This window comes from Variovorax sp. YR266 (assembly GCF_900107295.1).
In the GTDB taxonomy this organism is placed as follows: Bacteria; Pseudomonadota; Gammaproteobacteria; order Burkholderiales; family Burkholderiaceae_C; genus Variovorax.
This window is the reverse complement of the sequence record NZ_FNPM01000011.1, coordinates 57672-114203: the sequence shown is the minus strand read 5'-3', so window position 1 is coordinate 114203 and position 56532 is coordinate 57672. Positions and strand designations below refer to the sequence as shown.

Sequence of the window (56532 nt, the reverse complement as noted above, 5' to 3'; positions counted from 1 at the left end):
GCGCCAACCAAGACCCGAAGTTGGGGGAGCATCTTGTTGCTGGCGTACTGTCTCGCCGCGACTTGGGCCAAGTCGATTTCAGGGGGCGCCTCGGTGGTCAGGGCCCGAGGCAAGCGAACGGACGACCGCGCGTCGCCTGTCAATCCGCCGCAGTGAACACCGTCAGCACCCCGGTATAGCCATACAGGTGATGCCGGGCAATCTCGCCCGCAGCGAAGAACCCGACCAGCGGCACGTCGCCCAGCGCGTGCCGCACGATCTGCAACTCAGCGCCCGGTGCGCCGAAATGCGGCCCGCCGCGCCCCGAGCAGCTCACGTACACCGCCCCTGCGATGCGCCGTGCGGGATGCGGCGCCGCCTCGGCCTCGCCCGCCGCCACGGCGCGCGCGGTGGCGAGCGTCTGCTCCTCGGGCTCCAGCTCCTCGCGGATTTCCGCGCAGATGCGCATCAGGTCGGCCCGCGCGGCCTGCGCGTTGCGGCGGCAGAAGGTCAGCCGCATGCCGGCCTCGGCCACATCGGCAATGGCGATGCCGCGCCGCGTCGGGTCCAGCCCGATGATGTGGCGCACCAGCACGTCGGCGCCCAGGTCGCCGGTGCGGCGGATGCCGTCGCTACCGGCATCGGCCAGGCCGACCAGCGTGTTGCGCACGGCGTCGATGGCCTCCTGCGGCCGTTCGAGCGACACCTGCAGATCGGCCAGCAGCACGTCGAGCGCCGGCTCGCCGTCGAGCTTCAGCAGCAGATTGCCGTCGGCCTCGGTGATCTCGCGCTCGCGCACCGCCCCCGAGCGCAGCGGCTGGCAGCCCTGCGTGACGCGCGACACCAGCCGCACGCCTTCGCCGAACACCACGCCCGACAGGCCGCCCGAAAACACCCCACCCGCCGCTCCGTGCCCGCGGATGTTGCCGTTGCCGCCGACTGCGAACTGCAGCGCGCTGCCGCGCCCCGAAGACAGCCCGCCGAACAGATAACCCGTGTCAGTGCGCCCCGCCATCTCGGCGATCAGCTCGGCCAGGTCGGGCGTTGCCGGGTCGGCATGCACCAGCGCCGTGTGCGCCTCGAAGCCGCTCATTTCGGAATTGCCCAGCGGCGCCACGCCCGAGAACACGCGGTACTGGTCGCTCGGCAAAGCGCAAAGCATCAGGCTCATGCCGGGTTCGTCGAAGTACTCGGCGTTGTTGGCCGACACGCCGATGCCGACGGTGCCCGACCAGTCGGTCACTTCGGGCAGCTCGGCGCTCAGGTGGTCGAGGATGTCCTGCGCCTCGCTCGCATAGTGGTCGGTGATGTAGAGCAGCCCCAACGTCGGCGACGAGGCGTAGTCGGGCAGGGCCATCTGTGCGCGCAACTGGGCCAGCACGAGGCCGGCCGCCATGCGCCATTGCGGATGGGTGGCGTGACCGGAGGGAAACAACTTCATGATGCGTGCCAACCCGTTCTCTTCAACAAATGGATGTGTATGACGTCAGCGCCGGGCGGAGGTTCGCTTGCGCGCGGCGGTCGACGTCTTCTTTTTGGCAGCCGGCGCTGCAGCCTTCTTGGCCGCAGCAGGCTTGCGGGCGGCCGTTGTTGCCGGCTTGCCCATGACCTTGCCGACCGCATCGGCCAGCGGCTGGGCCATGGCCGGCACCTTCAGCTGGGCCGCGTCCTGCAGCGCCGAGCTGGCGATCTGCTGGAACTGTTCGGTGAGCGAGCCCCACCACTGCATGGGATCGACCACGCCGGCGCCATCGGCCGCCGCGGCCTTCGCCTTGGCCGAAGCCGGCCTGCTGCGCGGCTTCGTCGGTGCTGGAGCCTCTTCTTCGGGCATCTCGTCCTCTTCCTCGACCTCTTCGGGTTCGGGCTCCGGAGCTGCCGCGGCAGGCGCCGGCGCCATCGCGGCTGCCTGCTTGGTGAACGCGCTGGCGATGTCTTCCATCCGCACGTTCATGCCGCGCAGCGTCGACAGCGTCATCTTCTGCACTTCGAGCGCCTGGATCGTGGCCTTCAGGGCATGGCCGTTCTGCTCGAGCCAGTACTGCACCGTCTTGAGCTCCTGGATGCGCTTGTCGACCTCTTCCACGCTCAGCGTGGGAGCCACCCAGCTCGCAAGGCTCGGAATCCCTGGCACCGAACCGGCGCCGGTGCCTGCTGCGGCGCCACCGGCGAGGTTCTTCAGGAAGTCGAATCCGGGGACGAACTGGCTGAAGTCGAAGGGCTTGCTGGCGGTGCTCATGCGGGTAGTCTCCTGGGTGGGTTTTCTTGTATTGCCAGCTTACTCCAAGCCTCCGGCCTTTTGGCCCGGACCTCCTCGCCTTTTACCTGCCATCAGAGCTCGCTTCGGACCTTGCTGAACACCTTCCAGAAGGTCGCATCCTGCGACGTGGCGAAGTTGATCCGCATCATCGTGCTTGGCGGCCGGCGCGCATGGAACAGCGAGCCCGGCGCCAGCAGGTAGCCTTGGTCGAGCATGCGCTGCGTCAGCGCGTCGGTGTCCACACCCGTATCGACCCAGCCGAACAGCCCCGCGGGCTCCGAGGCGAAGGTGCAGCCGTGGGACATCGCCAGCTTCACCGCCCGCCCCCGTGCCCCGTCGAGGCGGATGCGCACGCGCTCCGAATGCCGGCGCAGCTGCCCCTGGTCGATGCACCACGACAACGCCCGCTCGAACAGCGTGGGTGAGGTGAGCGTGGCCAGCAGCTTGGTTTCGAGCAGCCGCTCCTTCAGCGCCGGGGGCGCGGCCAGGAAGCCGATGCGCCAGTTGGGCGCCAGGATCTTGGCAAAGCCGCTCACGTAGATGGTGCGCTGCAGCCCGTCGAGCGCGCTGAGCCGGGTGGCGTGCTCGGGCGCGAGGTGGCTGTAGGTGTCGTCCTCGACGATGTGGAAGTCGTATTCGTTGGCCAGCTTCAGCACTCGATGCGCGCTGCCCGGCGTGAGGCTGTAGCCGGTCGGGTTGTGCAGCACGCTCACGCTGACGAAGAGCTTGGGTTGGTGCAGCGCGCAGTACTGCGCCATCACCTCCAGGTCGGGCCCATCGGCGCGCCGCGGCACCGGCAGGATGCGCATGCCCAGCGCCTCCAGCCGCGCGAACTCCAGCGCCCAGCCCGGCTCCTCGACCATCACCGGGTCGCCCGCGCGCAGCAGCGTGCGGCTCACGATATCCAGCGCATGCGTGGCGCCGATGGTGGTCACTATCTGGTCGGGCGATGCCGGCACGTTGATGCCCACCAGCTTCTGCGAGAGGCTGCGCCGCAGGCTCATGTCGCCGGCCGGCTCGCCGTACTGGAGCGACAGCTCCTGCAGGGCGGCTGTACTGGTCATGCGCCGCACGGCCGTAGGCATGAAGGTGGACGACATCCAGTCCGGCGGAAACACGCCCATGCCCGGCTGCGGCTTGTCGCTCGGGCGGTGGAACATGCTGCGTATCAGCGAGCTCGCGTCGGCCGGTATGCGCGAGGCCATCATCTGCACCGCCATCGCCGCCGGCATGCCGCTCGCGCCACCGGCGTCCGCGCCGTGGTTCGGACGGCCGTCCTGTACCGGTGCCGAATCCCGCACATAGAAGCCGCGCTGCCGGCGGGCCTCGACCAGCCCCTGCGCCAGCAGCTGGTCGTACGCGGCGACGACGGTGTACGGGCTCACGCCCTGCTGCCGCGCGCATTCGCGCACCGAGGGCAGGCGAGCGCCGGGCGGCAGCAGGCGGGTGCGGATGCGCTCGGCCAGGCGGTCGGCCAGTTGCCCCGTCAGCGACTGGGTGGAGGTGCGTGTCAGCATGCGTTGTTTTGGGCTGTGCCGGCTTCTGTGTCGAAGGAGTGACCAATACAGATTGCCCGATTGTTCGACCAACTGTACTGGAACTGTAATGGTCTCAAGTTTAGAGTGTGTGTCATGAACTGGCAAGAATTCACCGCGCTGCTGGTGCTGGCCACGGCGATGAGTTTCTCGCCCGGCCCCAACACCACGCTCTCCACCGCCCTGGCGGCCAACGGCGGCCTGCCGCGCGCCATGCGCTTCGTGGTTGCGGTGCCCGTGGGCTGGACGCTGCTGCTGGCGCTGTGCGCCGCCGGCATCGGCGCGCTGGTGGTGGCAATGCCTTCGCTGCGCCTGGCCATCAAGGCGCTGGGCATCGGCTACCTGCTGTGGCTCGCGTACAAGCTCAGCGGCAGCGCCACGCTCGGCAAGGCCGACGGCGCCAAGCTGTCTGTAGGCTTCGGCCAGGGCGTGATGCTGCAGTTCGTGAACATCAAGGCCTGGCTGCTGGCGCTCACGCTGGTGGCCGGCTGGATCGCCGGGCAGCCCGATGCGCTGCGCCGCTTCGCCATCGTGGCGCCGGTGATGCTGACCTATGCCTTCATCAGCAACTTCGCCTACGCACTGGTCGGCGCGCTGCTGCGCGAATGGCTGGCCAAGGGTTCGCGGTTGCTGTGGTTCAACCGCGCGATGGGCCTGGTACTGGTGCTCACGGCCTGGTGGATGGTGAGCGTATGAAGCTCGCCATGAAAGACGAGACGCTGGGCATGTGGCTCGGCGTCGTAGGCGTGGCCATGTTCGCCGTCACGCTGCCGATGACGCGCCTGGCCACCGGCACGCAAGACGCACCGCAGCTGTCGCCGTGGTTCGTCACGCTCGGGCGCGCGGCGCTGGCGGGCGTGCTGTCGGCCATCTTCCTGCTGGTGACGCGCTCGCCGCGGCCTGCAGTGCACCAGTGGACGCCGCTGGCCTTCGCGGTGCTGGGCAATGCCATCGGCTTTCCGCTGCTGCTGGCCTATGCGCTGCGCGTGGTCACGGCCAGCCATGCGGCGGTGGTGACTGCCCTGCTGCCGCTGGTCACGGCCGCCGTCGCGGCCCTGGTGCTGCACCAGCGCGCGCGGCTCGGCTTCTGGCTCTGCGCCATTGCGGGCAGCCTGCTGGTGGTGGCGTTCTCGGTGCTGCGCGCGAGCCAGAGCGGCCATGGCTTCGGCTTCGAATGGGCCGATCTGCTGCTGGTCGGCGCGGTCATTGCCGCCTCCATCGGCTACATCTACGGCGCGCAGGTCACACCGTCGCTGGGAGCCGAGCGTGTGATCTGCTGGGTCTGCGTGATGGCGCTGCCCTTCACGCTGCCGGCCGCGCTGGCGCTGTGGCCGCAACAACCCATTGCCACAACCTCGTGGCTGGGCTTCGTCTACGTCGGCACGTTCTCGATGTGGATCGGCTTCTTCGCCTGGTATCGCGGCCTGGCCCTGGGCGGCGCGCTGCGCGTGAGCCAGACCCAGCTGCTGCAGCCCTTTCTCTCGATCCTCGCGTCGATCCCCCTGCTGGGCGAGCCGCTCGACATGGTCACGCTGGGCTTCGCCGTCGCGGTGGTGGCCACGGTGGTCATCGGCAAGCGCCTCTCGCAGCCGCAAGACAACAAGGCCCGCGTCGTATACCGTGGCGACATCCAGCCGGATTGAGCGCCGCCACGCCTGCCCGCATCATTCGAATCTCACCTCACCGCCTGAAAGAAGAAAGCCATGAACTGGAAACTCGCCGCCCGCGCCGCCAAGATGAATCCCTCGGTGCTGCGCGAAATCCTCAAGGTCACCGAGCGCCCCGGCATCATCAGCCTGGCCGGCGGCCTGCCCTCGCCCAAGACCTTCCCGATCCAGGCTTTTGCCGACGCCTGCGCCGAAGTGCTGCACAACGACGGCCAGGCCGCCCTGCAGTACGCCGCCAGCGAGGGCTACGCGCCGCTGCGCCAGGCCGTGGCCGACATGCTGCCGTGGGACGTCGATGCCTCGCAGGTGCTCATCACCACCGGCTCGCAGCAGGGCCTCGACCTGGTCGCCAAGGTGCTGATCGATCCGGGCAGCAAGGTGCTGGTCGAAACGCCCACCTACCTCGGCGCGCTGCAGGCCTTCGGCCCGATGGAGCCGCACCCCGTGGGCGTGGCCAGCGACGATGACGGCGTGATCGTCGAAGACCTGGTGGCCAAGGCCAAGGACGCACGCTTCGTCTACCTGCTGCCCAACTTCCAGAACCCCACCGGCCGCACCATGACCGAAGAGCGCCGCGCCGCCGTGTCGGCCGCCGCTGCGGCAGCCAACCTGCCGATCGTCGAGGACAACCCCTACGGCGAACTCTGGTTCGACGAAGCCCCGCCGCTGCCGCTGGCCGCGCGCAACCCCGAAGGCGTGATCTACCTGGGCTCGTTCTCGAAGGTGCTGGCCCCCGGCCTGCGCCTGGGCTTCCTGGTGGCGCCCAAGTCGATCTACCCCAAGCTGCTGCAGGCCAAGCAGGCGGTCGACCTGCACACGCCGATCTTCACGCAGCGCATGGTCTCGGCCGTGATGAAAGACAAGTTCCTCGACCGCCACGTGCCCACCATCCGCGCCCTCTACAAGCGCCAGCGCGACGCGATGATCGCCGCGCTCAAGCGCGAGATGGCCGGCCTGGACGTGAAGTTCAACGCGCCCAAGGGCGGCATGTTCCTCTGGGCGCGCCTGCCCGAGGGCATCGACACCGTGACGCTGCTGCCCAAGGCGGTGGAGCGCAACGTGGCCTTCGTGCCCGGCGCGCCGTTCTACGCGGGCGAAGGCGATCCGCGCACGCTGCGCCTGTCGTTCGTGACGGCCAGCGTCGAAGAAATCGACACCGCCATCGCCGCGCTGGCGCAGACGCTGCGCGAAGAGCTGGTGCTGCTCGGCGACAAGAAGCTGGCCGCCGCACAGGCCTGAAAGCACAAACCAGGAGCCTCCCTTGATCGGCCTTGCAACGCTGTCGCTCTTCCTGCTCGCGGTTCTGGCGCTGTTCCTGTCGCCCGGCCCGAACATGGCTTTCGTGCTCTCGCACGGTGTGGCCCATGGCCCGCGCGGCGGTTTTGCGGCGGCCATCGGCATCTCTGCGGCCGACCTGGTGCACACGCTGTTCGCGGCCACCGGCGTCACCGCGCTAGTGGCCGCGTGGCCGCCTTCGTTCGACGTGCTGCGCTATGCGGGGGCGCTGTACCTGGTGTGGCTGGCGGTGCAGGCGCTGCGTGGTGGTGGCGGACTTCGCATCGGCGCGCAGGCGCAGCCTGCCGGCTTCGGCCGCATCGTGCGCATGGCACTGCTGAACAACCTCGTCAATCCGAAGGCGCTGCTGTTCTTCATGGTGTTCCTGCCGCAGTTCGTCGATCCCTCGCGCGGCAGCGTGCCGCTGCAGCTGGTGCAGCTCGGCGTGGTGCTGTCGATGGCCGCGCTGGCCTTCAACACGCTGCTGGGCGCGTGCAGCGGCCAGGTCGGCCGCTGGCTGCACAACCGGCCCGGCGCGGCGCTGTTCCAGAGCGGCCTGCTGGCCGCCGTGATGCTGGGGCTGGCCGTGCGCCTGCTCTTCCTCGATCGTCCCTCGCCCCGCTGAAGCGGGCAGCAAAGAAAAGATAGAAAGAAACCGACCATGCTCAACATCTGGGGCCGCATCAGTTCGATCAACGTCCGCAAGGTGGTGTGGTGCGCGCAGGAGCTCGGGCTCGACTTCCAGCGCACCGAGGCCGGCGGCAAGTTCGGCGTGGTGCAGACGCCTGAGTACCTTGCGCTCAACCCGAATGCGATGGTGCCCACCATCGACGACGGCGAAGGCGCCGAGCGCGTGACGCTCTGGGAGTCGAACGTGATCGTGCGCTACCTCTGCGCGAAGCATTCGCACGGCAACTTCTACCCGAGCGAGCTGCCCGCGCGCTTCGACGCCGAGCGCTGGATGGACTGGCAGCAGACCACGCTCAACCGCACGAGCCGCGACGCCTTCATCCAGTGGGTGCGCACGCCGCCGTCGGAACGCCAGAGCGCGCTCATCGAGGCGTCCGTCCGCGACAGCGAAGCGCTGTTCTCGATGCTCGACGCGCATCTTGCGAGCCAGCCGTACATGGCCGGCCAGCGCTTCACCATGGCCGACATCCCGGTTGGCTGCGAGGCGCACCGCTGGTTCAACCTGCCGGCTGCCGAATACCGCAGGCCGAACTGGCCGAACGTCGAACGCTGGTATTCAGAGTTGCTTTCCCGCCCGGGCACGCGCGGCGTGCTCGACCTTCCCCTCGAATGAATCCGATGAAATCCCGCCCCTTCAAGCAAGTCGACGTCTTCACCGCCACCGCCTACTACGGCAATCCGCTCGCGGTGGTGATCGATGGCCAGGACCTCGACGACGCCGCCATGCAGCGCTTTGCGCAATGGACCAACCTGTCCGAAACCACCTTCCTGCTGCCGCCCACCGATCCGGCCGCCGACTACCGCGTGCGCATCTTCACGCCCGGCGGCGAGCTGCCCTTTGCCGGCCACCCGACCATCGGCAGCTGCCATGCGTGGCTGCAGGCCGGCGGCAAGCCCAAGGCTGCAGGCCTGGTGGTGCAGCAATGCGGCGCCGGCCTCGTGCCCCTGCGGCGCGACGGCGAGCGCCTGGCATTCGCCGCGCCGCCCCTGAAGCGCAGCGCCCCGAGCCCCGCGCTGCTGGCCAAGGTGGCCGGTGCGCTGGGCCTGAAGGCGCAGCAGGTCATCGCGGCGCAAGTGCTCGACAACGGTCCGGTCTGGTTCGGCCTGCTGGTCAACGACGCCGACGCCGTGCTGGCGCTGCAGCCCGACCACCGCGCCCTGAAGGAGCTGGGCGTGAAGGCCGGCGTGGCGGGCGTGCCCGCGGCGCACGACACCGCGCTGCTCATCGGCCGCTCGAACCGCGAGGCGCGCGCCTTCGGCAACCGGCCCGCTACCCCGAACGAAGACGGCGCGAAGATCGACCTCGAGGTGCGCGCCTTCGCCGAGCCTATCGGCGTGCAGGAAGACCCGGTCACCGGCAGCCTCAACGCCAGCCTGGCCGAATGGCTGATCGCCGACGGCCACATGCCCGAGCGCTACCTTGCCGCGCAGGGCCAGTGCCTGGGACGCGCGGGCCGCGTCTACATCGAGCGCGATGCCGAAGGAAAGATCTGGGTCGGCGGCGACGCCGTGACCTGCGTCGACGGCCACGTCACGCTATAAGCGCAACGCCCGAGGCCTGCCATGCACGCGCAACTCGACCACCTCGTGATTGCCGCCGCCTCGCTCGCCGAGGGCGTGGCCTGGTGCGAGGCAACGCTCGGCGTCACGCCGGCACCGGGCGGCTCGCATCCGCTGATGGGCACGCACAACCGCCTGCTGAACATCGCAAGCGACGCCTTCCCCGCGGCCTACGCGGAAATCATCGCGATCGAGCCGGGCAAGCAGCCCTCGCGCCCCAAGACGCACCGCTGGTTCGACCTCGACGACGCCGCGCTGCAGGCCGGGCTCGCACAGCATGGCCCGAAGCTGATCCATTTCGTCGCCCGCGTGCCCGACGCGCATGCGGCAACGCGGGCGCTCGCGCATGAAGAGCATGCGCACATCGATCGCGGCCAGTTGCTCGAAGCCTCGCGCGACACGCCCGCCGGCCGGCTCGAATGGCAGATCACCGTGCGCGACGACGGCCAGCGGCTGTTCTATGGCGCACTGCCCACGCTCATCCAATGGGGCCCGGTGCACCCCACCGATGCCATGCCGAAGTCTGACCTCGCCATGCGCTCGCTGCGCGCCGTGCACCCGCGCGCGCCCACGCTGGTCGCCGCGCTGTCGGCCATCGGCATGACCGGCATGGACATCAGTGCCGGCCCGCCCAATCTCATCGCCGTGCTCGACACGCCGCGCGGCCCCGTCACGCTCGAATCGCAAGGACTCTGACCCGATCATGCTGAGCCTCACCGAAATCGCCTGGTTCGCCCTCGCCTCGCTGCTGCTGGCGCTCACGCCGGGGCCGAACATGATCTATTGCGTCTCGCGCACGCTGGTGCAGGGTCGACGCGCGGGGCTCATCTCGCTGGGCGGCGTGCTGCTGGCGTTCCTGGCGCACCTGTTTGCCGCGGCGCTCGGGCTCACCGCGCTGCTGCTGGCCGTGCCACTGGCGTTCGACGCGATCCGCATCGCCGGTGCGGCCTACCTGCTGTGGCTCGCGTGGCAGGCGGTCAGGCCCGGCGGCAATGCACCCTTCGAGGCGCGCGCACTGCCGGCCGATCCGCCGGGCAAGCTGTTCCGCATGGGCTTTCTCACGAACCTGCTGAACCCGAAGGTGGCGATGTTCTATCTCTCGTTCTTTCCGCAGTTCATCCACCCCGAGCGCGGCTCGGTGCTGCTGCAGAGCATGCAACTGGGCATCGCGCAGATGGCGACCAGCGCCGTGGTCAACACGGTGATGATCGTCGGCGCCGCCAGCATCACGGCCGTGCTGTCGCAAAGCGCGGGCTGGCTGCGTGCGCAGCGCTACATCATGGGCAGCGTGCTGGCCGCGCTGGCCGTTCGCGTGGCACTCACCGAACGCAAGTAAGGACATCCCGTGAAGTTCACCCGCGAAGAGATCGAAGCCGCGCAGCGCACCGTGCATGCGGCCATGCCGCCCACGCCGCAATACGCCTGGCCGCTGCTCTCGCAGCGCCTGGGCGCCACCGTGTGGGCCAAGCACGAGAACCACACGCCGGCCGGCGCCTTCAAGATCCGCGGCGGCCTGACCTACTTCGAAACCCTGGCGCGCGAGCAGCCCGGGGTGCGCCACGCCATCAGCGCCACGCGCGGCAACCACGGCCAGTCGGTCGGCTTCGCCACGCGGCGCCACGGGCTGGCCGCGACCATCGTGGTGCCGCACGGCAATTCGACCGAGAAGAACGCCGCGATGCGCGCGCTCGGCGTCACGCTGGTCGAGCATGGCGACGACTTCCAGGCGGCCTCCGAGCATGCGGCCGTGCTGGCAGAGCGTGACGGCCTGCACCGCGTGCCTTCGTTCCACCGCGAACTGGTGCGCGGCGTGTCGACTGCGTATGTGGAGTTCTTCGACGCGTTGAAAGACACGCCGCCGGACGTGCTGTTCGTGCCCATCGGCCTGGGCTCCGGCTTTGCCGGCGCTGCAGCGGCGCGCGCGCATTGCGGCGTGTCGACCAAGCTCATCGGCGTGGTGTCGGCGCATGCCACGGCGTATCGCGATTCCTTTCGCGCCGGCAAGCCCGTCGAGTCGCCCGTCACCACGCGGCTGGCCGACGGCATGGCCTGCCGCGTCCCGGTGCCCGAATCGGTCGAAGTGATCCTGCGCGAAGCCGACGACGTTGTCACCGTCACCGATGACGAGATCGCCGAGGCCATGCGCATCCTCTTCAGCGACACGCACAACGTGGCCGAGGGGGCCGGCGCAGCCGCACTGGCGGCCGCGCTCCAGCAGCAGGAACGCTGGCGCGGCAAGACGGTGGGTGTGTGCGTGAGCGGGGGCAATGTCGATACAGGCATGTACGCGGGCGTGCTTGCGCGCAGCGCTGCCTGAGCCGGCTTCAGGGCAGCGGGCCGGTATTTGCCGTGCCCAGCGGCAGCCGCGACACCTCTGCCAGCAGCAGCGCCAGTTGCCTCGCCGCCGCATCGATCACCGCCTGGCCATGCTCCGCCGTGGCGGCAGCCGCGTTGCCGGCGGCACCGTGGGCGTTGTAGTCCTCCATGGCCCAGCCGAGCTTGGCACTCTTGCCGTTGCCCAGGATGGCGTAGTCGGCCGCGCGCTGCTCGGAAGTGGAGCGAAAGTCTTGTGCCTCGCCCATGCGCACGAGTTGCGGCGTCAGCGCCAGCATCATCGAAGTCTCGATCTCGCCCGCGTGCACGCCGAAGCGGTGCTCCTGCGCACTGAACTGCGCGCCCGCGTCGCCCAGCGGCAGGTTGAACCAGCTCACGCTGTAGACGATGAGCCCGTGCGCCGCGCGCAGCTCGCGCGCCACGATGTCCATCGCGCCCACATGACCGCCGTGCGCATTGAACAGCACCAGCTTCTTCACGCCCGCGCGTGCCACGCCCGCGCCGATCTCGTTCCACAGGCGGATCAAAGTCTCGGCCGATAGCGTGAGCGTGCCCGCGAAGCGCGCGTGCTCGGGGCTCAGGCCGATCTGCTGGGTCGGCAGGAAGAGCACCGGCAGTTCGGCCGGCAGCAGGGGCAGCGAAGCGGCGACGATGCCGTCGGCCAGCACCGTGTCCACGCCCAGCGGCAGGTGCGGGCCGTGCTGCTCGGTCGCGCCCAGCGGCAGTACCGCGACGGTGGTTGCCGCATCGAGCGACGCGAAGTCGCGCGTGGTGAGGCGGGACCAGAAGCGGGGAAGTAGCGAAGGCGAAGGGGCCTGGGTAGCAGCGTTCATCGCGCGATCTTAGGCCGGTCGCGAGCCGGCATCGATGGCTTCCGGACCACAAAAGTAAACGACAGGGACGCCAAAAACGCGAATCTGTTCACACATACAACCAGTTCGTGACACTTTGGTTTGCCATTGTTAATGATCCTCTCTAGAGTGATTCCCAAGTGAGTTTTCAAGGTTGCCGGCCTGTCACATACGCCGGCGGCCCGGTTTTCGCTGCGGCTTCGGTCGCCGGAAACCGCCGTCCGAATTCAAGGGAGCAGAGTGTTCATCCAGAAAAAAGCTGGAGGCACGGTCATGGCCGGGCGCAAAGCTGCGCTCGCCTGCTCGTTGTCTCATCGCCTTGCACATACATCACAAGGATTTCCACCTCTAGCAGCCTGCGCACTGGCCCTCGTCACGCCCGCAGTGCTCGCGCAGCCGTCTGCCGCTATCGCCGCCACGACCTACGACGTCCGGCAGCACGATGCGCTGATCGTCGCGCGGCGCGAAGGCCGCGTTACCGCGACCCAGGCGCTCCAGCAATTGAAGGCCTGGCTTGCGGCGCCCATCGGCGACGAGGCCCGCCAGCGTGTGGCTTCCGATGCCATCGTGATCGCCGCGGGCGACGGCCAGTTCGCCGAAGCCGTGGCGCTGGGCCGCCAGCTCGCACCGTCGAAGCTGAACGACTATGCCCTGGGCCCGCTCGCGCTGGCCGCGCGGCGCACTCATGAGCTCGCCCTGCAGGGCGAGGCCGTGGCCGTCTGGCGCGCCCGGCAACCCGGAGCGCGCGAGCCGCGCCTGCACGAAGCCTGGTGGCGCATCGACAGCGGCGACGTCGCGGGCGCGCAGGCGCTGTACCGCGCGCTGTCGCAGCCGGCGCCCACGCAGATCGAAGACCGCGTCGCGCTGCTGGAGCTGCGCGCCGCCCTGGCGCGCGCGGCGAAAGACCCGCTGCAGGCGCTCGCTGCCTACACCGAGGCCGGCACGCTGCGGCCCGAACGCCGCGACATCCGCCGCGAGGCCGACTTCCTGCTCGCCAGCGCCGGCGCCGCATCGAGCGCCTTCGAAGACGCAGAGGCGGCGGAGCGTGCCGCGCCGGGCAGCTTCTCGCCGCTGGCGCTCTCGACCCTGCAGCAGGAGGCGCTGGCGCAGCGGCTGCGCTGGGCGATCCAGGCGCGCGACCAGCGACTGGGCGCGGAGCGCCTCGTCGCGCTCGACCGCGTGCTCGCCGACCAGGAAGCCGCGATGGCGCGGGCCGATGCCGCGGCCCTGAAGGCGGACGCCAGCGACGCCGATGCATGGCGCACCGTGCGCGTGCGCCTGCTGTCCGACCGCCTGCTGGCGCTGGTCGAAAGCGGCCGCCCGGCCGACGCCATCGCGCTCTACGACACGGCGCGCGCCACTGGCATGGAGCTGCCCTTCTACGGCCTCGGGGCCGCGGCACGCGCCCTCGCGCAGGAGCGCCGCTCGGCCGAGGCCGTGCCGGTCTACGAGGCGGCCGTGGCACGCGGCTGCGCCGAGCTGCAGACGCCCGACCCGCTCTACTTCGGATTGCTCTACGCCTACCAGGACACAGGCCGCTTCGAAGACGCCGAGGCGCTGCTGCAGCGGCTGGAGCACGGCACGCCGGCCCTCCTGCGCCTCACGCCCGAAGCCGGCCGCCCCAACGGCGAGTACACCGACGTGAGCGGCCTGCGCGGCCTGACGCAGCTCTACACCGACCGGCCGGCGCTGGCGCAGCAGAGCTTCTCGGTGCTGACGCGCGAAGCGCCGCTCAACCCGGGCTATGCCTACGGCGCGGCCCTCACCGAGCGCCTGCGCGAACACCCCGAAGCCGCGCTCGCGCGCTTCGAGGCGCTGGCGGCCGACTCGCCCTACGACATCGGCGCGCGCACCGGCCATGTCGAGGCCCTGCTCGATGCCGGCGAATTCGCCGAAGCCCGCCGGCGCGCCGAATCGCTCGCGGCCGACCTACCGGACTCGGTGCAGGTGCGCGACATGGAGCGCAAGCGCCGCGCCCAGGTCGACCCGCGGCTCGACGTGGACGCCGAAGCCTCCTCCGGCGGCGCGGCCATCGCCAACCGCGAATGGCGCATCGACAGCCGGCTCAGCTCCGGCCTCATCGACGACCAGTGGCGCGTGTTCTACGACCAGTCGCTGGGCCGCGGCGTCACCGACATCGGCAACGCCAACTGGGCGCGCGGCGGCCTCGGCCTGGGCTGGCAGCGCGGCCGCTGGTTGGCCGAAGGCGCGCTGCAGCACGCCAACAGCGGCCCCTACCGCAACAGCGTGGCCGGCCGGCTCGACTACCGCGCGGGCGACGCGTGGCGGCTGTCGGCCACCTATGACGGCGACAGCAAGGAGCTGCCGTGGAAGGCGCGCGTGGCCGGCATCGGCGCGCGCGAAGCCGGCGCGAGCGTGGGCTATGTGGTGAACGAGTCGCGCCGCTTCGACCTGAAGTGGCAACAGCTGGACTTCAGCGACGGCAACCTGCGCAACGGGCTCGACATCGGCTGGAGCGAGCGCTGGGTCAGCACGCCGAGCTTCCAGCTCGAGACGAAGCTTGGCGCCGACGCGAGCCGCGGCCGCGCCATCGACACCGCGCCCTACTTCAACCCCTCGAGCGACAGCAGCGTGCAACTCAGCGTGCGCGCGCAATGGCTCAACTGGAAGAGCGACGACCGCCAGTTCTTCCAGGCCGTGGAGCTCGGCGGTGGCAGCTACCGGCAGGCCGGCTTCGGCAGCGGCCCGATGTGGACCCTGCGCTACGAGCACCGCTGGAACCTCGGCCCCAGGCTTGCGCTGCGCTACGGCCTGAGCATTTCCAGCCATCCCTACGACGGCGTGCGCGAACGACAGCGCGGCGTCTTCCTGAACCTCTCGACGCCCCTGCCGTGATGCGAAGAACGACGAAGAACCCTTTCACCTTCCTGCGCGCGGCCCTGCCATGGCTGCTGCTGGCGCTCTGCCTGCCGGCCCTCGCACAGCCGCTGCCGAGCGCCGACCCCGACGACGGCCTGAGCTTTCGCGTGATCTCCTTCCACGACGTGCGCACCAACGTGCGTGCGAGCTTCGAGACCTCGCCCGACGAGACTGCCGTGGACGAGCGCACCTTCGCCGAAGTGTTCGCCTGGCTGCAATACAGCGGCTACCACCCGGTGAGCCTGCAGCAGATCGTCGACGCGCGCGCCGGCGGCAAGCCGCTGCCGCCCAGGCCCGTGCTGCTGACCTTCGACGACGGCTACCGCAGCGCCTACACCAAGGTGTTTCCGCTGCTCAAGCGCTATAACTACCCCGCGCTGATGGCGCTGGTGACCAGCTGGCTCGAAGTGCCCCAAGGCCAGCAGGTGCACTGGGGCGACAAGCCCGCGCCGCGCGAAGACTTCCTGCTGTGGAGCGAAGCCGCCGAGATGGCGCGTTCGGGCCTCGTCGAGTTCGCGAGCCATACCGACGCAATGCACACCGGCATCCTCGCCAACCCGCAGGGCAACATGCTGCCGGCCGCGGCCACGCACCGCTACGACCCGAAGACCGGCCGCTACGAGGACGACGCCGCCTACGCGCGGCGCATCGAGACCGACCTGCGCCGCAGCCGCGAGCTCATCGAGAAACGCACCGGCGCGAAGGTGCGCGCCATGGTGTGGCCCTACGGCGCCTACAACGACGCGGCGCTGAAAGCCTCTGCGCGCGCGGGCATGCCCATCACCTTCACGCTCGACGACGGCTCGAACACGCCCACCGTGCCACTCACCCGAATCCGCCGTGCGCTCGCAGCCTACGACAACGAGGCGCCCGAATACGCGCAGCTGCTGCGCAGCCCCGTGGGCGGCGAAGTGCGGCCCGTCAACCGCGTGATGCACGTCGACCTCGACTACGTGTACGACCCCGACCCGGCCCAGCAGGAGCGCAACCTCTCGGCACTGATCGACCGCGTGGCCGCCGTGCGCCCGCGCGCGGTGTTCCTGCAGGCCTATGCCGACCCCGACGGCGACGGCGTGGCCGACGCGCTGTACTTTCCCAACCGCCACCTGCCGGTGCGCGCCGACCTGTTCGGCCGCGCTGCGTGGCAACTGCGCAGCCGCACCGGCGTGAAGGTCTACGCGTGGATGCCGGTAACGGCCTTCCGGCTGCCGGCCTCGAACCCGCTCGCCACGCACACGGTGGCGGCGCAGGGCGGCGCGATGCCGGCCGACCGCTACCACCGGCTCACGCCCTTCGACCCCGCGGTGCGCGCGCTGGTCGGCGACATCTACGAAGACCTGGGCAGCCACGCCTTCTTCGAAGGCCTGCTGTTCCACGACGACGCGACCCTGTCCGACGACGAGGACGCGAGCCCCGCCGCGCTGGCCACCTATGCGCAATGGGGCCTGCCGGCCGACGTGGCCGCGATCCGCGCGAACCCCGAGCTGATGGCGCGCTGGACCACCGCCAAGACGCGCTACCTGATCGCGTTCACGCAGGAGCTCGCCGCGCGCGTGGGAGCCTGGCGGCCCGCACTGGAAACTGCGCGCAACCTCTACGCGCGCCCGGTGCTGGAGCCCCAGGCCGAGCAGTGGTTCGCGCAGAACTACGAAGCCTCGCTCGCCGCCTACGACTACGTCGCGTTGATGGCGATGCCGCGCATGGAGCGCGAGACCGATGCGGACGCGTGGCTGGGCCGGCTCGCGCGTCGCGTGGCCGACACGCCGCGCGGCCTCGACGGCACGGTGTTCGAGCTGCAGGCGCGCGACTGGCGCACCGGCAAGCCCGTGCCCGACGCGGAGCTCGCGCGCCAGTGGACGCTGCTGCAGCGCGCCGGCGTGCGCCACCTGGGCTACTACCCCGACGACTTCCTCGATAACCAGCCATCGCTGGAGACCGTGCGCCGCGCGATCTCGGTGCGCACGCTGCTGCCGCGCGCATTGCGCACGCCTTCCGCCGCGGAAACTCCCGCACAGCCCGCGCAAGCCGCGCCAGGAGAACGGTCGCCATGACCACCACACAGTTCCTCGCGCAGACGCTGCCCACGCTGCTGTTCGGCTTCGTCTTCTACTACCCGTTCTTCATGGCCTATGTGTGGATGGCGGGCGGCCTCTCGCATGCGTGGGTGTTCGAGCGCAAGCGCGACGTCGACGTGAACCCGCTCACCCTGCTGCCCTCGCACCCGCTGGTCACGGTGGTGGTGCCATGCTTCAACGAAGCGCCGCACCTGCGCGAGGTGATCGAGCAGCTGATGCGCACGCGCTACCCGCACTACGAGGTCATTGCCGTGAACGACGGCAGCACCGACGGCACCGGCGAGCTGCTCGACGAGATGACGAAGGAGTACGGCCGCCTGCGGGTGATCCACAACGCCAGCAACCAGGGTAAAGCAGTCGGGCTCAACACCGCCTGCCAGCTCGCGCGCGGCGAATACATCCTGGGCATCGACGGCGACGCGCTGATCGACGAGGACGCCATTGCGTGGATGCTGCAGCCGATGCTGGCGTCGGAGCGCATTGGCGCGGTCACGGGCAACCCGCGCATCCGCACCCGCACCACGCTTCTGGGGCGCATGCAGGTGGGCGAGTTCTCTTCGATCATCGGGCTCATCAAGCGATCGCAGCAGCTGGTGGGCACGCTGTTCACGGTGTCGGGCGTGATTGCCATGTTCCGCCGCCGCGCCGTGCTGGAAGTGGGCTTCTGGAGCCCCGACGTGCTCACCGAGGACATCGACATGAGCTGGAAGCTCCAGCTCGGCGGCTGGCAGCTGCGCTTCGAGCCGCGCGCGCTGTGCTGGATCTTGATGCCCGAGACCTTGCGCGGTCTCTGGAAGCAGCGCCTGCGCTGGGCCGTCGGCGGCATCCAGACCATGCTGCGCTACACCTCGAAGATCCTGCGGCCGCGCCACTGGCGCATGTGGCTCATCTACTTCGAGTACATGACGAGCGTGGTCTGGGCCTATGCGATGGCCGGGGTGCTGCTCGTCAGCCTGGTGCGCCCGTTCCTGCCGGCCGACTCGTCCTGGCACTCGGCATTGCTGCCGCACTGGCAGGGCACGCTGCTGGCCATGACCTGCATCCTGCAGATGCTGCTGAGCCTGTGGATCGACCGCCGCTACGACCGCGACCTGATGCGCTATTTCGCCGGAACGATCTGGTATCCGATCGCCTTCTGGACCATCACGATGGCGAGCACCGTCGTCGCCCTTCCCAACGCTCTGATACGCCGCCGCGGCAAGCGCGCGGTGTGGACGAGCCCTGACCGAGGAGTTTCCGATGCACCTTGAGACCCATGCCCACAGCCGACCGCACGACGACAAACCGCCGCCGAGCCGCCAGCGCTCCTGGGGGCAGCCCGCCGTGGACGAACCGATCATCGACGCCGCGCGCATCTCGCTGCGCGCGTTCGGCAGCGGTCGCTCGCCGCAGCGCACGCTGGCCATGTACCTGTGGCTGCGCGTGCTGCGCCCGGCCATCACCATCGCGATCTGGTTCAGCGCGGTCTGGTATGCGTGGCCCTATGTGCTGGGCGCGCGCTCGCAACCCGAGGTGCTACACCTGCTGGGCCTGTATGCGGTAGTGATCGGCGTGATCCTGGTGTCGATGCTGATGATGGCGCCGTGGCGCCGCCGCCAGCACCGGCGCGAGGCCCCGCCGGAGCAGGAGCAGTCGTCGCTGTTCGCGCTGGCTTCGTACATCGAGGTGCCGCCCGCGCGGCTGTCGGCCTGGCAGCGCACGCGGCAGCTGCTGGTGCACCACGACAACAACGGCCACCTGCGCGACGCCACCGACACCGCGCCGGGCGCGCTGGAGCCCGAACCGCTGCAGCGCGCAGCCGCGCGGCGCTGAGGGCACAGCCGCGTCCGTGCAGGGGTTTCGCGGCGGTGCTCCAATCGCCGCCTCACACCACTCATCACGGCAAGGACTCTTTCATGGACCTCCAGCTCCAGGACCAGCACGCACTCATCACCGGCGGCAGCAAGGGCATCGGCCTGGCCTGCGCACTGGGCTTTTTGCGCGAAGGCGCGCGCGTGAGCCTCGTGTCACGCGACATCGCCAATCTGGAGCAGGGCCGCAAGACGCTGATCGAGACCTTCGCGCAGGCCGAAGGCCGGGTCTCCGTGCATGCGGCCGACCTCAAGGACCCGGCCAGCGCAGTGGCCGCGCTCGATGCGGCAGAGAAAGCCTTCGGTGCGGTCGACGTGCTAGTCAACTCGGCCGGCGCCGCGCGCCGCACCCCGCCCGACGATCTGACGGCCGCCTCGTGGCACGACGCGATGGACGCGAAGTACTTCACCTACATCCACATGATCGACCCGGTCGTGAAGCGCATGGGCCAACGCGGCCGCGGCGCCATCGTCAACGTGATCGGCCAGGGCGGCAAAGTCGCGAGCCCCGTGCACATGGCCGGCGGCGCGGCCAATGCGGCACTGATGCTGGTGAGCGCCGGCATGGCCGCTGCCTACGCCGCCAAGGGCGTGCGCGTGAACGCGGTGAACCCCGGACTCACACTGACCGAGCGGCTGCAGGAAGGCATGAAGGCCGACGCGAAACTGCAAGGCATCGGCACCGACGAAGCACTGCAGCGCGCCAAGGCCCGCTTGCCGCTGGGCCGCATCGCAACGCCCGAAGAGATCGCCAACACGGTCGTATTCCTGGCATCGCCGAAGGCAAGCTACGTGACCGGCGCCATCGTGGCGATGGACGGCGCCGTCACCCCCATGATCTGAGGCCGAGCGAAGCAAAGGCCCGCCCGTCTCCCCCTCCCCTCTGGCTGCGCCGAGGAGCGCAGCGTTTCGCGGATCAGGGCTCGCCCTTGTCTGAGCGAAGCGAGTTTGGGCGAGACCCCGCGAAACGCGAGCACCGCAGGTTGCCCGTAGCGAAGCGAAGGGTCGCAGACAGTGGGGTCGCCTTTCTTTTGCCTACTTTTCTTTGGCGAAGCAAAGAAAAGTAGGTCGCCCGCCGGGGCGAGTCCCGGCCTCGGGAAAAAACCTCACCCCAGCGCCAACAACCCCTCAAACTTCAACCCAAGAAAATCAACAAACGCCCTTACCCGCGCCGGCACAAAGCGCCCACTCGGCAGCAATGCGTGCAGCGGATAAGGCTCGGTCTCCCAATCAGGCAGCAGCCGTACCAGACGGCCTTCGCGAATGTCGTTACGCACATCAAGCGCCGACTTGAGCGACACGCCATACCCCGCCACCGTCCATTCGCGCGCCAGCGAGGCGTCATCCACGCTGCGATTGCCGTTCACTCGCACCTCGGTCCACTGCCCGTTCTGCGCAAACCGCCACACGCGATGCCGCCGCCCCGAGCGGTTGAAGGTCAGGCAGTTGTGGTGCACCAGGTCTTGCGGCACCTTCGGCGCAGGATGGCGGCGCAGGTAATCGGGCGAGGCGGTGAGCACCGGGTTGGTCAGGGCGAAGGGCCGCGCCACCAGCCGCGAATCGGCCAGCGCGCCGTAGCGCAGCGCCACGTCGACCTCGTCTCGCATCACGTCCAGCGGGCGGTCGCCCACCGAAAGCGACAGCTGCACGCCGGGGTGCAGCGCCAGGAATTCGTCGAACCACGGCAGCAGCGTGCTGCGCGTGAGATCGGACGGCGAGGCCACGCGCAGCGTGCCGACCAGCTCGCCGCGGTCGGCCGTGACCAGCGATTCGCCCTCGTCCAGCAGCTCGAACGCACGCACCGCGTAGTCGAGCAGCGTCTGGCCCTGCGGCGTGAGGCGCATGGCGCGGGTGGAGCGCTCGAACAGGCGCGCGCCGAGCTGGGCCTCCAGCCTCTTGAGCGTGGCGCTGGCGGCCGCGGGCGTGATGCCCAGCGCATGCGCCGCCGCCGTGAGCGTGCCGCCGCGCGCCGTGTGCACCAGCACCTGCAGGTCGGAGAGATTTTCAATCTTCATTTGAAAGTGTTGCTGGTTTGAGCCACCTTATCAAACCGGTCTTGCGATCCTACATTCGAGGCATCGTTACTGAAAGGTTCCCGTCATGAAAGCCGTCGGCTATTACCAGCCCCTCCCCATCGACAACCCCGAATCGCTGCAGGACATCGAGCTGCCCGCCCCCGTGGCGGGCCCCCGCGACCTGCTGGTGCGCGTGAAGGCGGTGTCGGTCAACCCGGTGGACACCAAGGTCCGCAAGAACGCCGCGCCCGAGGCCGGCCAGGCCAAGGTGCTGGGCTGGGACGCCGTCGGCACGGTCGAGGCCATCGGCAGCGGCGTGAAGAACTTCAAGGTGGGCGATCGCGTGTACTACGCGGGCTCGATCATCCGGCCGGGCGCGAATGCCGAGCTGCACGCGGTGGACGAGCGCATCGCCGCCATCGCGCCGAAGAGCCTGGACGACGCACAGGCCGCCGCGCTGCCGCTGACCACCATCACCGCGTACGAGCTGCTGTTCGACCGCCTGCAGGTGCCCAAGAACGGTAGTGCTGGCGGCGGCGGCGAAGGCCAGACGCTGCTGATTACCGGTGGCGCGGGCGGAGTGGGCTCCATCCTCATCCAGCTGGCGCGCCAGCTCACCAAGCTGCGCATCGTCGCCACCGCCTCGCGTGCCGAAACGCGCGCGTGGTGCCTGGAGTTGGGCGCACACGTGGTCATCGACCATTCGAAGCCGCTCGCAGCCGAGCTCAAGGCGGCCGGCATCGGCGAAGTCGACATGGTCGCCAGCCTCACGCAGACCGAGCAGCACTACGCGCAGATCATCGAAAGCCTCAAGCCCCAGGGCCAGCTGGCGGTGATCGACGACATGAAGGTGCTCGACGCGATGCCGCTGAAGACCAAGTGCATCTCGCTGCACTGGGAAATGATGTTCGCGCGCTCTCGCTTCGAGACGCCGGACATCGCCGAGCAGGGCGCGCTGCTGGCGGAAGTGGCGGCGCTGGTCGACGCGGGCCGCATCCGCACGACGGCGAACGCGAGCTTCGGCACCATCAACGCCGCGAACCTTCAGCGTGCACATGCGCTGGTCGAAAGCGGCAAGGCGCAGGGCAAGGTCGTGCTGGCGGGGTTCTGAGTCAGCACAATCGGTCGCATGACCGATAACGCTGCCCGTCCTCGCCTCATCATCGAATTCGAAACCGAACGCCTGCGGATGCGCCAATGGCGCGAGAGCGATCTCGCGCCATTTTTTGCGCTTGCCTGCGACCCGCAGGTGATGGAATTTCTGCTGCCGCTGGCCACGCGGGCCGACAGCGATGCGCTGGTCGAGCGCATCAGGACGCGCATTGCCGGGAACGGCTGGGGCTTCTGGGCCGTGGAGCACAAGGCGTCCGGCGAGTTCATGGGCTTTACCGGGCTGAACTCGCCGCTGGCCGACCTGCCGTTTTCGCCATGCGTCGAGATCGGCTGGCGCTTCGCTCGCAAGTGGTGGGGCCAGGGGTTTGCGAGCGAGGCGGCGCGCGGTGCGCTGCAGGTCGGCTTCGAAAAGCTCGGGCTCGCTGAGATCGTGGCATTCACCGCCTGGAACAACACCCGATCGGCAGCGGTGATGGAACGCATCGGAATGAAGGAAGACGTGGCCGGTGCATTCGATCACCCGCTGGTGCCCGAGGGGCATCCGCTGCGCCGGCACCGCCTCTACCGAATCCAGCGCTGAAGAAGCGTTACCTCGCCTTCGACACACGCCATACGGCGTTGCCCACGTCGTCCGCCACGATCAGCGCGCCGCCCTTGTCCAGCGCCACGCCCACCGGCCGGCCCTGCGCCTTCTCGTCGGCCGTCAGGAAGCCGGTCAGCACGTCGACTGGCGGCCCGCTGGGCTTGCCGCCGATGAAGGGCACGAACACCACCTTGTAGCCCGACTTGGGCTTGCGGTTCCACGAGCCGTGCTCGCCGATGAAGACGCCGCTGGCGAACTGCTCGGGCATGCCGCCCGCGCGCGAGAACGCCAGGCCCAGCGGAGCGACGTGCGAGCCCAGCGCGTAGTCGGGTGCGATGGCCTTGGCCGCCATCTCGGGGTTCTGCGGCGTCACGCGCGCATCGACGATGCCGCCGTAGTAGCTCCAGGGCCAGCCGTAGAAGGCGCCGTCTTTCACCGAGGTGAGGTAGTCGGGCACGAGGTCGCTGCCGATCTCGTCTCGCTCGTTCACCACGGTCCACAGCGCCTTGGTGTCCGGGTCCCAGCCCATGCCGTTGGGGTTGCGCAGGCCGCTGGCGAACAGGCGCTTCTCGCCGGTCTTCGTGTCGACTTCCCAGATGGCGGCGCGGCCCTCTTCGGCCGCGAGTCCGTTCTCGCCGATGTTGCTGTTGGAGCCGACCGTCACGTAGAGCTTGCTGCCGTCGGCATTGGCGATCACGTTCTTGGTCCAGTGGTGGTTGATGCCGGCGGGCAGCGGCGTCACCAGCGTGGGGTTGGCGCTGATGGAGGTCTGGCCTTCGGTGTAGGGCACCTTCACCAGCGCATCGGCATTGGCGATGAAGAGTTCGTTGCCGACCAGCGCCATGCCGTAGGGCGACATCAGGTTGGTCATGAACACCTGCCTGACCTCGGCCAGGCCGTCGCCGTTGGCGTCGCGCAGCAGGGTGATGCGGTTGGCGCTGGGCACGCCGGCGCCAGCGCGGCCCATGACCTTGCCCATGACCCAGTTGCGGATCTTGGCCACGAGGCCATCGCCGCCATCGGTGGCGCCGCCGCCAGGCTTGGGCGGCTTGTTGCTCTCGGCCACGAGGATGTCGCCGTTGGGCAGGGTGTAGACCCAGCGCGGGTGGTCGAGCCCGCGCGCCAGCGCCGTCACCTGCAGGCCTTCGGCCGGGGTGGGCGAGGCGGTGTCGGTCCAGCCGACGGCGGTGGCCACGTTGACGGTGGGAATCAGGGTCTTGTTCGGCTCGGCCAGCTGTGGGCGGGGGCCGGTGGTCAGCTCGGGCGCCAGCTTGGCGGCCTCGCCGCAGCCGGCGACCAGCAGTGCGGCGGCCAGGGCCAGGGCGGTCGTCTGCCAGGGAAACACGATGCGGGTGGGTGCTTGCTGCGGTTCATTCATGCATGGTCCTTGCGCGGCCGGGGGCCGCATGCACCGGATCATCCACAGCCGGGCGGCCCCGGGGTTGTCGGTCGTGGGCGCTTTCTGGCGTGGGCGCACCTCATTTGCGCATCGCCGCTACCATCGCCGGATGACCGACGACCTGTTCCGTGCCGACGCCTACCTGCGCACCTGCGAGGCCCGCGTGCTGCGCATCGACGACACCGGCATCGTGCTGGACCGCACCGTGTTCTACCCGCTGGGCGGCGGGCAGGCTGGAGACAGCGGCGTGCTGGCCCTGGCCGACGGGCGTGAACTGGTCATTGCCGACACCCGCAAGGCCAAGGATGCGGAGGGCCTGCCGACCAATGAATTCGTCCACGTGCCGGCCCCCGAGCAAGCCGAGCTGCTGGCCGCGCTGAAGCCCGGCGACACCGTCACCGCCCGCCTCGACTGGGAGCGCCGCCACCGGCTCATGCGCTTCCACACCGCCACCCATCTCCTGTGCCATCTGGTGCCGCAGCCGGTGAACGGCTGCTCCATCACCCCCGAGTACGCACGGCTCGACTTCCACATGACCGACCCGCTGGACAAGGAAGCGCTAACCGCCGGCCTCGCCAGGCTGGTCGAAGCCGCCCACCCGCTGACCGTGGGCGCCATCACCGACGAAGAACTCGACGCCAACCCCGCGCTGGTCAAGAGCATGAGCGTGCAGCCGCCTCGCGGTACGGGCACGGTGCGCACCATCCGCATCGGCGGAACGGGCGAAGGCGACGCGCAGATCGACTTCCAGCCCTGCGGCGGCACGCATGTTGCAAACACTTCGGAAATCGGGGCGGTAGTGGTCACCAAGATCGAGAAGAAGAGCGCCAACAGCCGGCGCGTGGTGCTGGGCTGGGCCTCATCAGCCGATTTGGCCGCCTGAAACACCCGGAACTTCGCCCCCACTGAATGCTCCGACTGACGGCATGATCTTTTCGCGCATCCATTTCGCTACGCTTCTGATAGCAACAGCCGCAGCCAGCATGCCGGCTGCGGCGCAATCGACCTCCAGCCTGCCATCCAAGCCGGGCGCGGTTGTAACCACTCCCCACGTACGCGCCGAACTGATCGCACACGCCCCCGACGGCGTGACGCCCGGCGCCCCGGTGTGGGTCGGCCTGCAGATCACGCACCAGCCCGAGTGGCACACCTACTGGAAGAACGCCGGCGATTCGGGCCTGCCCACCGAGATGACGTGGACCCTGCCGGCCGGCGTGTCCACCGGCGAAATCGCCTGGCCGGTGCCGAAGAAGATTCCGGTCGGCAGCCTCGCCAACTACGGCTACGAGAACACCGTGCTGCTGCCGGTGCCGCTGGAGGTGTCGACGCTCTACAAGCCGCCGGTGGCGCTGGGCGGCACGCCGGCGATGGACATCCAGCTCAAGGCTTCCTGGCTGGTCTGCCGCAAGGAATGCATTCCCGAAGAGGGCACGTTCACGCTGGCCCTGCCGCTGCAAGGCTCGACCGCGCTGCACAAGACCGATTTCGACACCGCCGCGGCGGCCCAGCCCCAGCCGCTGGCCAAGCCCGGCACCGTCGAAGTCGACGGCCACAACCTGAAGGTGCGGCTTGAAGGCCTGCCGGCCGCCGTTCAGGGCAAGACGCTGGGCTTCTTCCCCGAGACTCCCGAGGTGATCCGCACCGCGGCCGTCTCCGGCAAGGACTGGACCCAATCCTGGCAGGGCAGCACCTGGACCGCGACGATGCCGTTGGCCGACCAGCGCAGCGCCAGCCCCACGACGATGCCGGTGGTGGTGGCGCTGGCCGAGGCCGACCGGCAAGCCGGACAGCCGGTGGCCTGGCGCGCCGAAGCGCCGGTCACGGGCGCCTGGCCTGCGGGCGCGGCGCCGCGCGCCGAGGTGTCGCCGGCGCTGCAGGCCGCGCTCACCGCCAACGCTGCCAACAACGGCGCAGCAGCAACGCCGGCCGGCGAGTTGCCCGCCCCCTCCTCGACCACCTTCATGGCCGCCCTGCTTGGCGCGCTGCTCGGTGGCCTGCTGCTCAACCTCATGCCCTGCGTGTTCCCGATCCTCGCGATCAAGGTGCTGGGCTTCGCGCGGCAGGCGGGCAACGCCAGCGCGCACCGCAAGGCCGGGCTGGCCTACACGGGCGGCGTGATGCTGTCCTTCCTCGCGCTGGGCGGCGGCATGCTCGCGCTGCGCGCGGCCGGCGCCGGGCTGGGCTGGGGCTTCCAGCTGCAGTCGCCGGGCGTGGTCGCGGCGCTGGCGGCGCTGTTCACGCTGATCGGACTCAACCTCGTGGGCGTGTTCGAGTTCGGCCGGGCCGCACCCTCGTCGGTGTGCAGCGCGCAGGCCAAGCACCCGCTGGCCAACGACTTCCTCTCCGGCGTGCTCGCCGTGGTCATCGCCTCACCGTGCTCCGCGCCGTTCATGGGCGCGTCGATGGGTTTCGCCATCGGCCTGCCGGCCGCCCAGGCGCTGCTGCTGTTCGTTGCGCTGGGCTTCGGGCTGGCGCTGCCGTATCTGCTGGCCGGCTTCGTGCCCGCCGTCGCGCACCTGCTGCCCAAGCCCGGCCCGTGGATGCACACGCTGCGCCGCCTGCTCGCTTTCCCGATGTTCGCCACCGTGGCGTGGCTGGTGTGGGTGCTGGGCCAGCAAAGCGGCATCGACGGCGCGGGCACGCTGCTCGCGCTGCTGGTCTGCCTGGCCGCCATCGTCTGGGCGTTCACGCTGCGCGGACGCACGCGGGTCGTGATCGCGACGATGCTGATCGGCTTCACCGCCGTGCTCACCGCCACCATCGGCCGCAATGTGTTGCAAGTGGTGGAGCCGACCAGACTGGCATCTGCCCAGGGCACCGCCAGCCAGCGCTGGCAGCCATGGTCCGCCGAGCGCGTGGCCGAGCTGTCGGGCGCCGGCCAGCCGGTGTTCATCGACTTCACCGCCGCCTGGTGCGTGACCTGCCAGTACAACAAGAAGAGCACCCTGGCCGACACGCAAGTGCTGGCCGACTTCGACGCCAAGAAGGTCGCCATGCTGCGCGCCGACTGGACCCGGCGCGACCCCGCCATCACCGCGGCGCTCACTGCGCTGGGCCGCAGCGGCGTGCCGGTGTACGTGCTGCAGGCGCCGGGCAAGCCGCCGGTCGTGCTGACCGAAATCCTCGGTAAAGACGAGGTCCGCGCCGCGCTCGCCGCGCTTTGACCACCGCCGTGACATGGGTTGTCACATGCACTTGAAGAAACCGTTCTAAGCTGCACTCGTTGTTTGGAATTTTGTTTTGGAGTTCAAGCTGGCCATGTCTCTTTCGCCATCCACAGACTCGCGTTCCCGTCGTGCCGCGCGTCATGCCCGCGCCGCCCTGAGCCGTGCCTCCCGCCGTGCCGTAGTCGCCGCCGCCGTGGCGCTCGGCGCCACCTTCCTGATGGGCAGCAATGCCGCCGCCGCACCCGCCGTGGGCCAGCAGGCGCCCGATTTCGTTGCCGTAGACACCAGCGGCGCCAAGCACAAGCTTTCGGACTTCGCCGGCAAGTTCGTGGTGCTCGAATGGACCAACCCCGGCTGCCCCTTCGTGCGCAAGCACTACGGCAGCGGCAACATGCCCGCCACGCAAAAGGCCGCGACCGACAAGGGCGTGGTGTGGCTGGCCATCAATTCCACCGAGCGCGCCGCCACCGACTACCTGAAGCCCGACGCGCTCGACGCGTGGATGAAGTCTCAAAAAGGCGCGCCCACCGCCGTGCTGATGGACGAAGACGGCCTGATCGGCCAGGTCTACGGCGCGCGCACCACGCCGCACATCTTCATCATCGACCCCAAGGGCACGCTGGTGTACGCGGGCGGCATCGACAGCATCGCCTCGGCGCGGGCGGACGACATCAAGACCGCGACCAACTACGTGAACCAGGCGCTGGGCGAGGCCTTCGGCGGCAAGCCGATATCGGCCGCCAGTACGCGGCCCTACGGCTGTTCGATCAAGTACAAAACCTGAAGTCCGTCCGCGCGACGCAACGTAACGCAATGCGCGCGTGACAGCTACCTGACCTGCGCAGTCAGGTAGCGGTCGGGGAGTCCGGCCTACCCTTGTGCGAGCACATCGCCAATACAGCCCAAGGGGACAAAAAGATGAATCCTGCGCCCAACGCTGCGCAATCGGGCACGGCCGCCCACGCCTCCACCGCCTCGTCCTCCAAGGTCGCCACCGTCCTGCGCGTGACGGGCGGCAACTTCATGGAGATGTTCGACTTCTTCCTGTTCGGCTTCTATGCCACGCAGATCTCGAAGGCGTTCTTCCCCGCGGGCAACGAATTCGCCTCGCTGATGCTGACCTTCATGACCTTCGGCGCGGGCTTCCTGATGCGGCCGCTGGGCGCGATCTTTCTCGGCGCGTATGTCGACCGCGTCGGCCGCCGCAAGGGCCTGATCGTCACGCTCGCGCTGATGGCCGTGGGCACGCTGCTGATCGCTTGCGTGCCGGCCTACGCCACCATCGGCCTGGCGGCGCCGCTGCTGGTGCTGATCGGCCGGCTGCTGCAGGGCTTCTCGGCCGGCGTGGAGCTGGGCGGCGTGTCGGTGTACCTGTCGGAAATGGCGACGCCGGGCCACAAGGGCTTCTACGTGAGCTGGCAGTCGGCCAGCCAGCAGGTGGCCATCGTCGTCGCGGCGGCGCTCGGCTACTGGCTCAACGTGACCTTCACGTCGCAGGAGATCGGCGACTTCTACTGGCGCATTCCCTTCTTCGTGGGCTGCCTGATCGTGCCGGTGCTGTTCATCATCCGCCGCTCGCTGCAGGAAACCGAGGAGTTCATGGCGCGCAAGCACCGCCCCGACGCGCGCGAGATCTTCCAGTCGATGGTCGCCAACTGGGGCCTCGTGGTCGCCGGGATGATGCTGGTGTCGATGACCACGGTGTCGTTCTATCTGATCACCGTCTACACGCCCACCTTCGGCAAGGCCGTGCTGCACCTGAGCACCACCGACGCGCTGATCGTCACGCTGTGCGTGGCCATCTCCAACTTCATCTGGCTGCCGATCATGGGCTCGCTGTCGGACCGCGTGGGCCGCAAGCCGCTGCTGATTCTGTTCACGGTGCTGACCATCCTCACGGCATATCCGTCGCTCAAGTGGCTGGTGGGCGCGCCGAGCTTCGCGCGCATGCTCGAAGTGGAGCTGTGGCTGTCGTTCCTCTATGCGAGCTACAACGGCGCGATGGTCGTGGCCCTGACCGAAGTGATGCCGGTGAATGTGCGCACCGCCGGCTTCTCGCTGGCCTACAGCCTGGCGACGGCGCTGTTCGGCGGCTTCACGCCGGCAATTGCAACCGGGCTGATCGAGATGACCGGCGACAAGGGCGCGCCGGGCCTGTGGATGACGGCAGCCGCGATCTGCGGGCTGATCGCGACGCTGGTGCTGTACCGGCGCAACGTGAGTCCGGCGGACGCACGGCGCGTGCCGGCGGTCTGATCCCCCGTCTTCTTCTTCACACCAGCCGCAAGCCGCCGTCGCACTCGATCACCGTGCCCGTGGTGTAGCCGTTCTCGATCAGGAACTGGATGGCATGCGCCACGTCCTGCGGCTGCCCCACGCGGCCGACGGGAAGCGTCTCGACCTGCTGGCGGAACAGGTCGTCCTTCATCGCGGTTGGCACGCGGTTCCACCACGGCGTGTCGATGAGGCCGGGTGACACGGCATTCACCCGGCTCGGCTTCAGTTCGCGCGCCAGGCTACCCACCATCGCTTCGATCGCGCCGTTGATCGCTGCCAGCCCGGCAGTGCCGGGCAGCGAATTGCGCGCGGAGATCGCCGTCACGAAGGTCAGGCTGCCGCCCTTGCGCAGCACCCGCGCACCGGCTTGCGCCGCTTCGAGCTGCGGCCAGAACTTGGCCTCGAAGCCGCGGCGCAGCGACTGAAGATCGAGTTGCGCGAACTCGCCCGCGCCCTCGCCGCCGCTGAGCGTGAGCACCAGGTGGTCGACGGGCCCCGTCTTCTCGAAGAAGGCATCGAGCGCACCGCGATCGCAGGCGTCGAAGGCCGCGCCGCTCACGTTCTTGCCCAAGCCGCCGATCGCTTCCTGCAGCTTGCCGCTGTCGCGCCCAGTCGCGATCACCCGCGCACCGCTTGCCGCGAGCCGCCGCACGGTTTCGAGCCCCACGCCCGACGAGCCACCGACCACCACCACTGTCTGTTGTTCCAAAGCCATGTCGACTCCTTTGAATGCCTGATGAAGAAAGTGCCTTCAGGTTAGGGAGCGGCGCCCTATCATTCAAATCGTTTGAAACCATGGAATACATCAACGAAAGTGATTTCAGGCGGCTCGACCTGAACCTGCTGCTGGTGTTCCACGCGCTGCTGCACGAACGCAGCGTCACGCGTGCGGCGCAGCGCCTGTTCATCGGCCAGCCGGCCCTGAGCGGCGCACTCAAGCGCCTGCGCGCCGCGCTGGGCGACGAGTTGTTCGTGCGCACCTCGCACGGCATGACGCCGACGCCGCGCGCGCTCGAACTCGCGCGCGTCATCGAGCCGCTGCTGCTGTCGCTGCAGCAGGCGCTGCATGCACAGCCGGCGTTCGACCCCGCCACGGCCAAGCGCGTGTTCCGCATCGGTTTGAGCGACGCGCTCGAGGTGGCGCTGATGCCGCAGCTCATGCAGCGACTTTCCGAACAGGCGCCGGGCGTGCGGCTCATCGCGCGCGCGGCCGACCGCACCAACGCACCCGGCATGCTCGACGCGGCCGAGATCGAACTGGCAGTGGGCGTGTTCATCGAGTGCGCCGCATGGCACCGGCAGCGCGCGCTGTTCGGCTGGCATTTCGTCTGCGTCTACAACGCCGCGCTCGTGAAGACGCGGGGCAGGAAGATCACGCTGGCGGAATACCTGGACCACCCGCACCTGCTGACCTCGTTCAGCGCCGACCTGAGCGGCCTCGTCGACGATCTGCTGCGCGAGCAGGGGCATGCGCGCCAGGTCGTGTTCTCCAGCCGCAACTTCGCGACCAGCCCCTTCATCGTGCGGCAGATGCCCGCCATCACCACCGTGCCCACCTTCGCCGCCGCCACGTGGCGCGACGCGCTCGGGCTGGCCGTGAGCCCGTTGCCTTTCGAAACACCGGCCTACGAGGTGTCGCTGCTGTGGGCGGCAGCGCGCGACGGCGATCCAGGCCTGCAGTGGCTGATCGGCCTCATGGCCGAGGTGTTCGGCGAGAAGCCCGTGCGTTGATCCAGCGCGCACCGTACGTTGACCGGGAGCGCAGCATCCACGGTGTCCCGGGTGGAAACACCGATGATGTCGCGCCCCCGCGTGCCTATCCTGCGGAAGCGCTTCCGGGCGCCCTCCACGGAACCCACGGCATGAACGCACACCATTTCAGCACGCTGCTCGAACACCCCGCCGACCGGCAGGCCTGCTGGGGCCGGATCAACACCACCTACTTCGGCGCGCTGAACGTGCAGTGCCTGGACACAGGCACCTTCGACGCGCGCATGGACGCCTACGAACTCGGCCCGCTGGGCATGTTCATGATCGAGGCGCCCTCGCACCGCGTGGCGCGGCCCGACATGCGCAGCGAGATCGCGCTCGACGAGCACTACAAGCTGGTGCTGCAGCTCGAAGGCCACGGCCACATCTCGCAGCGCGACCGCGAGTTCCACCTGCACCCCGGCGACTGGAGCCTGTACGACCCACGCGTGCCCTACGCCATCACCAACCCCGAGCGCTCGCGCCTGCTGGCCATCACCATCCCGCGCCAGCAGTTCAAGGGCATGAAGATCCCCGACCTGCACACCTGCGAGGCGCACACGCCGGCCATGCAGGGGCTCTACGCGGTGCTCGGCTCGTTCCTCACCTCGCTGGCCGACCAGCTGCCCTCGCTGCCCAACGCAGTCGGCCGCTCGGTCAGCGACACGGTGCTGGGCCTGCTGGCCTCCACGCTGGCCACCCACTCCGACGAGCAGTTCGGCGCGCACCCGGTGCCTGGCGTGCTGAAGGTGCGCGTGAAACAGTTCGTGCACGCGCACCTCGCGGACCCGACCCTGTCGCTCGACCTCATCGCGCAGCAGCTGCGTTGCTCCAAACGCTACCTGCACCGCGTGTTCGAGGACGAGGAGCAGACGCTCGACCGCTTCATCTGGCAGATGCGGCTCGAGCGCTGCAGCGAGGCGCTGCGCAACGCGGCGGGCGGTCGCACGTCGGTGTCGGAGATTGCCTTTGCCTGGGGCTTCAATAGCAGTGCGCATTTCTGCCGAGTGTTCAAGGCGCAATACGGCGTGTCGCCGCGCGAGTTCCAGCGGCGCGAGGCCGGGAGCGTCGCCGCCTCGGCCATGCTGACGCACTAGCGCCCAGGTAAGCCGCGCCTTCGCGCTCCCGTCGAACCTTCGTCAAGCCGCCGCGAGATAGCTGCTGTGCAGTATCTCCGGCCGGCTACGCAGCTCCTGCGACGAGCCCGCGAAGGCCATGCGACCACGCTCCAGCACATAGGCGCGGCTCGACACCGCGAGCGCCACCGTGGTGAACTGTTCGATCAGCAGCACGCCCACACCTTCGCGCGCGACCTGTTGCACCACCTCCACCAGCCGCTTGACCACCGTGGGCGCGAGCCCCAGCGAGAGCTCGTCGATGGCCAGGTAGCGCGGCTTGCCGATCAGCGCCTGCGCGATGCAGACCATCTGCTTCTGGCCGCCCGAGAGCGAACGCGCGGGCAGCGCGAGCTTCACGCGCAATTCCGGAAACACCGCGAGCACCTGCTCCACAGCATCGGCCACGCGCGCAGCGGGCAACGCAGTGGCGGCGGCGCGCAGGTTGTCGAGCACCGAGAGATCGCCCAGCACGCGGTGGCCCTCAGGCACCACCGCCACGCCGAGCGCACGCACGCGCTCGGGCCGCTGGCCGTGCAGCGCATGGCCCTCGACCTCGATGCGTCCGCCCGCAATCGGCAGCACGCCGCCGATGGCCATCACCGTGCTCGACTTGCCCGCGCCGTTCGCACCCAGCAGCGCCGTCACTTCGCCGGGAGGCACCTGCAGGTCGATGCCGTGCAGCACGGCCTTGCCGCCGCGCTGCAGGCGCAGATCGTTCACGCTCAGCATGTGCTTGTCACTCCGTTCCGAGGTAGGCCTTGCGCACGGCCGGGTCGTCGAGCACCTGGCGCGTCGGGCCGAGCGCGAGTCGGCGGCCGAAATCGAGCACCAGGGTCTGCGTGCAGGTGGCCGCGATCAGGTCGACGTCATGGTCGATCAGCAGCACCTGCGCGCCGCAGAAAGCGTGCACCGAGCCGATCACGCGGCGCAGCGCGCCGGCCTCCTGTTCGGTGAGGCCCGCGCCGGGTTCGTCGAGCAGGAGCAGCTTGGGCGCGCCGACCAGCGACTTGGCGATCTCCAGCATGCGGCGCTGGAACAGGTTGAGCAGATGGCCCGGCACCGTTGCCGCATCGAGCAGGCCGGTGTGCGCCAGCGCGCGCGCGACCTGCGCCACCGCATCGCTGCGCGCATGCGGCACGTGGTCGAGCAGGGCGCGCACGTTGTCCCACACGCTGAGGTCCTCCACCACCTGCTCGGTCTGGAACGACCGGCGCAGGCCGAAGCGCACGCGCTCGATGGGATTCAGGCCCAGCAGATCGGCGCCGTTCACCGCGACGGTGCCGCTGCGCGGCAGCACGAGGCCGCTGAGCACGTTGACCAGCGTGGTCTTGCCCGCGCCGTTGGGGCCGATGAGGCCGCACACCGGCGCATCGAGTTCGGCGCTCAGCGCGTCGATGGCCTTGACGCCGCCGAAGGCGACGGTGAGATCGCTGATGCGGATCATGGCGGAGCATCCTTGCCGCCAGACAGCCGCTGGCGCACTGCTGCGAAGGCGCCAGCCAGTTGTCCGGCGATGCCGCTGGGCGCGGTGATGAGGGCATGCAGCAACGCGACGCCGAAGAAGATCATCGCCAGATAGCCATTCACCCCGAAGTCCGTCAGCAGCGCCGGCACCGCGCGAAGCAGCAAGCCGGCAATCAGCGCGCCCGCCCAGTTGTAGGCCCCTCCCACCACCGTGAGCGCGAACAGCATCACCGAGTCGCCCGCGGTGAAGGCGCGCCCGTCGAGCTGCCCCACGCCGCCCGCAAGCAATGCGCCCGCCACGCCGGCGCAGAAGCCCGCGAGGCCGAAGGCCCAGGTCTGGTAGCGCAGGATGTTGACGCCGGCCGCCACGGCCGCCGCCTCGCCGCGCCGGATCAGCGCCCACGAGCGCCCGGCGCGCGTGCGTCGGTGAAGCTCGATCAGCGCCAGCACCGCCGCCAGCCACACGGCCACGTAGCGGAAGTACGCCGCGTCGGAAAGCGCCAGCGTCGGTCTGGGCATCATCAGCCGCTCGCTGCCGAACACGCGGCCCAGCCATCCCGCGCCGCCGTCGGGAAAACCCGTGACGTTGATGAGCACCTGGAAGCCGCCCGCCATCATCATCGTGACGAGCGCCAGGTACAGCCCCTTGAGCCGCAGCGCCGGCAGCCCCGCGAGCATGCCCACCACGCACGACAGCAACCCGCCCGCGAGCACCGACAGCTCGAAGGGCCAGCCCAGCCCGTGCCCCGCGCGCAATGCGATCCAACCGCCCACGCCGAGCAGCGCGTACTGGCACAGCGATACCAGCCCCAGCTGGCCGTAGAGCAGAGCCACGCCGGCCGCCGCGATCGACAGCGCGAGCGAGGAGGTCAGCGTCTTGATCCAGTAGGCATTGGCCAGCCACGGCACAACGAGGCCGATGAGCAGCACGCAGCCCACCATCACCGCCAGCGAGATGCGCGCGCGGCGCGATGCTTGCGCGAGCGAAGCCGGCGGCCCCTGCACGTCGTGCGCCGGCACAGCCCCGACGATGGTCGAAGAGGCGCTCATGCCTGCCGCGTCCCGGTGCGATAGAACACGATCATCGCCAGCGCGATCAGAAACGGCGTGGCAGTGCGGAACGCCGCGAAGCCCGGCACGGTGATCGCCAGCGCCTCCAGTACGCCGATGGCGATGCCGCCCGCCACCGTGGCCGGCAGCGAGTGCAGGCGGCCGATGATGGCGGCGGCAAAGGCCGGAATCACCAGGAAGGTCAGCAGCGTGGCCTGCAGCCGCACGATGTTCGCGAGCAGCAGGCCGCACACGCCGGCGAAGGCTCCGCTGAGCACCCAGGCCACTGTGTCGACGCCCAGCACGCGGATGCCGAGCAGCGCGCTCAGGTCGCGGTCGTTGGCCAGCGCGCGCATCTTCAGGCCCACGCGCGTCTTCGACAGCAGCAGGCCCACGCCGCCCATCATCAGCACGGCCAGCGCGAGCCCCAGGGCGCGGGTATGGGTAAGCCGCACCTCGACCTCGCCCAGCACGAAGTCGATGGCGCCCGCGTCGGTAGGCAGCACCAGCCGGCGCGGCTGTTCGCCCCAGTACCACTCGGTGAAGCCCACCACCACCAGCGCGAAGCCCAGCGTCGCGATGCTGCGGATGGTCGGATCGCGGTGCGACAGCCGCGGCGCCAGCAGCCGTCCGTAGGCCAGCGACAGCAGCATCGAAGTGACGATGGCCGCGCACCACGCCAGCCCCTGCGGCCAGTCCGCCTCGAGCATCGACCAGGCCACGTAGGCGCCGATCGCGCCGATGGCACCGAAGGCGAAGTTCAGCACGCCCGACGAGCGGTAGAGCACCACCAGCCCCACGCCGGAGAGCGCATACACCGCGCCCAGGCCCAGGCCCGAGATGACGAAAGGCAGGTATTCGTCCATGGCCGGGCGCGCTTACTTCAGGCCCATCTTCTGCTCGTCGGCGCGGATGTCGACCAGCTCCGGGTCGTCCGCCGTCAGGCAGCCGCCGGGGGCGAAGCGCCAGCCGTTGCCGTCGGGGCTGGCGACCGGGCCGCTGTTGTTGGCGTTGTGGCGGTTGCCGTTGCCCACGTAGAAGGGCTTGCACAGGATGTCGCTCCTGAAGTCGCTCACCTTGCGCAGCGCATCGGTCACGCCTGCACGGTCGATCTTCTTCGGGTCCATCTTCAGCAGCGCCTGCGTCACGATGCGCGCTGCCACGTAGCCGCCTTGCGAGAAGGTGTCGCGCGGATCGCTCTTCGCGCCGTACTTGTCCATCACCGCAAGCCAGTTCTTGTTGTCGGGGCCGGCCGATTCGAGCGGGTTGAATTCGAGGTTGACGTCGAAGTTGCCCTTCCAGTAGGGCCCGATGGCCTTGGGCACGTCGGTGTTGTAGGCCGGCGCGGACGACACGAAGTGGATCTTCTTGCCGATGTTCTGCTGCTCGGCGGCCGCCAGCATCGGCACCAGGATGCCCTTGGGCACGTTCATGATGATGGTGTCGGGCTTCTTCGCGGCCGCCTGCAGCATGGTGGAGGTGGCGTCGGCCGAGCCGGGGTCGATGGCGATGGTCTCGACCTCCACGCCGTTCTTTCTGCCCCACTCCTTCGGCCCTTCGCAGGCCCAGTTGCCCAGGCTGGGGATGTTCGGAATGATGCAGACCATCTTCTTCGACTTGTACTTCTGCGCGGCGTACATGGCGGCGATGGTGGCCGACACGCGCGGCCCCGCGTTCACCGGCACGTAGTTGCGCGCGTTGAAGCACTCGCGCGGCACGCCGGTGCCGGCAATCACCATCACGCCCTCGTCGGCGTACATCTTGGCGTTGGCGCCGCACTCCACGAAGCTGGTGCTGCCCGCGAGCGCCACCACCTTGCGGTCCTTCACGAGCTTGGAGGCAACCTGCGCGGCGGTCTCCGGGTTCCACTGGTCGTCGACCACGATGTAGTCGACCGGGCGGCCGTTGATGCCGCCGTTGGCGTTCACGCACTTGAAGTACGCGGCCGCCGCCTGGCCCGAGGCGCTGAAGTCGTCGGGGCCGGTCTTGCCGACCACCGCGCCGATGGGAATGGGCTCGCCCGTTGCGGGCTTGCCGGTGTTGAGGCCGCAGTCGGGGCCCGACTGTGCCCATGCACCGCCCGCACCCGCGATACCCATGGCGCCGACCGCGAAGGACAGCGCAATCTTCTTCTGGATCTTCTTCATGATGGATGTCTCCTTTTCTGGTGATCGAAACCCGGCGGCTACACCGCCATGCACACGCTCTTGAGCTCGGTGAAGCTCTCGACCGCCGCGCGCCCCAGGTCGCGCCCGTAGCCCGACTGCTTCACGCCGCCCAGCGGCAGTGCGTTGTCGAGCACGTTGTGCGCGTTGACCCAGACCACACCCGCCTGCAGGCGCGGCACGATGCGGTGCACGGCCGAGAGGCTGTTCGACCACACGCTGGCGGCCAGGCCGTAGGCGCTGTCGTTGGCCATGCGGATCGCGTCTTCCACGTCGTCGAAGGGCACGACCGTCGCGACCGGGCCGAACACCTCCTCGCGCACGATGCGCATCGAGGGCTTCGCGTCGACGAACACGGTGGGCTTCACGAAGCAGCCGCCATCGAAGGCTCGGCTACCGCCGGTGACCAGCGTCGCGCCCTCGGCCACCGCACCGTCGATGTGCGCCATCACGCGGTCCATGTGGCGCCTGGAGACGAGCGGGCCGAACTGCGCCTGCGGGTCGAAGCCCGAGCCGATGTGCAGCCCCTCGGCGGCCTGCGCCAGTTGCGACACCACCTTGTCGAAGATGCCGCGCTGCACATACACGCGCGAGCCCGCGGTGCACACCTGCCCCTGGTGGAAGAAGATGCCGTTGGCCGCACCCTGCGCCGCCGCGGCCGGGTCGGCGTCGTCAAGCACGATCAGCGGCGACTTGCCGCCCAGCTCCAGCGTGAAGCGCGCCATGTTGTCGACGGCGGCATGGCCGATCTGCCGGCCCACGCCGGTCGATCCGGTGAAGCTGATCTTGCGGATGTCCGGATGCTGCGCGAGCGCCGCGCCGGCCGTAGCGCCACGCCCGCACACCACGTTGAGCGCGCCCGGCGGAAAGCCCGCCTCGATGGCCAGTTCGGCCAGCCGCAGCGCGGTGAGCGGTGTTTCTTCCGAAGGCTTGAGCACCACGGTGCAGCCTGCCGCGAGCGCGGGCGCGACCTTCCACAGCGCGATGGCCAGCGGGAAGTTCCACGGCACGATCGCGCCCACCACGCCGACCGGTTCGCGCCGCGTGTAGGTCACCCACTGCGGACCCGGAATACCGATGGAGTTGTCCAGCGTCTGGCCTTCGAGCTTGGTGGCCCAGCCCGCCATGTAGCGCACAAACTCGGCGCCCGCGCCCACGTCGACCATGCGGGCGATGCCGCGCAGCTTGCCGCTTTGCAGCGTCTCGAGCGCACTGAGTTCGTCGGCGTGCGCTTCGATCAGCGTCGACAGCGTGTAGAGCATGCGCTCGCGGTCGGCAGGGCGCAGCGACCTCCATGCGGCGCTCTCGAAAGTGCGGCGCGCGCTGGCGACGGCGGTGTTCACGTCAGTCGCGTCGCTGTCGGGTGCCTCGGCCACGGTCATCTCGGTAGCGGGGTCGACCACCGGCAGGTAGCTGCCGCTGGCGGGGGGCGCCTCGCGGCCGTCGATGTGGTTGCCACGCCGGCGCTGTGCCAGCAGGCCCACCTGGCCGAGGTGTTCGATCGACAGGTCTCGCAGATTCATGAAGGGGCTCCGGGGCGATGCGTTGAAGAAGAGAAAGAAGAAAGTGCTGTCACTGCATGGCGCGCGCCACGAGCAGCGTGTCTGTGAACTGCTCGAAGCGCCGCACCTTGCCGCCCTGCACCTGCCACACATGGGTGACGCGCGCGTGCATGGTCTTGCCGGTGGCGCGGTTGCGGCCGTGGTAGTCGCCAATGCCGACCACGGTGTCGCCGCCGTCGACCAGCCGCTCCAGCACGAAGCGGTAGCCCTCCCACTCGGCGCCCAGCGCCTTGAAGACCTTCTCGATCACCTGCGCCGGGCCGACGTGCGTGCCGGCGCAGGGAAAGCCGGCCATCTCGGTCCACTGCACGTCGTCGGACACGTCGGCGAACATGGCGTCGAGGTCCTGCCGGTCGGAGGCGGCGTAGTGATCGGCAACGATCTGGTGGGGCGTGCGCATGAAGTGAAGCTCCTGGTGTGACAGCTAAGAAGGGAAAGATCAGACCGGCCCGAACTCGGGCGGATAGAAGGTCTGCGAGGCCTTGCGCATGAAGGCGCCCGCGGGGTTGTTGGCGACTTCGCCGGCACCGGTGACGCCGAGGAACTTGCCAGTCGAGCGGCCGCGCGCAAAGTCGAAGAAGAACACCGACGCCACCGGAATCAGGAACTCGCGGAAGGTGAAGACGTACTGCTCGTCGTCGAACTTCCAGTAGCTCGCCAGGTCGACGTCGCCGTGGCCGCGCTGCACGCCGACCAGGCACTGCCAGGCGTAGCGCTCCGAGCTCAGGTAGGTGTGCTCGTAGGTGTGGTTGGGGCTGTAGGTCTGCCAGGTGCGCAGGCCGATGAGGTCGCGCGTGGCGTGCGGGACAAGGCCGGTGGCATCACCGCCTTCGAGCGTGCCGACCCAGAAGTCCTGCGGCACGCGCGGCTGGCCGGCGGCCTCCTCGGCACCGACGATGCGGCAGCGGATGGCGAGCACGCGGCGCGTGCGCGTGTTGAGCACCACGGTCAGTGCCTCGGTGGGCCGGCCGGCCTGCGTGATATCGAGGAAGAAGGTGTCTGGCGCGACCTCGATGGCCTCGTACCAGTCGCCCTGCGCCTGCCCGCCGCGTGCCCCCTCTTCCTGCCAGTCGATCGTGTGCTGCGTGCGCGGCTTCAATGTGAGGCGGAAGTCGGGCAGGGCCAGCACCAGCGTCCGGCCCGCAAGCGCGTCGGTGGGCGGCAGGCGGTTGGTGGCAATGCCGAGTGCGAACTGGTCGTAGGTCTTCCAGTCGGCGGGCTTGGTGGTGTCTGTGCTCATGGCGTCGTTGTTCCTTGCTCAGGCGTCGTGCGCGAAGGCGATGGTGGGAAGGTCCACGGCGCAGGCGCCGCCATCGACCATCAGCGAGCTGCCGGTGACCATCGCGGCCAGCGGCGAGGCGAGGAACATCACGGCATTCGCCACGTCCCCGGGGCTGGCGGCGCGGCCCATGGGCACGTCGCGCGTGACGAGGTCGTAGGCCGCATCGGTGCCGGCCAGGCGGTACTTGTCGACGAGCACCTGCATCTGTTCGTCGGCCATCTCGGTGCGCACCCAGCCCGGGCACACCGCGTTCACGCGCACGCCCTGCCTGCCGTAGTCACGCGCCAGCGAACGCACCAGGCCGATGAGCGCATGCTTCATCGTCACGTAGCCGACCACGCCCGGCCCTGCGAAGTGGCCTGCGAGGGAAGACAGCACGACGATGTTGCCGCGCCGCTCGATCAGCTCCGGCAGCAGTTCGCGTGCGCAGACGAAGGCGGTGTCGAGGTTCAGGCGCGTCGAGAGCGCCCACGAGGCGTCGTCGGTGGACAGCGCATCTCCCACGCCGTGGCCGCCCGCGTTGGCGACGAGCACGTCGACACGGCCGAGCTTCTCGCGTGCCTGGGTCAGTGCCCGGCGCACGTCTTCTGTGCTGGCGGCGTCGCCTGCCACCGCGAGGCCGTCGAGCTTCGAAGCGACGGCCTCGAGCTGCGCAAGGCGCCGCCCCATCAGCACGACACGGCCGCCCGCCGCGGCGAACTGCGCAGCGACCGCCGCACCGATGCCGGTGCCGCCGCCCGTGATGAACGCGACCTTGCCGGCCATGGAATCTCTCGTGGAACTCATTTGCTCTGTCTCCTTGTCGGGATCGACTCTAGGTTTCGGCGCGCATCGGCGATTGACCGAACGCGCAGAGTTAGTTGCCCGACAGCGCGAAGTCGGCGCAGCGCTCAGCCAGCATCACCGTGGGCGCGTTGGTGTTGCCGCTGACCAGCGATGGCATTACCGAGGCGTCGCACACGCGCAGCCTCGCCACGCCGTGCACGCGCATGCGCGCATCGACCACGGCCAATTCATCGCGGCCCATGCGGCAGGTGCCGCTCGGGTGGTAGACGGTCTTGGCGCGCTGGCGCACGTAGGCCTCGATGGCATCGTCGGTCAGGTCCTCAGCGGCGGACGGCGCGAGTTCCTCCGACACCAGCTCGCGCAGCGCCGGCGCGCGCAGGATGCGGCGTGCCAGCTTCACGCCGCGCACCAGCGTGGCGACGTCTTCCGGCGCCTGCAGGTAGCCGCCGTCGAACAGGATCGGTGCCATCGGATCGGCGCTGCGCAGCCGCACGCTGCCGCGCGATCGGGGCCGCAGGAAACAGGGGTTGATCGAGATGCCGTGGCCGGCCAGCGGCTCGCGGTCGACGTCGCCCACCAGCACCGGCAGCACGTGGAACTGCAGGTCGGGCCGACCTTCGCCGGTGGTGTCGACAAAGCCGCCGCTCTCGACCACGTTGGAGGTGAGAAGGCCGGTGTTGAAGAGCGTCCATTGCAGGCCGTGCTTCAGCGCGGCCAGGCCGCGGTCGTTGCCCAGCAGGCTGATCGGCTCGCGCGTGCGGCCGTAGACCGACACCTCCAGGTGGTCCTGGAAGTTCTCGCCCACGCCGGGCAGGTCACGCGCGACGGGAATGCCAAGCGCCTGCAGCTGCGCGCCGGGGCCGATGCCCGACAGCATCAGCAGCTTGGGCGATGCCAGCGCGCCGGCCGAGAGGATCACTTCCTGGCTTGCCGTGGCCACGATGTCCTCGCCGGTGCCGCCCTGGCCGGTGCGGTAGACCACGCCCGTGGCCGCGCCGTCCTGCGTCAGCACACGCATCACATGGGCGCCGGTGACCACCGTGAGCTTCGGGTTGCCGCGCACGGCCGCGAGGTAGGTGGCCGCGGTGCTCGCGCGCCGGCCTTCGAAGGTGGTCGTCTGGTAGAAGCCCACGCCGGCCTGGTCGGCGCCATTGAAGTCGTCGTTGTAGGCTAGGCCGCTTTGCTGCGCCGCGCGCAGGAAAGCCAGGCTCAGCGGGTGCCGGAAGCGCGTGTCGCTCACCTTCAGCGGCCCGCTGGTGCCGTGCAGCTCGCAGGCGAAGCGCGCGTTCGACTCGGCCTTGCGGAACCACGGCAGCACGTCGCTCCAGCTCCAGCCTTCGCAGCCCTGTGCCTGCCAGCCGTCGTAGTCGGCCGGCGTGCCCCGGATGTAGACCATGGCGTTGACCGAGCTGCCGCCGCCCAGCGTGCGGCCCTGCGGCACGAACATCCTGCGGCCGCCCGCCGCGGGTTGCGGCTCGCTCTCGTAGGCCCAGGTGCGCTCGGTGCCGATCACGCGCACGAAGGTGGCGGGCATGTGGATGAAGCGGTCGTTGTCGGGCGGGCCGGCCTCCAGCAGCAGCACGCTGCGCCCCGCCAGCGCCAGCCGGTGCGCGAGCACGCAGCCCGCCGAGCCGGCCCCCACCACCACGAAATCGAAAACCTGTTGCGCCATGTTCGTCCGGAGTTGTTGTTCCGCCCGGATGCTCGGCGCTGCGGCGCGCCATGGATCACCGAGGCGGGTTGGTGCAACTCAAAATGCGCTGTCGGTCAATGCCGGGGTGCCCTGCGACAATCGGGAAATGCCTTTCGCCCCATTGCAAAACGACACTTTCCTGCGAGCCTGCTGGCGCCAGGCCACCGACCACACGCCCGTCTGGCTCATGCGCCAGGCTGGCCGCTATCTGCCGGAGTACGTTGCTACCCGCGCCAAGGCGGGCAGCTTCATGGGGCTGGCCACCAACACCGACTACGCCACCGAGGTCACGCTGCAGCCGCTGGAGCGCTATCCGCTCGACGCGGCCATCCTGTTTTCCGACATCCTGACGGTGCCCGACGCCATGGGCCTGGGCCTGTCGTTCGAGGCCGGCGAGGGTCCGCGCTTCGCGCGCCCGGTGCGCGACGAAGCGGCCGTGGCCGCGCTCGAGGTGCCCGACATGGACAAGCTGCGCTACGTGTTCGATGCCGTGGCCTCGATCCGCAAGGCGCTGGACGGCCGCGTGCCGCTGATCGGCTTCTCGGGCAGCCCGTGGACGCTGGCCTGCTACATGGTGGAAGGCGCGGGCTCCAGCGACTACCGCCTCGTGAAGAGCATGCTCTACAGCCGCCCCGATCTCATGCATCGCCTGCTGGCCGTGAATGCCGACTCGGTGGCCGCGTACCTCAATGCCCAGATCGACGCCGGCGCGCAGGCCGTGATGGTGTTCGACAGCTGGGGCGGCGTGCTGGCCGACGGCGCGTTCCAGGAATTCAGCCTCGCCTACACGGCCCGCGTGCTGGCCGGCCTCAAACGCACCGGCGCCGACGGCCAGCCCGTGCCGCGCATCGTGTTCACCAAGGGCGGTGGCCTGTGGCTCGACGCCATGCGCGAACTCGACTGCGAAGTGCTGGGCGTCGACTGGACCGTGAACCTGGCCTCGGCGCGAAAGCAGATCGCCGAAGGCTCGGACGGCAAGGCCAAGGCCCTGCAGGGCAACATCGACCCCAACGTGCTGTTCGCGCCGCCCGCGCAGATCGAGGCCGAGGTGGCGAAAGTGCTGCAGGCCTTCGGCAAGCCCCACGCCGACCGCAGCACCCAGGGCCCAACGCACATCTTCAACCTGGGCCATGGCATCAGCCAGTTCACGCCGCCGGACCACGTGGCGGCGCTGGTGCAGGCGGTGCACGCCCAGTCGCGCGCGCTGCGCGGTTAACACTGCAGTCTTCGGGAACGGGCCGGCGGGGCACCGAGGCGCCCCGTAAAGTTGGTACGAAGCCGTTTGTCAAGCGCAAAAACGGCATATCGGTCTGACTTATGCACAAAACCCGTGTTGCACTGCGCAAGATTTTCCGGGGGACCTCCCTCTTTGCTCCTAAAGAGATAGCGACGCTAAGTTATTGATTTATATAGGATTTGAACTTTGCTTTTTTTCCGGGCATTCCAGCCAGAGCCTTGATTTTCAAGGCCCCGCAGCGAATCGAGCCGGCTTGTCAACAAAGTTATCCACAGAAACTCTGGACGGCCTCCAAAGCTCTGAAAAATCAACGACTTAAGCGCTCTTGCTCAAAGTCTCCTTAACAAACCTTTCCAAGAAGGACCGCTCATCTCCACAGCCGGCCTCCCCTCAGACAGCGCTTCCCAGCCGACGAACGGTGCGCCGCCAGCACTGCCGTGGCGACTCGACATCGCGGTGCAGACGCCCGCGCATGCCGCGCTCGGCGACCTGCTGAGCTACGCCAGCGCCGAGCCGATGCCGCCCGGCACGCTGGTGCGCGTACCGCTGGGCAAGCGCGAAGTGCTGGGCGTGGTCTGGAACGAGCCGGTTTCGCTGGTGGGTGCCGAGCCCGACATGGCGCTGAAGCCTGTGGGCGCGGCGCTCGACGCGCTGGCCCCGCTGGGCGAGGCGTGGCGCGACCTCGTGGCCTTTGCAGCGCGCTACTACCAGCGCTCGATCGGCGAGATCGCGCTGGCCGCCCTGCCGCCGCAGCTGCGCGACCTTTCGACGACGCAGCTGGCGCGCCGGCTCAAGCGCAAGACGACGGCCGGGCCAGTGGCCGAAACAGCCGAGTCGGCGAACCTGATCGCGCTGAGCGCGGAGCAGACGGCCGCCCTGGCGCGCATCGAGGCCGAAGCAGGTACTTTTTTGCTGGTCGGCAGCACCGGCAGCGGCAAGACCGAGGTCTACCTGCGCTGCGTGGCCGACCTGCTGGCGCGCGACCCCGAGGCGCAGGCGCTGGTGATGGTGCCCGAGATCAACCTCACGCCGCAGCTCGAAGCCCGCTTCAAGGCCCGCTTCGGCGAAGAAGCGGTGGTGTCGCTGCACAGCGGCATGACCAACCCGCAGCGGCTGGCGAGCTGGCTGGCGGCGCACAGCGGCGCGGCGCGCATCGTGCTGGGCACGCGCATGGCGGTGTTCGCGTCGGTCCCGGGGCTCAAGCTCATCGTGGTCGACGAAGAGCATGACCCGAGCTACAAGCAGCAGGAAGGCGCGCGCTATTCCGCCCGCGACCTCGCCGTGTGGCGCGGCCAGCGCGAAAAGGCCAAGGTGATCCTGGGATCGGCCACGCCCTCGCTCGAAAGCTGGCACCAGAGCCGGCCCGCCGACGGCGAAGACCCGGGCGGGCGCTATGTGCGGCTGGCCATGCCATCGCGCATCGGCGCGGGCGAACTGCCGGCCGTGCGGCTGGTCGACATGAACCTGCAGCCGCCGAAGACGGTGATTTCGGGCGCGCTGCTCGACGCCATCGGCCAGCGCATCGCGCGCGGCGAGCAGAGCATGATCTTCTTGAACCGGCGCGGCTATGCACCGGTACTGGCCTGCGGCGATTGCGGCTGGAAGAGCGAATGCCCGCACTGCAGCGCGTATCGCGTGTTCCACAAGATCGACCGCACGCTGCGCTGCCACCACTGCGGCTTTACCGAGCGCGTGCCGCGCGCCTGCCCGGCCTGCGGCAACCCCGACATCGCGCCCGTGGGCCGCGGCACCGAGCGGCTCGAAGAGCACCTGGCCGAGCTGTTCTCGGCCGTGAAGCACCCCGACGGCAGCGCGGTGCGCATCGCACGCATCGACGCCGACAGCACCAAGAAGCAGGGCGCGCTCGAATCGCAGCTCGCGGCCGTGCACGCGGGCGAGGTCGACGTGCTGGTCGGCACGCAGATGATCGCCAAGGGCCACGACTTTCGCCGCATCACGCTGGTGGCGGCGGTGAACCCCGACGGCGCGCTGTTCTCCAGTGACTTCCGCGCGCCCGAGCGGCTGTTCAGCCTGCTGATGCAGTCGGCCGGCCGCGCGGGCCGCGATGCCGCGTATCTCGCGGCGCAGGGCGCAAAGGCCGAAATGTGGATCCAGACGCACCATGCGCAGCACCCGCTGTTCATGGCGCTGCGCAAGCACGACTACGCCAGCTTCGCGCAGCAGCAGCTCGACGAGCGCCGCGCGGCCGGCATGCCGCCCTTCGCGTTCCAGGCGCTGCTGCGGGCCGACGCGCGAGAGCAGTCGGTGGCGCAGGGCTTCCTGAACATCGCAGCCGATCAGGCCGAGGCGATACCGGGCTCCGACCTCGTCACGCGCTACCCGGCGGTGCCGCTGGCGATCCAGCGCGTAGCCAATGTGGAGCGCGCACAGATGCTGATCGAAAGCCCCTCGCGCGCCGCGCTGCAGCGGCTGCTTGCGAGTTGGCAGCCGCTATTGCACGAGCTGCGGCGCACGCCGGAGGGCAAAGGCGTGATCCGCTGGCTCGTCGACGTCGATCCGCACAGCATCTGAGCCGATGGATCGGCGACTGGTCAACCTGAGACCGCGGTTTCAGTGGTAGCCAGTGGGCTCCTTGCCCATGTCCACATAACGCAGCTCGTTGTGCCTGCGCCGCGCGATGCTCACGGGCCAGGCGAACACCACGAGGCTCAGCGCGGCGAGCGCGAGCCCGGTGGCGGTACCGAACTTGCCGGCATGCCAGAACCAGCCGACGCCGGCGAGACATACCAACCACAGCAGGATGCGAAAAAGAATTGCCATTGCGCGCCCCTTCACACCTTTGACTTGCAAGCACTGTAGCAGCGCATCTGCAAACTCAAGCATTCATCTGAAGTCATAGCGATATCTATGTCTTACGGCCTGCCTCGGCCTACCCGAAAATTTGTGAAAAAAGAGTTGACGACATGCCTCGTCGCTGTTCAAGCTGTAACAGCGCGCGAACTCCTCGCGGGTTTCGCGTTCCAAACTGGCTCGCTCATCGAAGGCAAAGGGTAGGTCGCCGTGAAACCGCCGTCTTTCTCAGGTTGGGTTCTCTCGCTCGCGTCGTGCCTCGCCTGCGTTTTTGCCGCACCCGCCGCCTCGGCGGCCGAGCTCGATCTGCAGGGCAGCCGCCTGGTGGTGTCGGGCATGCTCGACGGCACCGCGATCAAGGAATTCACCGACCAGCTGGGCAGCGGAACAGTCCATACCGTGGTCTTCGAAGACTCATTCGGCGGCACCGCCGAAGCAGCGGGTGCGTATGCCGACGCCATCCGCGCGAGCGGCGTGCAGACCGAAATACGAGGCCAGTGCATGGCCGCCTGCGCCTATGCCTTCCTGGCCGGCAAGACCCACCGCTTCGGCTACGGCCTGCAGGTCAACGGCATCCTGCTGCCGGTCGCGTCGCGCCCCACGGCCGCCGAGCTGGCAATACGCTGGCGCGGCGAGGAGGCCCACAAGACGCTGGCCGACTTCACGCCCACCACCACCTCGGCAGCCAAGCCGGTGGAAGCCAGCGCCCCGCCCGTCGTCAAGGACAACTGGCAGCCCGACCACGGCGTGCTCTTCACCGCGAGCCCGACGCTCTTCGGCCGCATCTACAACACCTACTACTGCGACGGCACGCAGGGCCGCGACTTCTCGAAGTGCGAGCGCCTTGCCGATGCCGATCCGTACAAGCTCGGCGTCCTAACCCCGTAGCACGCTCACCGCGAGCGGAAAGCTGAAGAAGGCGATCGCCGTCGTCCACAGGATGATGCGCGCGATGCGTCCGTTGTCCGCACCGAAACGCTCGGCCAACATCGACACGTTGCTCGCGCTCGGCAGCGCCGCGACCAGCACGATCACCACCAGCGCCTCGTGCGACAGCGGCAGCCCGAGCGCGATGGCACCCAGCCCCAGGCCCCACACCAGCAGCGGATGCGCGAGCAGCTTCACCGCCACCACCGGCAGCACGTCGCTCCACGGTGCCTTGGTCGCAGGGCTGCGCGCCGTGGTGCCCATGGCCTCGGCCACCGCCGCGCTGGCGCCATGCTCGCGCGCCAGCAGCGCCGAACGGGCCAGCACCGCCCCGATGGTGAAGAGCGCCACCGGCGAGGCCGCATCGGCCAGCATGGCGATGGTGCGCTCGATGGGCCCGGGCAGCGGCCAGCGCGCAGCCGACAGCAGCACGCCCAGCAGGATCGACCACGGCATCGGGTTGACCAGAATCCCGCGCAGCGCCTTGCGCGCGGCCTGCGTGGCACCATGCCGCCCCGCGCCGCCTGCACCGTCGAGGCGCGACAGCGCAATGCACAGCGACGAAGTCACCACGAGGTCGAACGCGATCGTGATGATCATCGGCCCCGCTGCCTGAGCCCCAAGAATGGCCACCAGCAGCGGCACGCCCATGAAGCCGGTGTTCGGAAACGCCGCCACCAGTGCGCCGAAGGCCGCGTCGTTCCAGCCGATGCGCGCATTGCGCGTGAACGTCACCACGCCCGCCACCACGGCCAGCGCGCTGATGCCCCAGACCAGTGCAACGCTGCCGTCCAGCAACTGGCCGATGGGCGTGCCCGCGCCGAAGCGCAACAGCATGCACGGCAGCGCGAAATACAGCACGAAGGTGTTGAGGCCGGGAATCGCGTCCAGCGGCAGGATGCGGGCGCGGGCCGCGCCATAGCCGGCCGCGATTAACGCGAAGAAAGGGAAGGTAACAAGGAATACAGGCAGCACCGGACCATTGTCGTTGCCCACCAGCAGCTGCATCGGCGTGTCTGGCCTACAACCCCGCGGGGGCCGGCCCCGTATCATTGCCCGCTTTGCGCCTGCCGTTCCCCACGGCGTTCTCCACGGCCTTTTTCCGGTTCTCTTTTTCTCCAATGTCTCACGGTCTCAATCCCGCGCAGCTCGAAGCTGTCAACTACATGTACGGTCCCTGCCTGGTGCTTGCCGGTGCGGGCTCGGGCAAGACGCGGGTGATCACTCACAAGATCGGCCGCCTCATCCAGTCGGGCATCGCGCCCCAGCGCATCGCGGCCATCACCTTCACCAACAAGGCAGCCGCAGAAATGCGCGAGCGCGCAAAAGACCTGATCGGCAAGGACGCACGCAAGGTCGTTGTCTGCACCTTCCACGCGCTGGGCGTGCGCATGATGCGCGAGGACGGCGCCGTGCTCGGCCTGAAGAAGGCCTTCAGCATTCTCGACAGCGACGACGTCACCAAGATCCTGAAAGACGCCGGCGGCACCACCGACGCGGCCACCGCCCGCATCTGGCAGTGGACCATCAGCAAGTGGAAGAACATGGGCCTGAACGCCGCGCAGGCCGAGGCCCAGGCCGCGGACGACAACGAGCGCATCACCGCGAAGATCATGGGCCGCTACGAAGAGCGCCTTGCGGCCTACCAGAGCGTGGACTTCGACGACCTGATCGGCATGCCGCTGAAGCTGCTCTACGAATTTCCCGAGGTGCGCGCCAAGTGGCAGGCCGCGCTCGGCCACATCCTGGTGGACGAGTATCAAGACACCAACGCCACCCAGTACGAAGTGCTCAAGGCCCTGGCCGGCGAGCGTGGCCACTTCACCGCGGTGGGCGACGACGACCAGTCCATCTACGGCTGGCGCGGCGCCACGCTCGACAACCTGCGCAAGCTGCCGGTCGACTACCCCAAGCTCAAGGTCATCAAGCTGGAGCAGAACTACCGCTCCACCAGCGCCATCCTGCGCGCGGCCAACAACGTGATCGGGCCCAACCCCAAGCTGTTTCCGAAGACGCTGTTCTCCGAGCTCGGCGAAGGCGAGCCGGTGCGCATCGTCGATGCCGACAGCGAAGTGCACGAGGCCGAGCGCGCGGTGGCGCGCATCGTGAGCATTCGCGCGGGCGACGCCATCACGCAGGGCAAGCAACACAAGGAGTTCCGCGACTTCGCCATCCTGTACCGCGCCAACCACCAGGCACGCGTGTTCGAGCAGGCGCTGCGCAAGGCGCAGATTCCGTACAAGGTCTCGGGCGGCCAGAGCTTCTTCGACCGCGCCGAAATCAAGGACCTGTGCGGCTGGTTCCGCCTGTGGGTCAACAACGACGACGACCCGGCGTTCCTGCGCGCCATCACCACGCCCAAGCGCGGCATCGGCCACTCCACGCTCGCGAGCCTGGGCACCTTCGCAAGCCAGTACAAGCTGAGCCTGTTCGAGGCGCTGTTCAGCCCCTCGCTGCCCAGCGTGATGCCCAAGCGCACGCTCGAGGGCATCCACGAGTTCGGCCGCTACATCAACGACCTGGAATACCGCGCGCGCCGCACCATGGGCGCGGAAGATTCGCGCACCTTCATGCTCGACTGGCTGAAGGAGATCGACTACGAGAAGCACCTCTACGACGGCGAGGACAGCGAAGCCGCCGCGGCCTCGCGCTGGACCAACGTGCTCGAATTTGTCGACTGGATGTCGCAGCGCGCCGGCGGCACGCTGGACGACGCCTCGGGCGCCAACGACAACATCGAGACCGAACGCAAGAGCCTGCTCGAGGTGGCGCAGACCATCTCGCTGCTGTCGACCATCAGCGAGCGCGAGCAAGACCAGGACGTGGTCACGCTCTCGACGCTGCACGCCTCCAAGGGCCTCGAATGGCCGCACGTGATGCTGATCGGCGTGAGCGAGGGCCTGCTGCCCTTCAAGCTCGACGACGACAACGGCCGCCAGCAGAAGGTGAGCGAAGACACGCTGCAGCGGCTGCAGGAAGAGCGCCGCCTGATGTACGTGGGCATCACGCGCGCGCAACGCAGCCTGGCCGTGAGCTGGACCAAGAAGCGCAAGCAGGGCCGCGAAATGGTGCCCTGCATACCCAGCCGCTTCATCGCCGAGATGGGCCTCGACAAGGAAACCATCAAGGAAGACCCGCGCGAAAAACTCAAGGCTCTGCGCGCCGAGTTCGCGCGCAAGGCGCAGGACAGCGCGGCAAAGGCGGCGGCAGCCGCAGCGGCGCCATGAGAACGACCGCCACTGCCGCGCTGCTGGCCGGCGCCCTCCTCGCACTGTCGGGCTGCGCCTCCACCCGGGGCAGCGCCGACTGCCCCGCCGACGCGCGCGACCTGCCGGTGCAATCGCTCTACGGCCGCTGGGAAGCTCGCTTCGACAACCTGCCGGCCGTGGCCGCCGTGCAGCTCGGCAAGCACCCCGACTACGACGGCGTGCGCGGCACCATCACGCGCAACGGCGCCAATCCGGCGAAGGCCACGGTCGCGCAGCTCGCGGGCGATGTGGACGACGAAGGCGCGCTCTCCATCGACGAATCGCAGGACGGCCGCGCCATCAGCGGCGTGTGGTCGGGCAAGCTGCAGGCCGGCTCCTGCGGGCGCGAATTCAGGGGCACGTGGCGCAACGCCGCGGACGAAAGCACGCATCCCTTCGTGCTCAGCAAGACGGTTGCCCAGGAAGGAAAGCAATGATGACGACGACACGACGACAACCCCGTTTCAACCTCCGCGCGCTCGCGGCCGTGGCCGCCTGCCTCGGCGGCGGCGCCGCGGTGCACGCACAGGCCGTGGACAAGCCAGCGAGCCCGCTGGCCGACTCCCAGCTCACCTGGCAGCAGTGCGCCGCGCTCGGCGCCAACAACGAAGCGCGCCTGGCCTGCTTCGACCGCTGGGCGCAGCAGCAGACGCTGCCTTCGGTGTCGGTGCCCGTGGCGCCGCCCGTGCTGGCGACCACGCAGCCGCCGGTGGACTCATCGATCCCGGCCACACGCATCGTCTCGGTCGCCACCACCGAAGGCTGCCGCGACCGCCAGTACTCGGCGCTCTCGCGCTTCTGGGAATTGGAGAACGCCACCGACTGCGGCACCTTCGGCTTCCGTGGCTACCGCCCGCTCAACGTGTCGGTCTCGGCCGCCACCAAGAAGCCCGAGACGCCGACCTCGCCCTCGGCCGGCCACACCGCCGACCCGGTGGCCTACCAGGCCAACGAGATGCGCATCGGCCTGTCGGTGCGCACCAAGCTCGCGCAAGGCATGCTCACGCAGGACGACCCGACCAAGAAAGACTCGCTGTGGTTCGCCTACAGCCAGCAGTCGACCTGGCAGCTGTTCAACGGCGCCATCTCGCGGCCCTTCCGCACCACCGACCACGAACCCGAGCTGATGTATGTCTACCCGACCGACTTCAAGCTGCCGGGCGGCTGGCGCTGGCGCTATTCGGGCCTGGGCATCGTGCACCAGTCGAACGGCCAGACCCTGCCGCTGTCGCGCAGCTGGAACCGCGTGTACCTGATGGGCGGCGCCGAGCTCGACGACCGCTTCACCATCACCGGCCGCATCTGGAAGCGCATTTCCGAGAATGCCGCCAAGGACGACAACCCCGACATCGCCGACTACTACGGCCGCGCCGAAATCACCGGCCGCTGGAACCTCAATCGCGACAACCAGCTCGCAGTGACCGTGCGCAACAACCTGCGCGACAGCGGCCGCGGCTCGGTGCGCCTCGAATGGCTCAAGGCCATCGGCGACCCGACCAAGAGCAACCTGCGCTTCCACACGCAGCTGTTCTCGGGCTATGGCGACACGCTGGTGGACTACAACCGCAAGCGCACGGTGCTGAGCATTGGTCTCAGCCTCGTCGATTTCTGATTCACTTCACACGTCGTATCCCACAATGAGCGCAGACCTCACTCCCGTCGACGACACGCAGCGCGAGATCATCGCGGCGCTGCATGTCGCGCCCGTCTTCGATGCCGCCCACGAGCTGGAGCGCCGCACCGACTTTCTCGCCAGCTACCTGAAGCGCACCGGCCTGAAGACGCTGGTGCTGGGCATCAGCGGCGGCGTCGATTCGCTGACCGCCGGCTGCCTCGCGCAGCGCGCCGTCGAGCGGCTGCGCGCCACGGGCTACGACGCCACCTTCATCGCAATGCGCCTGCCCTACGGCGTGCAGAAGGACGAAGCCGAAGCGCAGGCTTCGCTCGCGGTGATGAAGCCCGACCGCACCATCACCGTCGACATCCGCCCCGCCGCCGACGGCATGCTCGCCGCGCTGAAGGCCGGCGACCTGACGTTCCGCGACGCGGCGCACGAAGACTTCGTGCTCGGCAACATCAAGGCGCGCCAGCGCATGATTGCGCAGTTCGCGGTGGCCGGCGCGCACGACGGCATCGTCATCGGCACCGACCATGCGGCCGAGGCGCTGATGGGCTTCTTCACCAAGTTCGGCGACGGCGCGGCCGACATCACGCCGCTCACCGGCCTCAACAAGCGCCGGGTGCGCGCGGTGGCACAGCGGCTGGGCGCGCCCGACGCGCTGGTCTACAAGGTACCCACCGCCGACCTCGAATCGCTGGTGCCGGGCAAGCCCGACGAAGATGCCTTCGGCGTCACCTACGAGCAGATCGACGACTTCCTCGAAGGCAAGCCGGTGTCGGCCACGGCCCGACAGATCATTCTTGCGACGCATCGCAAGAGCGCCCACAAGCGCGCGCTGCCCGTCGAGCCCTTCTGACGGCGGCGGCCGTGGAGTGCGCGGCGGCAAGGTGCAGGATCGCTGGCCGGTGTATCAACAAGCGGGCTTAGGCCTTCGCAAAAAACCATGACACACAACGACATGCGACAGACCTTCGACACGATGCGTGCCGCGAGCCTGCGCGCACAGACGCCGCCGTGGAACGAGCGCGCCGACCGCTTGAAGCGCCTGCGTGCGCTGGTGAAAGACAACCGCCAGGAAATCGCCGCCGCCATCAGCGCCGACTTCCATCACCGGGCTGCGCAGGAAACCGAGCTTGCAGAAGTGTTCCCCAGCATCGAGGGCCTGCAGCACGCGCTCGCGCACGGCAAGGCATGGATGCGCGTGCGCCGCCGCTCCACGGGCCTGTGGTTCAAGCCCGCGTCGTCGCGGATCATGCCGCAGCCGCTGGGCGTGGTGGGCATCGTGGTGCCGTGGAACTACCCGCTGTACCTGGCGGTGGGGCCGATGACCGCGGCGCTGGCGGCGGGCAACCGCCTGATGGTGAAGCAGTCGGAGTTCACGCCGCGCTTCGCCGAGCTGTTCGCCGCGCTGGTGCGAAAGCAGTTTTCCGAAGACGAGATCGCCATCGTCAACGGCGACGCAGAAACCGCGCGCGCCTTCTCCAGCCTGCCCTTCGACCATTTGCTGTTCACCGGCTCGACCGCTGTCGGCCACCACGTGATGCGCGCCGCGAGCGAGCACCTCACGCCGGTGACGCTGGAGCTGGGCGGCAAGTCGCCCGCGATCATCGGGCCCGATGCCAACTTCGACAAGGCCGTCGAACGCATTCTGGTCGGCAAGACGCTCAACGCGGGCCAGACCTGCATCGCGCCCGACTACGTGCTGCTGCCCGAAGGCCAGCAGCAGCGCTTTGCAGAAAGCGCCCGGCGCGTGTTCGCCTCGATGTACCCGGCGCTGGCCACCAACACCGACTACACGAGCATCGTGAGCCCGCGCCACTTCGCGCGGCTGCAGGAACTGTCGGCGCTGGCGCAGGAGCAGGGCGCCTCTGCCCTGCCCTTGTCCGACACCACACCTGACCCCGCAACGCGCCGCTTTCCACCCGTGCTGCTGACCGGCGTGAACGACGGCATGCGCGTGATGCAGGAGGAAATCTTCGGCCCGCTGCTGCCGGTGCTGACCTACAAGGGCATCGACGAAGCCATTGCGTACGTCAATGCACACCCTCGCCCGCTCGCGCTGTACCTGTTCGAGAAGAACAGCGCGACCATCGAGCGGGTGATGGAGAACACGGTGACCGGTGGCGTGTCGATCAACGAGACCCTGCTGCATGTCGCACAGGACAACCTGCCCTTCGGCGGCGTAGGCGCCAGCGGCATGGGCGCTTACCACGGCGAGCACGGCTTCGAGACCTTCTCGAAGATGAAGCCGATCTTTCACCAGTCGGCGCTGAACGGCCTGGGCCTGTTCAAGCCGCCCTACGGCAAGACCTTCGAACGGATGATGAAGCTGCTGGTGCGCTGAAGGATCAGCGCCCAGGGTCAGCGGGTCACGACCTTCCAGCGCCCCGCCGCGATCTCCGCGGCGTAGGGTGCAGGAATGCTCGCGCCGTAGCCGTTGTCGCGAACGACGGCGTCGTAGCTGCAGACGGCCTGCCCTGCGGCGTCGTACAGGGTCCATCGCACTTGCGTGCCATCGGGCGCTTCATGCAGCACCTGCATCGAGGGCGCGCCGATGTTCGCGCCCACGTGGGCATAGCGCGCGTCGATGGTCATGGGCACATGGGGCGGAAAGGGCTGGTTGCCGGGCAGGTCGAACCATTCGTCATGCGCGAGCATGCTGCGCTCGGCGACCTTCCAGACGCGATGCCGCAGGAAGTGCTGGTCGGCATAGCGCGCTGAGAACGGCCGGCTCTTCAGGTACGCGCGCATGTCGCCCGCGATGTCTGAGAAGACGCCCTGGCACGCGCCCCACATGCCGGCAAGTATCAATTCGGTGTGCGAGTGGTAGTCGCGCATGACGTGGAACCAGCGGTCCGACGCGCACCATGCACGCACGGCAGCCTGGTCGCGCGTGGACAGCAGCGAGTCGGCGTCGCGGAACTGCACGCGGTCGATATCGCGGTCGTCGAGCGCGAGAAAACGCCACATGGTGCCCGGCAGGTCTTCGCCGCCGACCGAACGCACGTCGACCACCGACGCGCCCGCATGCGCCAGTCGCTCGCACACTGCCTCCGGCACCGAGGCATCGACGTAGAAGCGACAGACCCATGCCGGGAAGAACTCGTGCGCAGCCCGCACATTGAGCAGCGCCATCTCGCAGTAGCGCGGATTGCTGCCGAACAGGCTGAACGCGATGACGTTGCGATGGCGGCTTCTTTCGTCGAAGCACCGTGGCGCGGGCGAATCGACCGTGGCAGCGGCTACTTCCATTGCAGCCTCCTGCAGCTTGAGCCACAGCGACACCGAGCCGAACTCGCCCACCTCGTCCCGCTTGCCCAACTGCCCCGCCGCTTCCGCCAGTCCGTCGTAGGTGTTCGCGGTCTTCAACTCGCTGGCGACGCGGCAGTAGAGGTGGTAGGCCTGTTGCGGCTGGTCGAGCCGCATCAGGCACAGCGCAACGTCGGCCAGCGGCTGCAGGCTGTGCGTGGCCTGCCAGGCCTGCATTGCGAACTTGTGCGCCTGCGCGTAGTCGCCCTGCGCGAAAGCGGCGCGGAATTGCTCGCCCAGCGCATTCAGCGCCTGCTGCGTAAGCGCAGGCCTGCGGCCCGGAATCACCGGTTGTCTTCTCTTCACACGCTGCTCCTCAGCGCTCGCGCAAGGCTTCGCGCGCCTTGTTCAGCGGCTTGACCAGATAGTCGAGCACCGACTTGCTGCCGGTGTGGATGTCCACCGTGGCAATCATCCCGGGCACGATCGGGAAGTTCTTTTCGCTCCCGTTCTTCAGGTGGTCCGCGTCGGTGCGGATGTACACGCGGTAGTAGTACACGTCGCGCTTCACGTCGTCCTGGATGGTGTCGGGCGAAATGGTCGTCACCTTGCCCGGCAGGCCGCCGAAGATGGCGTAGTCGTATGCCGTCACCTTCACCGTCGCGTCCTGCCCCGGGTGGATGAAGGCCACGTCGCGCGGCGAGATGCGCGCCTCGACCAGCAGTTTCTCGTCCAGCGGCACGATCTCCATGAGCTTGCCGCCCGGGGGCAGCACGCCGCCCACGGTGGTCACGGCGATGTCCTTCACGATGCCGCGCACCGGCGAGGCGAAGGTCAGCCGGGTGAGTGAGTCGGAGCGCCCGCGCGTCACCGAGCGCTGTGCCTCGATTTCGGCATTGGCCTTGGCAAGCTCTTCGCGTGCCTTCACGTAGTACTGGCTCTTGATGTCGGCGGCCTTGGTCTCGGCCTCATTGATCTGGCGCTTGAGGCGCAGCACCTCCACATCGCTCGCGGCGCCGCGCGACACCAGCGGCTCGGTCAGCGCGAGTTCGCTGCGCATCAG

At 68.9% G+C, this 56532-nt stretch carries 51 protein-coding genes (1 of these 51 cut by a window edge); 30 read left to right on the top strand and 21 right to left on the bottom strand.

Annotated elements, in window-relative coordinates; all coding sequences use genetic code 11:
- Positions 1 to 139: 139 nt before the first annotated feature.
- From BLW48_RS25940 to BLW48_RS25930, 3 genes are all read right to left on the bottom strand, one after another.
- Positions 140 to 1420: an FIST signal transduction protein gene (locus BLW48_RS25940; RefSeq protein WP_093178387.1), complete on the bottom strand. Its 1281-nt coding sequence runs from the start codon at positions 1418 to 1420 to the stop codon at positions 140 to 142.
- Between the two features lie 45 nt (positions 1421 to 1465).
- Complete coding sequence (locus BLW48_RS25935; RefSeq protein WP_093178306.1) at positions 1466 to 2215, bottom strand: PhaM family polyhydroxyalkanoate granule multifunctional regulatory protein; 750 nt, start codon at positions 2213 to 2215, stop codon at positions 1466 to 1468.
- 92 nt (positions 2216 to 2307) lie between these two features.
- Positions 2308 to 3753 (bottom strand): aminotransferase-like domain-containing protein, encoded by a 1446-nt coding sequence (locus tag BLW48_RS25930; RefSeq protein WP_093079220.1) that lies wholly within the window; start codon positions 3751 to 3753, stop codon positions 2308 to 2310.
- Positions 3754 to 3867: 114 nt separating this feature from the next.
- Here BLW48_RS25930 and BLW48_RS25925 point away from each other — a divergent pair, with 114 nt between their 5' ends.
- From BLW48_RS25925 to BLW48_RS25885, 9 genes are read left to right on the top strand one after another with little or no spacing between them, the layout of a single operon-like run.
- Positions 3868 to 4467, top strand: coding sequence for a LysE family translocator (locus BLW48_RS25925; RefSeq protein WP_093079222.1), 600 nt, complete (start codon positions 3868 to 3870; stop codon positions 4465 to 4467).
- 8 nt (positions 4468 to 4475) lie between these two features.
- Positions 4476 to 5414 carry a DMT family transporter gene (locus BLW48_RS25920; protein ID WP_371127569.1) on the top strand — a complete coding sequence of 313 codons (939 nt, stop codon included), beginning with the start codon at positions 4476 to 4478 and terminating at the stop codon, positions 5412 to 5414.
- Positions 5415 to 5474: 60 nt separating this feature from the next.
- A complete protein-coding gene (locus BLW48_RS25915; RefSeq protein WP_093178303.1) occupies positions 5475 to 6677 on the top strand; it encodes an aminotransferase-like domain-containing protein in 1203 nt (400 codons plus the stop codon).
- 22 nt (positions 6678 to 6699) lie between these two features.
- The gene (locus BLW48_RS25910) at positions 6700 to 7338 is read left to right on the top strand and encodes a LysE family translocator (protein WP_093178302.1); all 639 of its coding nucleotides are present in this window, start codon (positions 6700 to 6702) and stop codon (positions 7336 to 7338) included.
- A gap of 36 nt (positions 7339 to 7374) precedes the next feature.
- Positions 7375 to 8016 (top strand): glutathione S-transferase family protein, encoded by a 642-nt coding sequence (locus BLW48_RS25905; RefSeq protein ID WP_093057249.1) that lies wholly within the window; start codon positions 7375 to 7377, stop codon positions 8014 to 8016.
- Between the two features lie 5 nt (positions 8017 to 8021).
- Positions 8022 to 8945 (top strand): PhzF family phenazine biosynthesis protein, encoded by a 924-nt coding sequence (locus BLW48_RS25900; protein ID WP_176928856.1) that lies wholly within the window; start codon positions 8022 to 8024, stop codon positions 8943 to 8945.
- Between the two features lie 21 nt (positions 8946 to 8966).
- The gene (locus BLW48_RS25895) at positions 8967 to 9659 is read left to right on the top strand and encodes a VOC family protein (protein ID WP_093178300.1); all 693 of its coding nucleotides are present in this window, start codon (positions 8967 to 8969) and stop codon (positions 9657 to 9659) included.
- A gap of 7 nt (positions 9660 to 9666) precedes the next feature.
- Complete coding sequence (locus tag BLW48_RS25890) at positions 9667 to 10299, top strand: LysE family translocator (RefSeq protein ID WP_093178298.1); 633 nt, start codon at positions 9667 to 9669, stop codon at positions 10297 to 10299.
- Positions 10300 to 10308: 9 nt separating this feature from the next.
- Positions 10309 to 11280 carry a threonine dehydratase gene (locus BLW48_RS25885; protein ID WP_093178296.1) on the top strand — a complete coding sequence of 324 codons (972 nt, stop codon included), beginning with the start codon at positions 10309 to 10311 and terminating at the stop codon, positions 11278 to 11280.
- Positions 11281 to 11287: 7 nt separating this feature from the next.
- On the opposite strand, the gene BLW48_RS25880 is transcribed toward BLW48_RS25885, so the two are convergent.
- Positions 11288 to 12130 carry a creatininase family protein gene (locus tag BLW48_RS25880; protein WP_093178294.1) on the bottom strand — a complete coding sequence of 281 codons (843 nt, stop codon included), beginning with the start codon at positions 12128 to 12130 and terminating at the stop codon, positions 11288 to 11290.
- A 291-nt stretch (positions 12131 to 12421) separates the two neighbouring features.
- Between BLW48_RS25880 and pgaA the strand changes: the two genes are divergently transcribed.
- From pgaA to BLW48_RS25855, 5 genes are all read left to right on the top strand, one after another.
- Complete coding sequence (gene pgaA / locus BLW48_RS25875) at positions 12422 to 15004, top strand: poly-beta-1,6 N-acetyl-D-glucosamine export porin PgaA (RefSeq protein ID WP_093178292.1); 2583 nt, start codon at positions 12422 to 12424, stop codon at positions 15002 to 15004.
- Positions 15004 to 17079 (top strand): poly-beta-1,6-N-acetyl-D-glucosamine N-deacetylase PgaB, encoded by a 2076-nt coding sequence (gene pgaB, locus BLW48_RS25870; RefSeq protein WP_093178290.1) that lies wholly within the window; start codon positions 15004 to 15006, stop codon positions 17077 to 17079. Before pgaA ends, pgaB begins: the two co-directional genes overlap by 1 nt.
- Positions 17076 to 18353 carry a poly-beta-1,6-N-acetyl-D-glucosamine synthase gene (gene pgaC / locus BLW48_RS25865; protein WP_093057234.1) on the top strand — a complete coding sequence of 426 codons (1278 nt, stop codon included), beginning with the start codon at positions 17076 to 17078 and terminating at the stop codon, positions 18351 to 18353. Before pgaB ends, pgaC begins: the two co-directional genes overlap by 4 nt.
- Positions 18343 to 18915 carry a poly-beta-1,6-N-acetyl-D-glucosamine biosynthesis protein PgaD gene (gene pgaD / locus BLW48_RS25860; protein WP_093178288.1) on the top strand — a complete coding sequence of 191 codons (573 nt, stop codon included), beginning with the start codon at positions 18343 to 18345 and terminating at the stop codon, positions 18913 to 18915. The genes pgaC and pgaD overlap by 11 nt, the downstream gene beginning before the upstream one ends.
- Positions 18916 to 18998: 83 nt before the next feature.
- Positions 18999 to 19796, top strand: a complete 798-nt coding sequence (locus tag BLW48_RS25855; RefSeq protein WP_093178286.1) for an SDR family oxidoreductase — start codon at positions 18999 to 19001, stop codon at positions 19794 to 19796.
- A 263-nt stretch (positions 19797 to 20059) separates the two neighbouring features.
- Here the strand turns inward: BLW48_RS25855 and BLW48_RS25845 are convergent, their stop codons facing one another.
- Entirely contained in the window at positions 20060 to 20968 is a 909-nt protein-coding gene (locus BLW48_RS25845) for a LysR family transcriptional regulator (protein WP_093178284.1), read from the bottom strand.
- Positions 20969 to 21053: 85 nt separating this feature from the next.
- Here BLW48_RS25845 and BLW48_RS25840 point away from each other — a divergent pair, with 85 nt between their 5' ends.
- Together BLW48_RS25840 and BLW48_RS25835 are read left to right on the top strand one after the other, a co-directional pair.
- Positions 21054 to 22079 carry a zinc-binding alcohol dehydrogenase family protein gene (locus BLW48_RS25840; RefSeq protein WP_093178283.1) on the top strand — a complete coding sequence of 342 codons (1026 nt, stop codon included), beginning with the start codon at positions 21054 to 21056 and terminating at the stop codon, positions 22077 to 22079.
- An 18-nt stretch (positions 22080 to 22097) separates the two neighbouring features.
- Positions 22098 to 22661 carry a GNAT family N-acetyltransferase gene (locus tag BLW48_RS25835; RefSeq protein ID WP_093178281.1) on the top strand — a complete coding sequence of 188 codons (564 nt, stop codon included), beginning with the start codon at positions 22098 to 22100 and terminating at the stop codon, positions 22659 to 22661.
- Between the two features lie 7 nt (positions 22662 to 22668).
- On the opposite strand, the gene BLW48_RS25830 is transcribed toward BLW48_RS25835, so the two are convergent.
- Positions 22669 to 24042 (bottom strand): PQQ-dependent sugar dehydrogenase, encoded by a 1374-nt coding sequence (locus tag BLW48_RS25830; RefSeq protein ID WP_093178279.1) that lies wholly within the window; start codon positions 24040 to 24042, stop codon positions 22669 to 22671.
- A 130-nt stretch (positions 24043 to 24172) separates the two neighbouring features.
- Between BLW48_RS25830 and BLW48_RS25825 the strand changes: the two genes are divergently transcribed.
- The 4 genes from BLW48_RS25825 to BLW48_RS25810 all read left to right on the top strand — a co-directional run bounded on the left by BLW48_RS25825 (position 24173) and on the right by BLW48_RS25810 (position 29486).
- Positions 24173 to 24946, top strand: a complete 774-nt coding sequence (locus tag BLW48_RS25825; RefSeq protein WP_093057227.1) for an alanyl-tRNA editing protein — start codon at positions 24173 to 24175, stop codon at positions 24944 to 24946.
- A 43-nt stretch (positions 24947 to 24989) separates the two neighbouring features.
- Positions 24990 to 27227, top strand: coding sequence for a protein-disulfide reductase DsbD family protein (locus tag BLW48_RS25820; protein ID WP_177142411.1), 2238 nt, complete (start codon positions 24990 to 24992; stop codon positions 27225 to 27227).
- Positions 27228 to 27321: 94 nt separating this feature from the next.
- Positions 27322 to 28014, top strand: a complete 693-nt coding sequence (locus BLW48_RS25815) for a thioredoxin family protein (protein WP_177142410.1) — start codon at positions 27322 to 27324, stop codon at positions 28012 to 28014.
- Between the two features lie 134 nt (positions 28015 to 28148).
- Positions 28149 to 29486, top strand: a complete 1338-nt coding sequence (locus BLW48_RS25810; RefSeq protein ID WP_093178278.1) for an MFS transporter — start codon at positions 28149 to 28151, stop codon at positions 29484 to 29486.
- 16 nt (positions 29487 to 29502) lie between these two features.
- Here BLW48_RS25810 and BLW48_RS25805 read toward each other — a convergent pair whose 3' ends face one another.
- Positions 29503 to 30222, bottom strand: a complete 720-nt coding sequence (locus tag BLW48_RS25805) for an SDR family oxidoreductase (protein WP_093178276.1) — start codon at positions 30220 to 30222, stop codon at positions 29503 to 29505.
- A gap of 80 nt (positions 30223 to 30302) precedes the next feature.
- Here BLW48_RS25805 and BLW48_RS25800 point away from each other — a divergent pair, with 80 nt between their 5' ends.
- Together BLW48_RS25800 and BLW48_RS25795 are read left to right on the top strand one after the other, a co-directional pair.
- A complete protein-coding gene (locus BLW48_RS25800; protein ID WP_093178275.1) occupies positions 30303 to 31238 on the top strand; it encodes a LysR family transcriptional regulator in 936 nt (311 codons plus the stop codon).
- A gap of 131 nt (positions 31239 to 31369) precedes the next feature.
- Positions 31370 to 32353 (top strand): AraC-like ligand-binding domain-containing protein, encoded by a 984-nt coding sequence (locus BLW48_RS25795; protein ID WP_093178273.1) that lies wholly within the window; start codon positions 31370 to 31372, stop codon positions 32351 to 32353.
- Positions 32354 to 32395: 42 nt separating this feature from the next.
- On the opposite strand, the gene BLW48_RS25790 is transcribed toward BLW48_RS25795, so the two are convergent.
- The 10 genes from BLW48_RS25790 to BLW48_RS25745 all read right to left on the bottom strand — a co-directional run bounded on the left by BLW48_RS25790 (position 32396) and on the right by BLW48_RS25745 (position 42355).
- A complete protein-coding gene (locus tag BLW48_RS25790; protein WP_093178272.1) occupies positions 32396 to 33103 on the bottom strand; it encodes an ABC transporter ATP-binding protein in 708 nt (235 codons plus the stop codon).
- A 7-nt stretch (positions 33104 to 33110) separates the two neighbouring features.
- Positions 33111 to 33818: an ABC transporter ATP-binding protein gene (locus BLW48_RS25785; protein ID WP_093178270.1), complete on the bottom strand. Its 708-nt coding sequence runs from the start codon at positions 33816 to 33818 to the stop codon at positions 33111 to 33113.
- Entirely contained in the window at positions 33815 to 34888 is a 1074-nt protein-coding gene (locus BLW48_RS25780) for a branched-chain amino acid ABC transporter permease (protein ID WP_093178269.1), read from the bottom strand. Before BLW48_RS25780 ends, BLW48_RS25785 begins: the two co-directional genes overlap by 4 nt.
- The gene (locus BLW48_RS25775; RefSeq protein ID WP_093178267.1) at positions 34885 to 35754 is read right to left on the bottom strand and encodes a branched-chain amino acid ABC transporter permease; all 870 of its coding nucleotides are present in this window, start codon (positions 35752 to 35754) and stop codon (positions 34885 to 34887) included. The genes BLW48_RS25780 and BLW48_RS25775 overlap by 4 nt, the downstream gene beginning before the upstream one ends.
- 12 nt (positions 35755 to 35766) lie before the next feature.
- The gene (locus tag BLW48_RS25770; RefSeq protein WP_093178266.1) at positions 35767 to 37035 is read right to left on the bottom strand and encodes an ABC transporter substrate-binding protein; all 1269 of its coding nucleotides are present in this window, start codon (positions 37033 to 37035) and stop codon (positions 35767 to 35769) included.
- 38 nt (positions 37036 to 37073) lie between these two features.
- On the bottom strand, positions 37074 to 38576 hold the full coding sequence (locus BLW48_RS25765) for an aldehyde dehydrogenase family protein (RefSeq protein WP_093178264.1): 1503 nt from the start codon (positions 38574 to 38576) through the stop codon (positions 37074 to 37076).
- A gap of 49 nt (positions 38577 to 38625) precedes the next feature.
- A complete protein-coding gene (locus tag BLW48_RS25760; RefSeq protein WP_093178263.1) occupies positions 38626 to 39015 on the bottom strand; it encodes a nuclear transport factor 2 family protein in 390 nt (129 codons plus the stop codon).
- Positions 39016 to 39054: 39 nt separating this feature from the next.
- Entirely contained in the window at positions 39055 to 39855 is an 801-nt protein-coding gene (locus BLW48_RS25755) for a MoaF C-terminal domain-containing protein (RefSeq protein ID WP_093178261.1), read from the bottom strand.
- 18 nt (positions 39856 to 39873) lie between these two features.
- Positions 39874 to 40683, bottom strand: a complete 810-nt coding sequence (locus BLW48_RS25750) for an SDR family NAD(P)-dependent oxidoreductase (protein ID WP_177142409.1) — start codon at positions 40681 to 40683, stop codon at positions 39874 to 39876.
- A 70-nt stretch (positions 40684 to 40753) separates the two neighbouring features.
- Complete coding sequence (locus BLW48_RS25745) at positions 40754 to 42355, bottom strand: GMC family oxidoreductase (RefSeq protein ID WP_093178258.1); 1602 nt, start codon at positions 42353 to 42355, stop codon at positions 40754 to 40756.
- A gap of 127 nt (positions 42356 to 42482) precedes the next feature.
- Between BLW48_RS25745 and hemE the strand changes: the two genes are divergently transcribed.
- Positions 42483 to 43592 carry a uroporphyrinogen decarboxylase gene (gene hemE / locus BLW48_RS25740; protein WP_093178257.1) on the top strand — a complete coding sequence of 370 codons (1110 nt, stop codon included), beginning with the start codon at positions 42483 to 42485 and terminating at the stop codon, positions 43590 to 43592.
- Between the two features lie 477 nt (positions 43593 to 44069).
- Entirely contained in the window at positions 44070 to 46145 is a 2076-nt protein-coding gene (gene priA / locus BLW48_RS25735; RefSeq protein WP_093178255.1) for a replication restart helicase PriA, read from the top strand.
- A gap of 39 nt (positions 46146 to 46184) precedes the next feature.
- On the opposite strand, the gene BLW48_RS25730 is transcribed toward priA, so the two are convergent.
- Positions 46185 to 46394, bottom strand: a complete 210-nt coding sequence (locus BLW48_RS25730) for a hypothetical protein (RefSeq protein ID WP_093057220.1) — start codon at positions 46392 to 46394, stop codon at positions 46185 to 46187.
- Positions 46395 to 46634: 240 nt separating this feature from the next.
- On the opposite strand from BLW48_RS25730, the gene BLW48_RS25725 reads away from it, so the two are divergent.
- Entirely contained in the window at positions 46635 to 47312 is a 678-nt protein-coding gene (locus BLW48_RS25725) for a hypothetical protein (protein ID WP_093057219.1), read from the top strand.
- Here the strand turns inward: BLW48_RS25725 and BLW48_RS25720 are convergent.
- The gene (locus tag BLW48_RS25720) at positions 47301 to 48326 is read right to left on the bottom strand and encodes an AEC family transporter (RefSeq protein WP_093178383.1); all 1026 of its coding nucleotides are present in this window, start codon (positions 48324 to 48326) and stop codon (positions 47301 to 47303) included. The two genes, BLW48_RS25725 and BLW48_RS25720, sit on opposite strands and share 12 nt — an antisense overlap.
- Before the next feature lie 146 nt (positions 48327 to 48472).
- Here BLW48_RS25720 and BLW48_RS25715 point away from each other — a divergent pair, with 146 nt between their 5' ends.
- From BLW48_RS25715 to BLW48_RS25695, 5 genes are all read left to right on the top strand, one after another.
- Positions 48473 to 50578, top strand: coding sequence for an ATP-dependent helicase (locus tag BLW48_RS25715; protein ID WP_093178254.1), 2106 nt, complete (start codon positions 48473 to 48475; stop codon positions 50576 to 50578).
- Positions 50575 to 51036 carry a hypothetical protein gene (locus BLW48_RS25710; protein WP_093057217.1) on the top strand — a complete coding sequence of 154 codons (462 nt, stop codon included), beginning with the start codon at positions 50575 to 50577 and terminating at the stop codon, positions 51034 to 51036. Before BLW48_RS25715 ends, BLW48_RS25710 begins: the two co-directional genes overlap by 4 nt.
- Entirely contained in the window at positions 51036 to 52211 is a 1176-nt protein-coding gene (locus BLW48_RS25705; protein ID WP_093057216.1) for a phospholipase A, read from the top strand. The genes BLW48_RS25710 and BLW48_RS25705 overlap by 1 nt, the downstream gene beginning before the upstream one ends.
- Positions 52212 to 52236: 25 nt before the next feature.
- The gene (gene nadE, locus BLW48_RS25700; RefSeq protein WP_093178252.1) at positions 52237 to 53076 is read left to right on the top strand and encodes an ammonia-dependent NAD(+) synthetase; all 840 of its coding nucleotides are present in this window, start codon (positions 52237 to 52239) and stop codon (positions 53074 to 53076) included.
- Positions 53077 to 53163: 87 nt separating this feature from the next.
- Positions 53164 to 54564: a coniferyl aldehyde dehydrogenase gene (locus tag BLW48_RS25695; RefSeq protein WP_093178251.1), complete on the top strand. Its 1401-nt coding sequence runs from the start codon at positions 53164 to 53166 to the stop codon at positions 54562 to 54564.
- A gap of 17 nt (positions 54565 to 54581) precedes the next feature.
- On the opposite strand, the gene BLW48_RS25690 is transcribed toward BLW48_RS25695, so the two are convergent.
- Together BLW48_RS25690 and BLW48_RS25685 are read right to left on the bottom strand one after the other, a co-directional pair.
- Entirely contained in the window at positions 54582 to 55835 is a 1254-nt protein-coding gene (locus BLW48_RS25690; protein WP_143047783.1) for a tetratricopeptide repeat protein, read from the bottom strand.
- A 10-nt stretch (positions 55836 to 55845) separates the two neighbouring features.
- Positions 55846 to 56532, bottom strand: the 3' portion of a protein-coding gene (locus BLW48_RS25685; protein ID WP_256330922.1) for an HlyD family type I secretion periplasmic adaptor subunit. Its footprint extends 633 nt past the window's final position; 687 of the gene's 1320 nt are visible here — the last part of the coding sequence; its start codon lies off the right edge, out of view — the gene reads right to left on this strand; the stop codon is at positions 55846 to 55848.

Bases quoted from the DNA above. Each gene is read 5' to 3' on its own strand.
- BLW48_RS25825 (WP_093057227.1), top strand. From the start codon at position 24,173: ATGACCGACGACCTGTTCCGTGCCGACGCCTACCTGCGCACCTGCGAG.
- BLW48_RS25810 (WP_093178278.1), top strand. From the start codon at position 28,149: ATGAATCCTGCGCCCAACGCTGCGCAATCGGGCACGGCCGCCCACGCC.
- BLW48_RS25730 (WP_093057220.1), bottom strand. From the start codon at position 46,394: ATGGCAATTCTTTTTCGCATCCTGCTGTGGTTGGTATGTCTCGCCGGC.
- pgaC (WP_093057234.1), top strand. From the start codon at position 17,076: ATGACCACCACACAGTTCCTCGCGCAGACGCTGCCCACGCTGCTGTTC.
- BLW48_RS25855 (WP_093178286.1), top strand. From the start codon at position 18,999: ATGGACCTCCAGCTCCAGGACCAGCACGCACTCATCACCGGCGGCAGC.
- BLW48_RS25800 (WP_093178275.1), top strand. From the start codon at position 30,303: ATGGAATACATCAACGAAAGTGATTTCAGGCGGCTCGACCTGAACCTG.
- pgaB (WP_093178290.1), top strand. From the start codon at position 15,004: ATGCGAAGAACGACGAAGAACCCTTTCACCTTCCTGCGCGCGGCCCTG.
- BLW48_RS25755 (WP_093178261.1), bottom strand. From the start codon at position 39,855: ATGAGCACAGACACCACCAAGCCCGCCGACTGGAAGACCTACGACCAG.
- BLW48_RS25785 (WP_093178270.1), bottom strand. From the start codon at position 33,818: ATGATCCGCATCAGCGATCTCACCGTCGCCTTCGGCGGCGTCAAGGCC.
- BLW48_RS25705 (WP_093057216.1), top strand. From the start codon at position 51,036: ATGACGACGACACGACGACAACCCCGTTTCAACCTCCGCGCGCTCGCG.
- BLW48_RS25805 (WP_093178276.1), bottom strand. From the start codon at position 30,222: ATGGCTTTGGAACAACAGACAGTGGTGGTGGTCGGTGGCTCGTCGGGC.
- BLW48_RS25790 (WP_093178272.1), bottom strand. From the start codon at position 33,103: ATGCTGAGCGTGAACGATCTGCGCCTGCAGCGCGGCGGCAAGGCCGTG.
- BLW48_RS25920 (WP_371127569.1), top strand. From the start codon at position 4,476: ATGAAAGACGAGACGCTGGGCATGTGGCTCGGCGTCGTAGGCGTGGCC.
- nadE (WP_093178252.1), top strand. From the start codon at position 52,237: ATGAGCGCAGACCTCACTCCCGTCGACGACACGCAGCGCGAGATCATC.
- BLW48_RS25830 (WP_093178279.1), bottom strand. From the start codon at position 24,042: ATGAATGAACCGCAGCAAGCACCCACCCGCATCGTGTTTCCCTGGCAG.
- BLW48_RS25695 (WP_093178251.1), top strand. From the start codon at position 53,164: ATGACACACAACGACATGCGACAGACCTTCGACACGATGCGTGCCGCG.
- BLW48_RS25925 (WP_093079222.1), top strand. From the start codon at position 3,868: ATGAACTGGCAAGAATTCACCGCGCTGCTGGTGCTGGCCACGGCGATG.
- BLW48_RS25770 (WP_093178266.1), bottom strand. From the start codon at position 37,035: ATGAAGAAGATCCAGAAGAAGATTGCGCTGTCCTTCGCGGTCGGCGCC.
- BLW48_RS25935 (WP_093178306.1), bottom strand. From the start codon at position 2,215: ATGAGCACCGCCAGCAAGCCCTTCGACTTCAGCCAGTTCGTCCCCGGA.
- BLW48_RS25940 (WP_093178387.1), bottom strand. From the start codon at position 1,420: ATGAAGTTGTTTCCCTCCGGTCACGCCACCCATCCGCAATGGCGCATG.
- BLW48_RS25880 (WP_093178294.1), bottom strand. From the start codon at position 12,130: ATGAACGCTGCTACCCAGGCCCCTTCGCCTTCGCTACTTCCCCGCTTC.
- BLW48_RS25895 (WP_093178300.1), top strand. From the start codon at position 8,967: ATGCACGCGCAACTCGACCACCTCGTGATTGCCGCCGCCTCGCTCGCC.
- BLW48_RS25715 (WP_093178254.1), top strand. From the start codon at position 48,473: ATGTCTCACGGTCTCAATCCCGCGCAGCTCGAAGCTGTCAACTACATG.
- BLW48_RS25930 (WP_093079220.1), bottom strand. From the start codon at position 3,753: ATGCTGACACGCACCTCCACCCAGTCGCTGACGGGGCAACTGGCCGAC.
- BLW48_RS25775 (WP_093178267.1), bottom strand. From the start codon at position 35,754: ATGGACGAATACCTGCCTTTCGTCATCTCGGGCCTGGGCCTGGGCGCG.
- hemE (WP_093178257.1), top strand. From the start codon at position 42,483: ATGCCTTTCGCCCCATTGCAAAACGACACTTTCCTGCGAGCCTGCTGG.
- BLW48_RS25905 (WP_093057249.1), top strand. From the start codon at position 7,375: ATGCTCAACATCTGGGGCCGCATCAGTTCGATCAACGTCCGCAAGGTG.
- BLW48_RS25750 (WP_177142409.1), bottom strand. From the start codon at position 40,683: ATGAGTTCCACGAGAGATTCCATGGCCGGCAAGGTCGCGTTCATCACG.
- BLW48_RS25765 (WP_093178264.1), bottom strand. From the start codon at position 38,576: ATGAATCTGCGAGACCTGTCGATCGAACACCTCGGCCAGGTGGGCCTG.
- BLW48_RS25745 (WP_093178258.1), bottom strand. From the start codon at position 42,355: ATGGCGCAACAGGTTTTCGATTTCGTGGTGGTGGGGGCCGGCTCGGCG.
- BLW48_RS25780 (WP_093178269.1), bottom strand. From the start codon at position 34,888: ATGAGCGCCTCTTCGACCATCGTCGGGGCTGTGCCGGCGCACGACGTG.
- BLW48_RS25835 (WP_093178281.1), top strand. From the start codon at position 22,098: ATGACCGATAACGCTGCCCGTCCTCGCCTCATCATCGAATTCGAAACC.
- BLW48_RS25710 (WP_093057217.1), top strand. From the start codon at position 50,575: ATGAGAACGACCGCCACTGCCGCGCTGCTGGCCGGCGCCCTCCTCGCA.
- BLW48_RS25845 (WP_093178284.1), bottom strand. From the start codon at position 20,968: ATGAAGATTGAAAATCTCTCCGACCTGCAGGTGCTGGTGCACACGGCG.
- BLW48_RS25760 (WP_093178263.1), bottom strand. From the start codon at position 39,015: ATGCGCACGCCCCACCAGATCGTTGCCGATCACTACGCCGCCTCCGAC.
- BLW48_RS25890 (WP_093178298.1), top strand. From the start codon at position 9,667: ATGCTGAGCCTCACCGAAATCGCCTGGTTCGCCCTCGCCTCGCTGCTG.
- BLW48_RS25820 (WP_177142411.1), top strand. From the start codon at position 24,990: ATGATCTTTTCGCGCATCCATTTCGCTACGCTTCTGATAGCAACAGCC.
- pgaA (WP_093178292.1), top strand. From the start codon at position 12,422: ATGGCCGGGCGCAAAGCTGCGCTCGCCTGCTCGTTGTCTCATCGCCTT.
- BLW48_RS25840 (WP_093178283.1), top strand. From the start codon at position 21,054: ATGAAAGCCGTCGGCTATTACCAGCCCCTCCCCATCGACAACCCCGAA.
- BLW48_RS25795 (WP_093178273.1), top strand. From the start codon at position 31,370: ATGAACGCACACCATTTCAGCACGCTGCTCGAACACCCCGCCGACCGG.
- BLW48_RS25815 (WP_177142410.1), top strand. From the start codon at position 27,322: ATGTCTCTTTCGCCATCCACAGACTCGCGTTCCCGTCGTGCCGCGCGT.
- BLW48_RS25915 (WP_093178303.1), top strand. From the start codon at position 5,475: ATGAACTGGAAACTCGCCGCCCGCGCCGCCAAGATGAATCCCTCGGTG.
- pgaD (WP_093178288.1), top strand. From the start codon at position 18,343: ATGCACCTTGAGACCCATGCCCACAGCCGACCGCACGACGACAAACCG.
- BLW48_RS25900 (WP_176928856.1), top strand. From the start codon at position 8,022: ATGAAATCCCGCCCCTTCAAGCAAGTCGACGTCTTCACCGCCACCGCC.